The organism is Shewanella sp. 125m-7 (assembly GCF_052977045.1).
The window spans coordinates 1-57,671 of sequence record NZ_JBRILQ010000010.1 but is presented as its reverse complement, the minus strand read 5'-3'; the positions used below and the strand labels follow the sequence as shown (position 1 = coordinate 57,671).

Sequence of the window (57,671 nt, the reverse complement as noted above, 5' to 3'; positions counted from 1 at the left end):
AGATCTTGTTGCACCACGTGCATCAGATCTGGCTAAGCACTTAAGCGCTAAAATCATTAACGCTGGTGAAATGAACACTCGCCGTATGCGTAAAGTGACTTTCTGTGCTCGCAGCATCCCTAATATGGTTTCTCATATTAAAACTGATTCACTATTAGTGACTTCAGGCGACCGCAGTGACGTTATCGTATCGGCTTGTCTAGCTTCAATGAACGGCGTAAAAGTCGGTGCCTTGTTGCTAACAGGCGGTTATGAGCCTGAGCCACAGATCATGGAGCTTTGTGAACAAGCTTTCGAAACTGGCCTGCCAGTCTTCTTAATCGATACTAACACTTGGCAAACCGCGCTAAACATTCAGCGTTTTGATCATGAAGTGCCTGTTGATGACGCTGTACGTATTGAACAAGTTCAAGAGTACGTCGCAAGCCACATCGACCAAAACTGGGTTGAGAGCATCACTAAGAATTCACCACGTGAGCACCGTTTATCGCCACCTGCATTCCGTTACAAGTTAACTGAACTTGCTCGTGCTGCGCGTAAGACCGTTGTTCTGCCTGAGGGTGATGAGCCAAGAACTATCGAAGCCGCTGCAATTTGTGCTGAACGTGGTATTGCTCGCTGTGTTCTTTTAGGTAACCGCGAAGAGATTGAACGCATCGCCACTCAGCATGGCGTTGTATTAGGTGATGGCGTAGAAATCGTTGATCCTGAAACATCTCGTGACCGCTACGTTGAAGCAATGCTTGAACTACGTCGTGGTAAGGGTCTAACTGAAGTTGTTGCTAAAGAGCAACTACAAGACAACATGGTACTAGGTACTATGATGCTTGCTCAAGGCGAAGTAGACGGTATCGTATCGGGTGCGGTTAACACGACAGCTAACACGATTCGTCCACCACTACAGTTAATTAAGACTGCACCAGGTTCAAGCCTTGTATCATCTATCTTCTTTATGTTGATGCCTGATCAAGTTTACATCTACGGTGACTGCGCGATTAACCCAGATCCAACTGCTGAGCAGTTAGCTGATATCGCGATTCAATCAGCAGAATCTGCAATTGCATTTGGTATCGAGCCACGCGTTGCAATGATCAGTTACTCTACTGGTAGTTCAGGTACGGGTTCTGATGTTGATAAAGTACGTGAGGCGACTCGTATTGCTCAAGAGAAGCGTCCTGATCTAATCATTGACGGTCCACTACAGTACGACGCGGCAGTAATGCCAAACGTTGCTCGCTCTAAAGCGCCTAACAGCCCTGTTGCTGGTCAAGCGACTGTATTTGTATTCCCAGATCTAAACACGGGTAACACAACATACAAAGCGGTACAACGTAGTGCGGATTTGATCTCTATTGGCCCAATGCTGCAAGGCATGCGTAAGCCAGTAAACGATCTATCTCGTGGCGCATTAGTTGACGATATCGTTTATACGATTGCATTAACGGCAATCCAAGCGGCTCAGAACGAGCAAGCTTAATTAGCTAGTCGTCTAGCCAATACTATGAAAAAGCCTGCGTTAGCAGGCTTTTTTGTGTCTAACTAGTTAATCAATTTAAATACAATATACTTTAAAATCAACATTTAAACAGAGTCATTACTGCATGTTTCTCTGCTTCTAGTCTGTTTGTTTGAGCCTTCGCCATTAACATCTAATTGAACAGTTGTGAGAACGGCTATCACTAAGTATTTGCAGCGATATATGTCGACCGTCAGCCTTTAAGTGCACCTACAGCATATGACACCTGCCTCAGGATAAGGCACTTTAACTGCATAGCACTTAACTTTGCATCAACGCCAATTCCCAAAATGACATCGTGGCCCATTGCGAGGCCGATTAAAAGGGGATGGGTCCATTCCATTATCCATGCTTCTCGTTATTCTGATATGTACAAAAAACACTCTAGAGATCGCAAATACTGATAATGAGTTAGTTATGCTTGAAGATTATAGACAAGAAAATGGAGACACAGAGAAATGAATCAAAAAATAACCAGTGCTTTTAGCTTTTAAATATTAATGACTTAAGCTAGTTAAAAATAGTCATCAACACACTTACCCACAGATTCTGTGGATAACCTTTATAAGTGATCTATACAGATATGCCTTAGATCTTTATCTAGGTCAAGCTTTTCGGACGATCCTTTATGAATTTCTTGCGTTGATGGGTAATAATCGTAATACTGCAGTAAATCCATCGTCACTTATATCATGATTAAACCGTTACTTTTTGCAGCAATTTTAGGGCTTGTAGCATGCAGCCCCTCAGAGCAACACAGCGATGATGCTAGTGCTTCTGCCAATCAATCCCTTAGAACACCTGAATTAACCTCTCTAGGCTTCTTAAGTGCGGTTTACATCGACAGAAATGTGGATAAAGCCAAATTTTTTGTTGATGACTCACTTAAAGAGATCTTAAGCCACTACTATATTGCCGCTTCAGTACAGCGTAATATGTTGAACCTATCGATGACCGAGGTTGAGCTTGAGGTCGATGAGGTCGACATCGATTTCTTTCGTAAATTCACCGATGACGTGACTGTAATTGTCAAAATTAAAGGCCTACGTGGCGGCCAAAGTTGGATTGATGATCGCACGCTTCGGTTACACAAGCGTCAAGGAAACTGGATTATAGTAGAAATCATGCCAGAGAAACGGCAAGTGAATGGTTAATAGCAATCGGTATAACTCTTCAATGATGCTTTCAAACACACAACAAAAAATAGCAACCTAGTGGTTGCTATTTTATCTTTAAAGCTCAGCTATTCGCTGGCTTTAGGATATTATCCTTAATCTAAAAACGCTTCTTCATCCATTTCAACGGGTAGAGACTCTAACATCTCATCTTGTAGTTGATAATATGCGCCTTCGTATTCCTGAATTTCCATAACGACTCCGGATCTCTGATTAAGGTGTAGGGTACAAAGGCATGACATCAAAAATGTGTCATTTTGCCCTTTTTTAAAAACATGCCAATTATGCATTGCTTCTAATGGCGAGTATAACAGCTTCAGTCCTGCACTTACAGAAAACTTTCAGAATCAGAGCTGGTAAATAGCTAAAAACGGCGTAATCGCTTCAAAATATAGCCAAACACGTCAGTCAAGATGAAAGACTTTCAGTTTTTCATTCAAGAATCAGCTTAGCAGCGATTTTTATACGTCTAAAAAATATACCGCACAGTCTTTTCGCTTCACCTGTAAACTTCAAGCTGAAGCTTGATCTTAAACGTGAAAGCATAAAAAAGGCCAAACATAATGTTCAGCCTTTAAGCTCCAAGCCTACAAATAGTCTACAGACTAACTTTTTTGATAACGTAGCACTTTAAGCGCTTTGTTAGGGTCAATATCTTCAAATACAGTAGGGTTTTCAAGCTGCTCACAAAAAACGAGACTTGGGCTGTACTCGTTAACCTGCTCCATTAAAAACTCAATACTCAGCTCTGGTGCATTTAAACACAGTAGCATGTCACCGTCATCGGTTAACAATTCAGGTAAACGTTTTAGCAAGCGCGCATAATCTTTAGTGGCCACAAAACTGCCCTTTTGATTACTTGGCGGATCGGCAATGATCACCTCATAAGGCCCTAGTTTAGTGAGCTTACCCCATGACTTAAAAATATCATGCCCAAGAAAACGAGCTCCAGATTTAAAATCATTGAGCAGATGATTTTGCTTACCAATCGAAAGCGCACCTTTGCTCATATCGATGTTAACCACTTCGTCTGCCTTACCTTGAAGCGCTGCGACAGAAAAGCCACAGGTATAAGCAAATAGGTTTAATACCTTTTTGTGAGCACTATGTTCACGAACCCACTGGCGACCATTGGCCATATCGAGAAACAGACCGTGATTTTGGCCTCGCATTAGGTGCACTTGAAAATGAGCACCGTTTTCAGTCACTATGTGTTTTTCAGGTACTTCACCTTTAATGATTTCTGTATGAGTTTCTCCACCACGACGATACTGGAACACTAAATTTAGAGGCTCATCACCTTTAAGCTCAAACCAACGCTGCTCTATCGCTACCGTTAATCGTTCAAGCTCGTCATCTTCTAGCACTTTAAAACTGGTTAACAACAACACAGGAGAGAACCAATCTAAACAAAGGTGCTCTGCGCCTTTAAAACGCCCCCCACGACCATGAAATAGTCGACTCACGTCCTCAGACAGTTCAACTTGCTTTACTGCTTCAATAAATAACTGCATCAAACTCACTTTTCACTATTTTCTAACTGATTATTTTTTAACGGATGACTTTCTAACTGTTCACTTTTTAACGAGTGACTTCGGGATCTTTTGCCTCTTGTAGCTGTGCTTCTGAGATATCATCGCCCAGTAACACCGCTAGCCAGCGGCCGCCAGAGCTCGACTCTAAAGCAATTTTTACAATCATGGTCAGTGGCACCGACAATAACATGCCCACAGAGCCCAATAACCAGCCCCAGAAGATCAATGATAAAAATACCACTAACGTCGATAAACCTAAGCCCTTGCCCATATATCGTGGCTCAACGGCATTGCCCATAACCGTATTTGTACCCAAGTACAATAACGCCACGCCACCAGCTGCTCCTGGGCCTAATTGAATGAATGCCAATAGTACTGATGGGATTGCCGCTATGATTGATCCGATATTAGGAATGTAGTTAAACAAAAACGCTATCACCCCCCACAGCAACGCATAGTCAACGCCGATAAAGTAAAGCCCTACACCGATAATAAGGCCGGTAGCTAAACTTACTAACGTTTTAATCACCATGTATTGATTAACTGAATGTAAGAAACGGTCGACCTGCTTTAAACGCATATCAGGATCGTCCAGCGCCAAATGCATCTTGGTCGAAAACCCATTCGACTCAAACAACATGAACACGACAGTCAAAATAATGAGGAACAAGTTTGCCATCACACTGCCCACGCCTGACAACATATTAGTGGTCATAGACAGTGCCACACCCGGATCGAAATATGCCAAGATCTGCTCTTTGGAAATATGAATATTAAATGAGGCAAGCTTCTCTACGATCCAGGAGAAATGACCTATCAGCTGATCGCGATAAAACGGCAGTTGTTTAGAGAATTCATTAATCGAGGTACCTACAACTGATGCGAGCCACAGCCCCATCAATACAATAAACACCATCAGCAACAGCACAGCTAAACCACGTGGTGTACGGTGACGTGTCATCCAACTGATCATCGGATTACAGATCACAGCAATAAACACTGATAGTACAAAAGGCACTACAATCGGGCTGGCAGCTTTAATGCCTGCTAAAATAACAACGATAAACGCTGAAATAGCAAAGCCCTTAAAAGCCACGCCTTGATTCTCAAATCGGGTCATTACAATAAAATCCTTCTTGATTCACTATAATATTGATAGGGTTATATAAACTGCTTCTTACAAAAACTACAACAGGGACATCGTTATTTATGAAACCAGAAATCGCCGTGATCCGTATAAAGAACCTAAGATTACGTACCTTTATTGGTATTAAAGAAGACGAAATACAAAATAAGCAAGATATCACCATTAACGTTGTTATTCACTACTGCGCAGATAGAGCAAGAAACAGTGATAATATGGACGATGCCTTGAATTATCGCACGATTACAAAAAAGATCATCGCTTTAGTTGAAAACAACCGCTTTTCTCTACTGGAAAACCTCACTAGCCAAGTATTAGATATTGCCAGTGAGCACCCGTGGGTTGACTTTGCTAAAGTCGAGATCGACAAACCGCATGCTTTACGCTTCGCAGATTCTGTATCACTAGAGTTGTGCTATCAAAAACAATAGATCTAACGTTAACGCTCTAGCGTACTGATATCTAACAGACTAAATGTCATGTTGTTAATTAACATAAACCGTCACTAAATTGAGAATATCTATTTGAGCCTATGAATATATTAATGACTGGCGCCAGTGGATTTATCGGTACGCAACTGGTTAACGCCCTAGCCCCTCAACACCAATTAAGCCTACTTAGTCGTGATCCGCAGCGCTCAGCCATTAAGCTAGGCGCTCAACATCACTACTTATCTTCACTCAATGAACTCGACAACCTAAATCAATTCGATGCAGTGATAAATCTTGCGGGAGAGCCCATCGCTACAAAGCGCTGGAGTGGCCTACAAAAGCTGGCTATCTGTAACAGTCGGTGGACGATCACCGAACAGCTCTCCTCATTGATAGAAAAAAGTAGCACGCCTCCTCACACCTTCATAAGTGGCTCTGCAGTGGGGTATTACGGTAATCAAGATCAAAATGTAGTCGATGAAAACTATCAAGCGAGTAGCCACAACTTAGCCGAGTTTACACATCAAGTTTGTCAACGTTGGGAAGATGGCGCATTAAAGGCACAAAGCGATAAAACTCGCGTTTGTATCGTCCGTATTGGACTGGTACTCGGTAGTGCCGGCGGTGCATTAGCCAAGATGTTACCCGCATTTAAACTGGGGCTTGGCGGCCCAATTGCTGATGGGAAGCAAGGTATGAGCTGGATCCATCAGGCAGATCTTGTTCAACTTTTTGTTCACTTACTCCAAAATCCTAATTGTGAAGGTGTTTATAATGGTTGCGCGCCGACTCCCGTGAGCAACAGAGTCTTTACCAAAACACTTGCTCATGTATTAAAACGGCCCGCCTTTATTCCAGTTCCAGCCTTTGCGTTAAGAGTTGCTCTCGGTGAGATGTCCAGCCTATTAATAGAAGGCCAGTACGTCATGCCTAAGCGTACATTGGATTCGGGATTTAGTTTCCACTACCCTAAACTCGAATTTGCACTCAAACAGCTGCTTAATAAATAACCACGCCGTAAATAAAAGCTCATAACACTCATAATACAAAGAGAAAGAGATAGCCTTAGCTATCCCTTTCTATTATCCAATAGCCTTCATCTTAGTGTGCTTTAAGTAACTCACCACATGACTTGCTCAATAATTGCCTACAACGCCATATCCCCAACAGCGCAACAACTAAGCCACCACATAAAGGCGCTATTCCCCACCAAGGCCAGTGCATATACACATTAAGATCAAAGACCTGTGTTTTTAATAAATACAGAGTGAACTCGGCAACGATCACCGCCAGTACCCCCGCTATGGTGCCAAGCAGCGCAAACTCTAAGCCCGTTGCGGCGCGCAGCAACCATCCTGATGCGCCAAAGGTACGCAGTACAGCAAGCTCTCTTTGTCTGGTCGCCATCCCCGCTTCTGTTTGCGCAATCATGACCAATGCACTAGCAAGCAACACCAAAATTAATACTAATGTCAGTGATAAGGAAACTTGGTCAATGATCTGCCTCAACTGACTTACCATAGCGCCAACATCAATAATAGACACGGTCGGAAACTGCTTAATCAAATCTAGAATAAGCCCATGTTGAGCCTCATCTAAGTGAAAACTCGACATAGACGTATATGCAAATGGTGCTAACGCTTCTTTAGTAAAAATCATAAAGAAATTAGGCTGAAGCGTTTCCCAGTGCACCGCGCGAATACTCGCAATATTGACCGTAAGCAACTGGTTATCAATGGTGTAAGTTAAGCTATCACCTATCGACACCCCCAAGCGTTCGGCGACACCAGACTCTACCGATACATCGAATTTACCTTGGTTAAATGCCCCTTCTAAAATCTCATTATTCGGCGGCATGCTATCTCTATAGGTAAGATTAAGCTCACGAGAGATCCCGACTCGTCCCTCTACACCGTCTTGTTGTTGTGCATTTGAGATCAGGGTTTCACCGTTTATTTCTGTCAATCGTCCACGAACCACGGGGTAGATAATCGGTGCAGCCTTAAGATGAGGCGCTAAAAAGTCGCTAATAGTTGGTGTCTCTTCAGGCGCAATATTCACTAGAAAATAGTTTGGCGAGTTTTCTGGAAGTTGCTTTTGCCACTCTTGCAACAAGTCTTGCCTAAGCGCCAAAATAGTCAACAGCAACACCAGTGCACTACTAAATCCAACAAGCTGAACTGCATTTTGCTTGGCTCGACGTCTCAGCCCCGCCAATGCTAATTGCAGTGGATTAGTCGTTTTCATTCCAACGCTGTGACCCAAGCGGATCATGAAAAAGCCCAATATACTCAGTAAGGTACCCAGTAGTAGCACTGCCGCAACCACAGTTAAGGTTAAGACTAGACTTTGCGAATAGAGATACCCTAGTAAGGCCATAGCACTCAGACTCAACATAAGATGTAGCCACATTCCCAGCTGTAATCCTTCTAGCTGGCGTTGTAACACCCTTAAAGGTGGGATGGCCAATAAACGCATCAACGGATAGGCCGAGAACATAAAGGCGCTAATAAAGCCCGTGCCTATCCCCAACATAATTGGCCTGCCGATTGGTGGCGTATAAGCAGCAATCTCTGCCGGTAAAAATGCGGTAATGCCTCTATCTAAGATAAAACCACCGAGTAAACCAAGCAGCACACCGACGGCGGTGACTAACAACAGATGAGTACCAAAAAGAACACGAATTTGTTTTGCTGAGGCACCAAAGGTTTTTAGCATGGCCACCACATCATAATGGCGCTGACAATAACGCTGCGCTGCGATACCTATCGCGGCGCAGGCTAATGCGATACCAAGTAGGCTAGCTAATAACAAGAACCGCTCGGCACGCTTAACAGCTTCTGCAATCGGCGAGTCACCTGACTGCACATCAACCCAACGTTGGCTCGTATTTAGCAGCGGTTTTACCTGTTGTTCAAATGCCGCTAATTGCCCTGAGTCACCCGTAAATTGGTAACGATAAGTCACTCGGCTACCAGGCTGAATAACCCCAGTTTGTGCCACATCCTCAATCCGCATCAACACCACAGGAGACGATGCAAACGGATTGAACCCAGCATCAGGTAAACGAATAATTTCGTTCGATAAGGTAAAATTAGCGTTACCTAACTCTATCTCTTCTGGGTAGCCTAAAAGCCCACCTAAACGTGTTTCAAACCAAATACTATTGGCTTGTGGTAAACCTTGGGCTTTACCTGTATTTAGCTCAATATCGCCTTTGAGCGGATAACCTTGCTCGACCGCTCTGACGGTCACTAATTGAAACGCATCACCGGCATACACCATTGAATTAAACTGCATACTGCCGACTCGGGATAAGCCAATATCATCAGCAAGTTGAAGTATCTTCGGATCAATTTTGTCAGGCGAGTCAATAATACGGTCCGCGGCAATAAACTTAGACGCTTGGCCGTTAATGGCTAACTGCAAGCGCTCACTCACACTCGCAAGTCCCGTAACCGATAATACGGCTAAGGTTATCGCTAAAATAATCAGCAATAATTGCCCCTGAGACAACTCCCTCTTAAACAATCGCCAAGCTAGACTTAACTCCATGCGCTTGCCTCTTGTGCTCCATTGTTACCGCTTAGCGAATTTTCAGTGGTTTCGTTAGCCGACTCTGCAGTCAACTTTTCTGCTAAACAACCAGAATCCATAATGAATTGGCGTTGGCAGCGACTCGCAAGCTGCATATCGTGAGTCACAAGCACCAAAGTCGTGTCACTTTCGCGGTTAAGCTCAAACAGCATGTCGGCGATTTTATCGCTATTCGCCGAATCTAAATTCCCTGTGGGTTCATCAGCAAACAACACCTTAGGCTCACAAATAAAAGCTCTAGCAATGGCAACTCGTTGCTGTTCACCGCCGGAGAGTTGATTCGGAAAATGAGTCAAACGGTGGCTCAACCCGACTCGTTCTAACATGGCTTGCGCTTTCTCTTTAGCTTTACTGACTCCAGCAAGCTCAGCTGGCAACATAACGTTTTCAAGTGCATTTAGGGTGTCAACCAACATAAAAGATTGGAAAATGAAGCTGACTTTTTGCTTACGCAGTGCCGCTTTCGCTTCTTCGTTTAAGTTTTCCAATGCAACACCATCAAGCTGTATAGAACCACTACTTGGTGAGTCTAATGCGGCTAGTAATCCTAATAACGTCGATTTACCTGAACCTGATGGCCCAAGGATCGCCACACTCTCTCCTTGCTTGACATCCATATTAATGCCGTTGAGGATAGTCAGTTCTCCCTCTTGAGTATTAACAGATTTAACTAGGTGGCTTACGGTTATGGCGCTATTTTCAGACATAGGATCCTTCTTCGACGTTAAAAACCGCGTTAGCGGTTTGGTCTTATTATTGGTTTTCAGTAGTTTTCCACTGAGTGCTACCCCTATATTAATCCTAGGTGATAGCCTAAGTGCAAGTTATGGTATGCCGGAAAACGAGGGGTGGGTACAATTATTACGTGTAAAAATGCCTGAGCACACCATTATAAATGGCTCTGTTAGCGGCGAAACGTCAGCCGGTGGTTTACGTAGACTCCCCGCACTGCTTGAGTCTGCCCAACCTGAAATCTTATTAATTGAGCTGGGTGGTAACGATGGATTACGTGGTTTTCCACCTAAACAATTGAAAAATAATCTTACAAAAATTATTGAGCTCGCAAAGGCCCAAGATATCAAAATCTTACTCAGCGAAATAATGGTGCCTCCCAATTATGGCCCTAGGTACGCGTCACAAATTAGTAAGATTTATAAAGAGCTAGCCACAGAACACCAAGTTACGCTGATGCCATTTTTTATGGAGCAGATCGTTACAGATCAATCGCTGATGCAAAGAGACGGCATTCACCCAAATCAAAAAGCACAACCTAGCATCGCAGACTTTATGTTGCCATGGTTTGAACAGGCTTTATAATCCCCCTTAAATCATTGTACCAATAGTTTAATTTTTAAACCCTGATGTACAAATTTATGCCTTAATCAAGCTGACGCATACAAAATAAAGTCAGCCATAAGCAATGCTTACTCAGGGAAGCTTAATGGAATACCACATGCGCTATACACTTTTAGCAGCGAGTTGTTTCGCTGCTCTATATACGAGTTCGACCTTTGCTGCAGAGCTAATCACGGTTTCCCACGAAGTGGTCTCACAAGAGCAATCACTCAAACCTGAACAGCTTTATCCTCCCGTTGACAGCAAGTTTGATTGGCTACAACTGACCTCTCTTGAACTTTTAAAAGGTGAGATTAAAAATCTTTATGACGATAAGCTAGAGTTTGAAAGTGATGAACTCGATACTGTCTATATCGATTGGGAAGATGTCAAAGTTTTGCAAACTAGTGGCATTGTCAGCATAGGTTTTACCGATCTTAGTACTCAGACTGGACGTTTATTAGTAGAGAACGGTAAGTCTTATATCGATGGTCAAGAGTTTGATAACTCGCAGATCATGACAATTATTGCCGGTGATCAGTCTGAGGCTAACTATTGGTCGAATAAAATCAGCTTAGGTGCCAACTTTAGAAGTGGTAATACAGACCAAATCGATTACAGCGCACTCGCAAAAACTATGCGCCGTACAACCGAGTCTCGCTTTAACCTAGATTATATTGGCAACTACTCTAAAACCGATGGTGAAAATCGCATTAATAACCATCGTATCAACACCAACTTTGACTGGTTTATCTCCAAACAGTTCTACTTAAGACCTGTATTTGCTGAAATCTATAAAGATCCTTTCTCGAACATTGATTATCGAATCACTGTCGGTTCGGGTCTCGGTTACAACCTTGTTGATAACTCAAAAACACAATGGAGTATCAGTGGTGGTCCGGCATACACTTATACCCGTTTTGGCGAAGTCGCTGAAGGCGAAGAAACTGACGATGGCAGTGCAGCCATGGTGATTGAAACTGTCTATGACACCGAAATCACCAGCGATATCGACTTTAATACCTTATATCGTGTGCAATATGGTAATGAAAAGTCAGGTGGCTATACTCACCATGCTATCGCAACATTAGCCATCGAACTAACCAGCATATTCGACTTAGATCTGTCTTTCGTTTGGGACCGCATTAATAACCCGCAACCTGATTCGAATAACTTTATCCCTAAGCAAGATGACTATCAGTTCATCATCGGCTTTGGTATCGATATCTAAGCGCGTATTAATACATTAGTTTTGTACTCCTAAAAAATCCCTGTCATTAATCATGTCAGGGATTTTTTATTGATGCACTGTCCTCGCAACTCTTTTCTGTCATGCAGTTCAACATGCGCTTAGGCTTGATCAAATAAACCAGCTGTAGTTCGGTAAAATAAAACCCAATAAGCCAAATATCACTGAATCCATACACGCGTTTAAATGTGACGGGCTTCACATTATTTTTCAGTACCTAAGCTCACTCACTTTGTTTGATCGACTCTAAAACTCAATTGATAACACCTTGTTATCAAATTGTTGTCCACATTTCACATTGCTTATCTTGTACGCCAGTGCAATCTAGTAGCTGCATAATAAAAATAAATTTGGAGACGCTATGTTCAACAAGAAACCTTCTTGGCTCATGCCAACTTTGATAGCCAGCGCTGTTGCAATAAGCTTGGGGGCTTGTTCATCAGACGATGACGATAATGTGGTTGCAGACGATACGACAGAAGTTGTCACCCCTGCGCCAGATCCCGGCCCGACGTTCCCAGAAGGCGCCATCATGATTGAAGATGGCGAGAATCTCACCATCCGTATTCAAGAAGCCCTGATTAATGCACAAAGTAACGATGTCATCGTTCTGCCTAAGGGCAACTTTGAAATTGAATCGACACTGCTGTTTGACGGTGATGTGGACGGTGATGGAAGCTACGCTAAAAATGTGACCATTATGGGTTACGGCATGGAAGATACCGTTCTGGATTTTTCAAACGCTAACTCAGGTGACGGTATTTTTGTGCAAAATGCGGTCAACATTATTATTCAAGACATGTCGGTTAACGAAGCGAAGAACAATGGTATTAAGCTTAAAAATACCAATGGAATTATCCTGCGCCGCCTCGCTACCGTATGGGAGGGTGAGCTAGATGAAGATAACGGAGCCTACGGTCTTTACCCTGTAGAGTGTGAAAACATCCTTATTGAAGATACTTATGTCCGCGGTAGCGCCGATGCGGGTATTTACGTTGGCCAGTCACAATACATCGTTGTACGCCGCAATATAGCTAAAGAAAACGTCGCGGGTATTGAGATTGAAAACTCAAAATATGCCGATGTATATGACAATGAAGCCATGGGCAACACCGGTGGTATTTTGGTATTTGATTTACCTATTGGTAACCACAGGTACGGCTCAAGCGTGCGTATCTTCAATAACAAAGTCTACGATAATAATACTAAAAACTTTGCTAACGCCTCAGCTAATCCAGCTGGAGTACATATCGTTCCACCAGGAACAGGTATGATTATTCTGTCTACCGACGATGTCGAGATCTTCAACAACGAGATCACCAACCACGACACCATGGGAGTCGCGATAACCAGTTTCTTTATTGCCGAACCTGATATGGCCACATTTGTCGCTAACTATGGCCAACCCGGTCAACCTATTGAAGATGGCTGGCGAGCAACCCCGCGTAATATCTATCTGCACGATAACGTCATTGAAGGCTATGGTAAAAAGCCAAATGGCTACCTAATTGATGACATCATTAAAGGCTATCTGTTTACCCGCGGCCAGTTCCCTGCGGTACTTTACGATGGTTTAGGTGAAATGCTATCAAACAATGGTACTGCCGCTTATTTAGGCCTGCAAGAGCTGCCTTTTGCAGCGGATGGCAGTGATAATATCTGTGCCAAGAATAACGGCGATGCCTCCTTTGGCCGCCTATTCTCCAATGACAACCCCGACCCGACCAGTCCAGACTTTCTGTTTGAAAAAACGCAAGCGGACATCATGGACTGCCAGCAAGTTAGTTTACCTGTACATACGGTCACCTTTGGCGATCAGATCTTTGGTTGTGGTGTGGATGACGAAACTGAAGGTTGTGATGGCGGTAACCAAGTTGGTGGCGGTGGCAGTATCGGCGAAAATGAAGGTGGATTAGACGGCGATGGTGACTTAAGTCTATGTACAGCTGAAGGGGCTAATGCATCTTGGGATGCACTACTTAAAGCAAACTGCCCAAGTCTTTCTGACTACAACTTATTTGCCGATATGAAAGATCCTACCAATGCACCAAACTCTGGTGGTATCCCTTACGATATGAATACCCAGCTATTTACTGATTACTCAAGTAAATACCGTTATGTATTTGTGCCTGAAGGAATGAAAGCCAACTACTCGGCAACAGAGTCGATGGACTTCCCAGTGGGTACTGTCATCGTGAAATCATTCGCGCTCCCGGCAGATACCAGTAAGCGCGGAATTGCTAATGAAGATCTAGTGGAAACACGTCTGCTTATCAACCGTGAAACAGGCTGGACGGCATTGCCTTATGTATGGAACGCTGAGAAATCTGACGCAGTATTAGCGAAAGCTGGAGCTATTCAAGGTAAGAGTGTTATGCATAATGGTACTGACATGGACTTTGATTATGTCGTGCCGAGTATGAACCAGTGTAAGCAGTGTCATCAGTTTAAAGCCGATGCAGACAGCCCTGCTAAATTTGTGCCAATTGGTCCTAAAGCACGTTATCTGAATAAAGATTATGCCTATAGCGACGGCAGCATGAACCAGCTATTAAAGTGGCAAGCCGCCGGTATATTGCAAGGCGTACCAGATGTTGCAACCATTGATACAGTGCCAGCATACAATGATGGCGATGAAGCAAGTGTTACTCAGTTATCAGATTCAGAGCTGATGGATACCGCTAAAGGTTATTTAGATATTAACTGCGCTCATTGTCACCGCCCAGAGGGTAATGCTTCTAATACAGGCTTAAAGCTTGAGTACTGGAGAGCCTACGCCGAAGACGCGGGTCTATCACACGGTACCTGTAAATCCCCCGTGGCTTACGGCGGTGGTTCACTCGGTTTCGATATCGTTCCAGGTAGCCCAGAGGAGTCGATTCTTCACTTTAGAATGGAGACCAACGACCCTGGCGACAGAATGCCTGAGATTGGACGTAGCCTATCGCACGCTGAGGGCGTCGCCCTCATCAACGAGTGGATTAAGCGTCTACCACAAGCAAGCTGCTCAAACTAAACGCTTGTAACTGACCTAAGGCCGGCTAATCACCGGCCTTTTTTCTCACTAAAATTGACAGCAACAAAAATGGTGGCTGATGTATGCATAAACGTTTTTTACTTGTCCTACTGTGGCCATTATTAATCTGGCAATTGGCGGGCTGTGGTGGCTCAGATGAACAAGCCCAGCTCAATGATCCCAACCTTCCTCCAGCGGTCACTCCAGATCCAACTCCAGACCCTAGCCCTGATCCAACATCAAGCTGCGAGGCCAATACCACAGAAGTAAACTGGGAAGCTCTGATGAATGAAGAGTGTGACTCGTTGGCGCAATATGGATTATTTGTCGATCCCAGTATTCCAACAAGCTCCCCTGTAACGCCAGGAATAAGCTACCAACTATCGACCCAGCTTTTTTCCAATTATGCCAGCAAGCATCGCTTCATTTTTGTGCCAGAAGACAAAACGATCGCTTTTGCTCCCACAGCCACCTTTGATCTACCAGTTGGGACGGTACTGGTTAAGACCTTCTCATTACCCTTTGATACCCAAGTTACTGGTGCGAATAACGAAATCCTCATTGAGACCCGGCTATTGATCCACAGAGAAACCGGCTGGACCACTCTGCCCTATATTTGGCAAGACGGCGAAGCAAAACTGCAGATAGCAGGCAAAGAAGTCCCACACTCCCTGAACCATAAAGGTGAAAGCCAAAGTTTTGATTATCACGTGCCAAGCCGAGCCGAATGTAAGCTCTGCCATCAAACCAGCGCTGATAGCAGTCGTATCGAACCTATCGGCTTAAAAGCTCATCTGCTCAATCGCCCTATCGACTATCAAGGCGCTCAAATCAATCAATTGCGTCTTTGGCAGCAAACTGGCCTGCTCACAGATCTACCTGAACTCGCTGATGTGGGGAAAGCTTATGATATTTTTGATGAGTCTGCGCCATTAACAACCCGAGCAAAAGGTTATCTCGATATCAACTGTGCTCACTGTCATAACCCTCAAGGCTTTGCCAGTCTCTCAGGTTTAAGATTGGGATTTTATGTAGACCATACCCGTTTTGAATATGGGATTTGTAAACAGCCTCCAGGTTGGGATGGCGGCGCACGAGGGCTATCTTACGATATTATTCCCGGTGACGGTGACCACTCAATTTTGGTGTACAGGCAAGAGTTAAACGAGCCTAAAGACAGGATGCCGCCAATTGGTCGCAGTCTCGCCCATACTGATGCAGTGGCGTTAATCGAGCAATGGATCGATGAAATGGCACCTGAGCTTGGTAACTGTCAGCAATAGCGCTGAATATTGCCACTCGCTAACTTGCTCGACAGAGGTTATATGCTGACGATTTAATCGATGATATGGGACCGATTAAATCGCACCGGAGCTTGGTAACTGTCAGCAATAGCGCTGAAAAAGATTGGCGTTCGTATTGCCACTCACTAACTTGCTAACTCGCTGACTTGCTAGACAGAGGTTATATGCTGATGATTTAATCGGTGATATGGGACCGATTAAATGGCACCTGAGCTTGGTAACTGTCAGCAATAGCGCTGAAATAAGATTGGCGTTCGTATTGCTACTCGCAGACCTGCTAGACAGAGGTTATATGCTGACGATTTAATCGGTGATATGGGACCGATGAAATTGCACCGGAGCTTGGTAACTGTCAGCAATAGCGCTGAATATTGCCACTCGTTAACTTGCTAACTTGCTGACTTGCTCGACAGAGGTTATATGCTGACGATTTAATCGGTGATATGGGACCGATGAAATGGCACCTGAGCTTGGTAACTGTCAGCAATAGCGCTGAAAAGATTGGCGTACGTATTGCCACTCGCTAACTCGCTGACTTGCTGACTTGCTGACTCGCAGACCTGCTAGACAGAGGTTATATGCTGACGATTTAATCGATGATATGGGACCGATGAAATGGCACCGGAGCTTGGTAACTGTCAGCAATAGCGCTGAATATTGCCACTCGCTAACTTGCTAACTTGCTCGACAGAGGTTATATGCTGACGATTTAATCGATGATATGGGACCGATGACAACGCACCTGAGTTTGGTAACTGTCAGCAATAGCGCTGAAAAAAATTGGCGTTCGTATTGCCACTCACTAACTCGCTGACTTGCTGACTTGCTAGACAGAGGTTATATGCTGACGATTTAATCGGTGATATGGGACCGATGAAACGGCACCGGAGCTTGGTAACGGTCAGCAATCGCGCTGAAATAAGATTCGCGTTCGTATTGCCACTCGCTTACTTGCTCGATAATCACGATGTAAGTGGTCGATTTAATTGATGAAAGTGCCCTGGTGGATGTCCTATCCAATGTTTAAAGCTTTGACGAAAATGGCTCACGTCACTAAACCCCATTAGATCCGAGATCTCATCAATTGAATAATCACTCGTTAGAATCAAGTCTATCGCCATTTGACAGCGAACTTGATCCACTAACTTTTGATAACTGGTATTGGCATTGGCCAATTTGCGCCTAAAGGTTCTGGCGCTAATATTTTGGGTTTCAGCCATGGCCTCCATGCTGGGTAGATCAGGAGCCTGTTGGCGTAAAATAGCCAAAATATCTGAAATATAAGAAGCCGAGCTATCGATACAGACGCTATTGTCAGTCAGCTCAAACTGAAAATTTATCGGTAACTCAAGATAACGGTGCTCAATGGACCACTCAAAAAACTCACTGTTAAAATTAACTTTAGCGCCCGACTGACTAATGAGAAACTCAGCCCCACGCTCAGACTCTGCAAAGTTCACCTGACAGAGCCGGATGTTCTTATTTGTCAGCTCTTTAGCAAACGCCAATAAAGAGCAGATACTGTGTTGAAACTGACAACTATAACGCTGCGTATCGACTCTATTGGTGTTTAACCATCTCACATGAAGCTTACCATCATAATTACGTAGTAAGGTGTCTGAAAAGCTGCCCACTAGTTCAGGGTGAGAAATCGCGAACTGTAAGCATTGCCCTAACGTGTCAAATTCAGCCAAATAAGGCAGCAATACGTCAAGATCGTTAACTTGATAGGCCGTTGCGGCCTTTGCTGCAACCTCAGGGTCTTGACTCAAGCGGCGGATATAGCTCATTGCATAATCAACCTGCCACACATACACAAACTCACTCAGCATCAGTTCAGCCTCACCGATGCCAATATCTGCATATAGCTGCGCGACAGATGCTGGCGAATAATGCTGTTTAAGATAGCAAAGTAAGTTCTTTAGCTCATAGGCAGGATACGACTGATCACCTACTCTCATATGTGGTTTATAACTGCAGGCCTGTTGCATTGCACTCAAAAACTGATGAACGGTAATAATATTCTTAACGGATCTAAATAAGAATTAATAGCCTTTTATTAATTTAAGCTTAAAAAAACATGCTTACCTTCGAATGATGCTGATTGCATTTTTTATTTGGTGTTACCAGATGATGTGTTTGAACAGGTAGCTTCATCGCTATCAATCGCCTGCTGGTGCTGGTCAGGATGTCCGAATGTCGTAATCACATGGTCAATGATGCTCCCTACATCATAATGACATTGCCCATATCCAGGAGGGTCAGAGGTGAAGGAACGACGTATGTGCAGATACTGCTGAGATTCGGCCCTAGTACGTCCCTGTAGGCTCAACGAAAACATCTGATCTGAAAGGTTTTTGCATAGTCTATGAGCTATGCCTGTCTATCTTCCTCGATGGTGTTTTCGTATACTTTGCGTACACCTAAATGTTTTCAGTCTACAAGTTTTAATTTTAAATGGAGTTAATAATGCAAATTTATCCTAAGGGTCCTGAGTGGCGAAAATGGGACTGACATGTTCATACACCAGCTTCAGTGCTAAAAAATGAATTTGGTGATGACTGGGATAATTACGTTGTTACATTATTTAAGAAAGCAATAGACCATGATATTGGTGCAATAGGCATAACCGATTATGACTTGCCTGTAGGCTACAAGATTTAAAAAAAGGAATATCTTGATAACCCCTCCAAATTAAGCACGCTTTTTAATTCTGAAGGCGGAAACAAAAAGCCCCGTAAAAACGGAGCTTTCTCTTTTTGAAGATTTGAAAGGATTAGTCAGCTAAACCCAGAACTTCAAGTCTTTCTTTCGCTAGAAGATATCTTGCGCGGACATCATCAATTTGCTCTTGAGTTAGCTTCTTACCAAGGGTAAGAAGACCGCCATCAGCGTCATTATGGTGAATACCAAAAGCAAACTTAAGGTATTCCATAAGCAATGGTTGAGCATCAAGGTATGAGATAGAATTCATAGCCTGAGAAATTTTGTTTGCCTCAGCCCATTCTCCATTATTAACATATTCCTGCATAGTCACACTAGCTTTTGGAAATACACAACCTACGCCTGTAATTCCACCGCATGCGCCAGCAAGTCCTGCATGTACAGTGACAGTGTCAACACCTGCCAGAATTTTTAAATCTTTGTTTTCTAACATCAGCGTTTCAATAGTTGAAACATCTGTAGTTGATATTTTAAGAGCCGTTACTTCGGGTAGAGCAGCAAGTTTTCTAAGAATATCTGTTGAAAGCGCATGATATCCGGCTGCATCAGGGTTGTTGTAAGGCATAATTGTTATGCCTGCCTCTTTTGCAGCTATTGCAGAAAGCTCATAGTAAGCATACATGTCTTCATCAGAAGGCGCTTCCTTAGTTTTGGGTGGCATCACCATTACGGTATCCACGCCAACCGTCGCGAGTTCCGTAACGATTTTGGCAAGCTCTTCTTTAGTTTCGGCCGCAGCGCCACTGATTAATGGAACATTATATTGTTTAGCAACATCAGAAAGGGCTTTAAGTAAAGAAAGACGCTGTTCAGAGCTTAGGTAGCTATTCTCACCTAGAGTGCCAGAGCCGACAAGCCCACCCATTCTAGTTCCGCCTTTACCTTGAACTTTCAAAATATCTGCAGCGTACTTTTGGGTTGCTTCAAGGTCAATTTCAAGGGCACCGGATTCTGACTCTTTTAGCCATGTAAACACGGCCGGCATAACCGTATAGCGCCAATCTGTGTTATTTGTTTCCATCATATTACCTTTTTATTAAAAATTACATCATACAGAACTCATTGTATAAAATATACCAAACAAACCGCATAAGTTAAACCCCTTCGGCAAAGCCGGAGGCTTATTGGTAACCAACAACATTTGAAACTGGAAATGAGTGGTGCACTTCTACTTTGAACAAGGGTTAGCTTTCGAATGAAGGCTGATTACATTTATTTTTGAATCATTGTTATAGGGGAGTTAGTTCTGCACTGACGCTGAATAGTTATTAATCGCCTGCTGCGGGCATATGTGCAGTCACTGCTGAGACTCCCCTCTAGTACGTCCCTGTAGGCTCAACGAGCCAACAGGGACACCCATGATTAATCGCATTCTTCATTAATTGCAATCCATAGATGGTATTAGTGCTCTATGATTAATTAGCCATAATACCAAAGAGAAAGAGCAGCATCTAAGGTTCAAGGGGCGCGGGAGATTACATTAGACACGAGGAACTGAGTAATGACAGAAAGCAAGAAAATAGCAAACGCAAAGGGTTTGTATCTCGAAGGCATCAGAGATGGCGACATACAAGCGGCTCTCGATAAATACACAGGAGCGCGCTATATCCAGCACTCCACAGGTGTCGGTGATGGAAAGGAAGGGTTCCTCGCATTCTTCCAGTCGTTTATGGCGCGCAACCCTAAACGTGAGATTCAGGTGGTTCGCGCTATCGATGATGGCCAAAAAGTTTTCATTCATGTTTATCAGAGCTTAAATAATGGCGCGAATAAATGGGTTACTGCCGATATCTTTGACACCGATGACCAAGACCGAATGATCGAACATTGGGATGTGATTGCACCCTACGTTGAGGAGACCGTTTCAGGTCGCTCCATGATTGATGGTCCAACCGAAGTCGAAGACCTCGGTAAAACCGATGAAAACAAAGCAATTGTACAGGCCTTTTTTAATGACGTGTTGCTGGGCGGCAAGTTTGACACAGTGATGAATTACATCTCTAGCGAACAATATGACCAACATAACCCCAGAATTGGGGATGGGATGGAGGGGATAAGAAAACACTTACAGAAGGTTCGTGGTGAAGGTGCGAGATACCTTAAACTTCATCAGTTAATCGGCCAAGGTAATTTTGTGGTGACCTTGAGCCTTGCTCATTGGAATGACAAGGATTGGGCATTTTGCGATATCTTTCGGCTAAAAGACGGAAAACTCGTTGAACATTGGGATGTGCAGGAGGAAATAGGTCCAGAAGATACTTGGAATAACAGTGGCAAGTTTTAATTTGTGCAAGCTCTAAGTAAGAAGCCACAATAGAGTCAGCGAGCCCTGAATATATTAAAAAAATATGACTCTTCTCAAAGCGTTAATCTCACCACGAAGCGCTGCGCTTTCACGGAGGTTACGGAGAAGGTCCTAGAGCAAAAGATCAAAATGTTTGATGACGAGCCTTTTGCCGCTGCTTTTGTTCTAGCTATTACTTTTCTTCGGGTAGCGTAGCGCTCCGTATCCCAATAACATCCGTGTTTAACGGCCAGTTCGCTATCCCTAGCTCTCGCTTATTAGCACATGGCTTCGCCATATTCGTCGTGGTAAATGGATTTTGTCCAAAAGTGAGCTGGTAAGCTCAATCTTTGCGTCAAAAATAGAGCTAAATTGATTAGGTCGATGACTAAGTGTAGATGCCACTGCGAGCTCCGATGACAAGGCCGCATTATGACGTCCGTGTCACCACGGCATTTGTGATTCCGTTCACATCAGGTGTCATCGTAGAGCCCATAGGGCCCCTTTCTCTTATAAAGAAGTGCGGCGTCTCGAATAGGTAGCTACAGACTAGTCTAGCACCACGCTAGATGAGCTAACTCACATAAAAAAACCTGCACTAGGCAGGTTTTCTATATTGGAGTAAATCCACTCGCGCTTATTTAAGCGGTTGGTTTTTCTCTGCAAACTGATTAAAAATAGTGTTAAACGACAATGATGCACCATGGGCAATCTTATCTGATAACGTCTTCTTAAGCTGATAATGCACTTTGATCACAGTCCGCTCATTCGCAAGCTTCATAATAACGTCGTCACTGGTTGCAATCTCATCAATTAAGCCTAGTTCAATCGCTTGTTGACCATACCAATGTTCACCTGTAGCCACTTTAACAAGGTCTAAATCTGGACGGTATTTAGCAATAAACTCTTTAAAGAGCACGTGGGTCTCTTCTAGCTCTTTTTGGAATTTTTCACGACCTTCGTCAGTATTTTCACCAAAGATGGTAAGCGTGCGTTTAAAGTCACCTGCAGTGTGCTGCTCGTAATCAATATCGTGCTTTTTCAGTAGACGATTAAAGTTTGGCACCTGAGCCACTACACCGATAGAACCAACAATAGCAAACGGCGCAGAATAAATTTTATTCGCGACACAGGCCATCATGTAGCCGCCACTTGCAGCGACCTTATCAACGCAAATGCTGAGTGGGATCTCAGCCTGTCTTAAACGGTCAAGCTGGCTAGACGCTAATCCATAGCCATGGACCATACCGCCGCCACTTTCGACATTAACAATAACTTCATCGCCCTTTTCGGCAATAGCTAGAATGGCACTGATCTCTTCACGCAATGACGCCACTTCACTGGCATCGATACTGCCTTTAAAGTCAACAACGAAAACCTTAGGCTCCGCTTCTTCTACGTTATCTTTTTGCTCTTTTTCTTTTGCTTTCTCATCCGCTTTTAATTGCTTTTCATAAGCCTTAAATGCTTTCTTAGACAGCAACTCTTCTTTCAAATCATGCTTAAGTGAGTTTAAGTTATCACTCAGATTTGTCAGCTTAAGCTCACCTTTATCCGTCTTGTGTTTAATCGTTGAAGCAAGCACTACAATAACAACCGCAAGAATCGCCACGACAATCGTGACAGCCTTGGCCAAAAACAAACCGTATTCGTACAAAAATTCCAAAATACTCTCCAGCTTAACCAGTTATATCCCTTCAATTGGCAGCTATTCTACCAGCCTATTTACTAATAAAAAACGCCAATAAAAAACCCAGCTTTCGCTGGGTCTTTTTTTAAGCAAAATCGGCAATATGCGCTAGCAAATCTAGCCTAAGGGCAGCTTTGAATCACACTGCTGTCTTGCACTAATATTGTTGCTGAGCCTTTACCTGCTGTTAGCGCAAATGCTGCCACTTCTTGCTGCATTTCAACTGTTGCTTGCGCCGCCATACCGTCAGTCACTCCATCAACTTCAGTAGGACTCACAATAGAACTATGGTGACCTTTACTAAACCTTACCACACCAGAACTTGCCGTGGTTCTGTCTACACATTCTAGGCCAAGATTAGCAATTAAAGGTTCTGTACCTGATAACGGGAAACCATCAACTTGATTTGGCAACACTTGATCTGCCTTGTTAGAGCCATCACCCACAACTTCGATAAGGTGTACAGGGACTTGAGTCGCCGCTAGCGATACAGCATGGTTAATTGGATCGGCACTGTCGACTGCGGTTTGAACCGCAAATGCAAATGTGGGTATAAACTCAGCGTATACCGCTGCAACAATCGCATTATATTCATCACTGCCTTGCTCTGCATCATTAACATTAGCCTCATCAACCAGTTCTTGAAATGCTGCAGTTGCTACAATCGTTTCAAACAAAACAGGGCCGAATGTTGCCGAACCTGCAAATGTACCCGCTAAACCACCAGCTGGAGCGACTAACGATGTGGCGTTAATACCATAAGCATTTGGCAACTCTGTGCCACTTGCAGGATCTCTTAGACCAGTAGATGCATAGTTGGAAAACGTTGTACCAACGATGCCACCTAAACTTAAGCCCTGAGCACTGATTTTGCTGATATCAAAAATCTGTGGCTGCTGGGCTTGAGCAAGACCTAGATATAAACCTGTTAGTGCCGCACGCAGCGCTAAATGGTCAACCGTTGCTTGGCGGAAATTATCACGCACAGTCAAGGTGCTAGCAATGTTAACAAAAGCCAGTGGATTGCCGTTTTTAAAGGCATCGGGTGTACCGACAACAGCGCCATAGCTTGGATCCGTTGCTGATACTTCATAAATGCCATCACCATCGGCGTCAAATGAGCGCGCACCATGCAGTGGCATATCAATTGATATAGTAGCGATACCTGATGCAGCGTAAGTACCTGCATAAGCCAGAGCCATTTCTTTACCACCGCCTAAACCATGCATGCCAATGGTCGTAGGCCAGCCGTTTGTTGGCGCTGTAAACGGTAAACCTTGTTGCTGATAAAAACCGGCAAGCTTAGTCGCGTTAGGTAAGGTAATTTGTACAGCAACTTTCTCATATCCCTTAATCGCTGGGATTGGGTTGAACTTAGTAAGATGCTTAGTTGGATCTACAGGTGTACCATCATCTAACAACCAGGTTTTACCTGCAAGCAACGCAGGATTGGTCAAAGCTGCAACCGCATCAACGCCTTGAGCTTCTGCTTGGGCAAAATAATTGGCTTGGCTTAGCGTTTGTGCTTCTAACGCCAATAGCACTGAAACAGGGCTATCGCCTTGCGCTTTCCAGTGGCCGTTTATTAAAGGATTCAGATCTGCATCCAAACACGCTACCGAAGAGCAGTCGCCATAAATAGGCACTTGAATTTCAGCCTTATAAACATCTGCTAAGTCTGAAACCACATAAGCAAGGCCATCAGCTGGCGTTAAACCAGCGGCTTGGGCAACTGTAATCACATTACCGCCCATAACAACCGGAGCAGGCATTGCAGTTAATTTGGGCGCGTAAGGATTAACCGTATTACCTTCTGCTGGAGCAACCATCAATAATTTGGTGGTCTCATAAACATCAGCCACTGACTGCGTCGTAAATAGTCCCGAGTAAGTCACCTCTTCAGAATTCGGACCACCAGCTGCAGCCATACCTTTTTCGTAACTGTTAACTAGAGTTTGTAAAAACAGCTGTTCAGGGGTTTCTAATGGCTTAGTTTCAATATCAAGTTTTAATAAACCATAAGTGGCAGACGGCGCAACTGGACGCCCAGCGGAATCTTGAATAAGCGTTGTAGTTGCATAAATATATGACTGACCAGCTTTTAGTGGCTTAAGTGGGATAATCGCCACTTTATTGCCTGAGGCTTGGGAAACGTAATCAACGCCAAATTGTAATTCATCGCCCACTTTACAGGCCGAGACAGAAGGTGCGCCGCTACATTCAGGATCCGATGACAGTGCGCCGCCAACGGTTGCTTCAAATACGCGAACAGCACCCGGCTGAGCAACGGATGCGGCATCAATCGTCAACACAGCGCCATCGTTATCTGTTGCTGGCATAACATCGATAGTAATTGGTGATGTTGTCGACCAACCATCGAGTGCACCTAATGCAATTTGGGGATCAGTATAATCACCATTTTCTTCACTTGGCGCATCAGGATCATCACTTTTGGGAATATTGATAGTGCCATCCATTGTGCCATTAAACAGTAAATCGTTTGGTAGCGGGAGTTGGCCATCAGCCGGATCAAAAACCATAACAGACTGAGGGACCAAAGGCTCAGTTTTGTCCACTAATTCATCATAAGTATCTTCGCTACACGCGGTGAGCCCCAATGCAGAGGTGATTGCTACGCCCAAAAAGAGTTTTTTCATCTTTTTTCCCCAAATCTTGTTGTAATAATTTTGTTTTCACTTCGAAATTGGTCACAATAGTAAATAATGTATGACCAAGAGGACTTATTGTTAGTCCTTGACTGAATTCAAGTTAACGTAAAATTATTGACTTAGCTACATTTTTGTCACAAACGAACACCAATTAAGCGGGCAAAAATTAATCGTTTGTTTTAAACGGCTGTTTATCGTATCAGCGACTCTAGAAGTGACGGGCGTTTGCGCTCTGAGGAAGTAATAACTCATGTTGGAATATCAAGCTGCAAAAGATTTACTAAAAGACAAAACCATTTTAGTCACAGGCGCAGGAGACGGTATTGGTAAGGCCGCGGCAATCGCTTTTGCAAAACATGGCGCAACGGTAATCTTATTAGGCAAGACAGTAAAAAAACTAGAAGCGGTATATGATCAAATTGAACAAGCGGGTTACCCTACTCCTGCCATTGTTCCACTCGATCTAAAAGGTGCGACTGAACAGAACTATAAAGATATGGCTGACACCATCGAAGAGCAGTTTGGTAAGCTTGATGGTCTACTCCACAATGCTAGTGTGTTAGGTGTTTTAGGCCCGTTCGAACACATTACCATGATCACGGTAAATGAAGTGATGCAGGTAAACGTTATCGCAGAAATCATGCTCACTAAAGCCTTGTTGCCAATCATGCGCAAATCAACGAGTGCATCACTGCTGTTTACCTCTAGCAGTGTTGGCCGTCAAGGCCGTGCTTACTGGGGCGAGTATGCTATTTCTAAGTTTGCCACTGAAGGCATGATGCAATCACTTGCCCATGAGTATGAAGATACAAATGTGCGCGTGAACAGTATCAACCCTGGTGCCACTCGCACAGGTATGCGTGCAAATGCCTACCCAGCAGAGAACCCACAAACACTTAAAGCACCTGATGACATCATGGCCACTTACCTGTACTTAATGGGTGATGACTCTAAAGACATTAATGGTCAGCAGCTAAACGCTCAGTAAACCACTCTTAACATAGAGGGGTAAAGTAAAGAGTAGGAAACAAAAAGGCCGCTATTTAGCGGCCTTTTTATCGATATAGAACAAGCGCTTAATTAGCTACGCTGACGCGTAGGCTTTGGCTTACCTGTAGCAACTTTATGCTTATGTACAGCACGCTTAATCTTCGAGCTGCGAACTTTAGCACGTGCAACACTGTGCTTATCAGTGCCAAGTAATGTACGCGTTTCTTCATCCATACCCGCGGTTTTACGCAAGTAGTTCACATCTTCAATTGGTAACTCAATCCAACCACCACGTGGTAGAGATTTCGGTAGCTCAATCATACCGTAGCGAATACGGATAAGACGGCTAACTTGGACTTCTTGAGATTCCCACAGACGACGAACTTCACGGTTACGGCCTTCAGCTAAGCTGACGTGCCACCACTTGTTCATGCCTTCGCCACCAGCCGCTTTAACTTTATCAAAGTTAGCTGGACCATCTTCTAACGTTACACCCATACGTAAACGTTGGATACAACCGTCAGTCACTTCACCAAATGTACGTACAGCGTATTCACGCTCAACTTCATTTGATGGGTGCATTAAGCGGTTTGCCAATTCACCGTCAGAGGTGAACAACAATAGACCAGAGGTGTTAATATCTAATCGGCCAACAGCAACCCAGCGTGAATCGCGAGTTTTTGGTAGACGATCAAATACCGTCGGGCGACCTTCTGGGTCTTTACGACTACAGATCTCACCTTCAGGCTTGTGGTAAGCAATAACACGACAAACCACATCTTCTTCAGAACGAATTGAAACTGTACGGCCATCGATACGAATTTTAGCGTCAGTTTCAACGCGATCGCCTAGGCTTGCAATTTCACCGTCAACACTAACTCGACCTGCAGCAATCCATGCCTCCATCTCACGACGGGAGCCATGGCCTGCACGGGCCAAGACTTTCTGCAATTTTTCACTCATTAGTAGACTCTTCTGTATTTTCGGCCACCATTTTTTCTGTCGAAAAAAGTGTGCCCAATGATTCGGGATCAGACAATAGCGGAAGATCCGCAATACTGTCTAAGCCGAAATAAGCTAAAAAATCGGTCGTTGTAGCATAAAGCGCTGGTCTTCCCGGCACCTCTTTATGACCAACAACTTTAATCCAATTTCTATCGTTTAAACTTTTTATAATGTGGCTGCTAATAGCAACCCCACGTACAAACTCAATGTCACCTCGAGTGACAGGTTGGCGGTAAGCAATCACCGCCAAGGTTTCTAAGGTCGCACGCGAATATTTCGGCGCTTTTTCTTGCCATAGCGGTTGTAAAAATGGACTCAGTTCAGCCAAGGTCTGAAAACGATATCCACCCGCTACTTTGACTAATTGTACACCTCGGTTTTCATAATCGAGCTGTAACTCATCAATGCAGGCCTTAATTTTTGCCCGCGACACATTAAAGTTAGACAATACAGTCTCTTTCAATGCTTTTATTGTCATCGGCTTAGCCAACACAAAAAGACTAGCTTCAATTAACTGTTTAAGCTGATCTGGATTTATCTGCGACAATCAGTAGGCCCTAACATGTATCGTTGAAAACGGCTCAGCTTGTACTAGCTCAACCAATGACTCTTTAACCAATTCCATTAAGGCCAAAAAGCTCACCACCACCCCACTACGGCCCTCTTCAAAATCAAACAAGGCTTCAAATGGCAAGTAAGTCTCAGCATTGAGTTTAGCTAAGATCTGTGTCATACGTTCACGCGTCGATAATACTTCGCGGACAACATGATGGTTCTCAGTCGCTTCAATACGTTTCAATACCGATGAAAAAGCCCTAGCAATCTCAGTCAAAGACACCTCAGGAGGCAATAACTCAGGCTTGATATTGGCAGCGGGTATCGCCTTTGCTTGAAACACATCGCGTTCCATTCTTGGCAATTCATCCAGCTTTTCTTGTGCATCCTTGATCACTTCATAAGCTTTAAGCTGACGGATCAATTGTGCTCGAGGATCTTCTTCCTCTTCATGCTCAACTTCTGGCCTTGGTAGCAATAACCGAGACTTAATCTCAGCTAAGGTTGCCGCCATTACCAAATAATCTGCCGCGAGTTCGACTTTCGCTCCCTGCAACAAATTAACATACTCTAAGTACTGTTGAGTAATTGAAAAAATAGGTAAATCAACAACATCAAGCTTCTGTTTGCGGATTAAATAAAGCAGAAGATCTAATGGCCCCTCAAAAGACTCAAGAAAAACTTCTAACGCCTCAGGAGGAATAAAAAGGTCTTTTGGCATCACCTTAAACGGCTCACCTCGAACAACGGCTAAAGGCAATTTTTGTTGAACGCCCTCCATCCGTAACACCCTCTATTTTCGCAAACGCGCGATTATACCTGTAAAACCTATTTGATTAAAGCTGTTGCCGCTGTCATTTGATATTAACAGCGGTAGTCACGCTACAAGAACGGGGTAATATCGCCAGCGCCTTCTCGGACAATGTCGACACTATCTTCAGACAAGTCGATTACGGTTGTCGGCTTCTCACCTAAATATCCGCCATGAATAATCAAGTCAACTTGATGCTCCAAAATATCACGAATATGCTCTGGATCTGACTCGGTAAACTCTTGCCCCGGCAAAATCAAACTCGTTGACATCAGTGGCTCACCTAACGCTTCAAGCAGCGCCAGCGCAATCACATTATCAGGCACACGAATACCAATCGTTTTCTTCTTTGGATTCTGTAATCTTTTCGGCACCTCTTTTGAAGCCTTAAAGATAAATGTGTAGGCCCCAGGCGTATTTTGCTTAAGCAATCGGTACGCTTGGTTATCAACACGAGCATAAGTAGCTAACTCAGATTGATCGCGGCACATGAGTGAAAAGTTATGATCATTTTCAATCTGTCTAATGCGCGCAATCTTAGTCATGGCATCTTTATCACCAATTAGGCAGCCTAGCGCGTAACCTGAATCGGTTGGATACACAATCACACCGCCGCTTTTTATCACATTTACAGCTTGGCTAATTAAGCGCGTTTGAGGATTTTCCTCATGCATATAAAAGAACTGACTCATTGTACTACCTTCCATTTGTCTGACAGCCAAACCCACTCAACTCCCTGGGGTTGGAACATATTTTTGCCAATCTCAATCCAGCTCCCTGCAAAATGAAAATCGCTACCTAATGAGCATTTTAGTCCATTTAAGATACTGAGTGAAATGAGATTATTACGATCATCTATCGTCTGCTGACCTAGCACCACTTCCATTGCATCGCCACCAGCAACTTTAAATTCGCGCACCAAACGCTTAAGCCATTTGGCTGATAATTTATAACCACTCGGGTGAGCTAATACCGCAACGCCACCAGCTCGATGCACAATATCTATTGCGCTTGCCATATCGCCCCAATTATTGGGAACGTAACCCGTTTTTCCGCGAGCTAAATACTTTTTAAATACATTAGCTGTTGTCGTCGCGTAACCTTTTTCAGCCAACCAACGGGCGTAATGGCCACGACTAATGGCAGCGTTGCCTGCATAGGCTTTAGCCCCATCATAAGCGCCTTCTATCCCCGCTTTGACTAGACGCTCACCAATTTCTTGCGCACGCGTTGATCGTAACTCACGTTGCGTCTCTAAAAATGTGGCCAACTCAACATTATCGATATCGACATTGAGTGCCACGATATGAATATCAAAATTATTCCAATGTGTTGATATTTCAACACCATTAATTAACTCTAATGGCGTTTCATGAGCCTGATTAAAAGCGTGGGCTTCTTTTAAACCATCCGTCGTGTCGTGATCGGTGATCGCGAACATCTGCACACCTTTACTTATGGCGCGCTCAATTAATTCTGATGGAGTTAACTGACCGTCGGAAGCGGTCGTGTGGCTGTGTAAATCAACCAATTTTATATCTGTGGTATTTTCATCTTTCATCGGCATATGATACTTGAGTTTACTTACTAAAGGTGATTTTAATCTGGTTTTGAGCAATTTACTCCAACGACAACACCTGATGAAGCGATGAAGATAACACCTCATGCCGCATAGAAATCCATTACACCGCCAGCGTAAAAACCTGACTAGAGCGAGGAGCAATTAATGATGTTGCATCAAAAGTACTAAACTCTCACTGAGTGCTCACGCCTTTAAACCCATGGTATTCGCTGTAAACATGTCTTTCAAATAGCCTTTTATCAGAGCTAAGTACGCCATCAAGCGGCTTAACTCATTAAGCAATGACGTTTATTCAATTTCTTGAACAGACGCAACAAATTCTAAATAATTCAATACCTTTATCTGTCTATACCGGCAGGTTGCCCACAATAAATTCATTAATATTGCAACGCCCTATATCGGCGCATATCAAGCTCAACTGACAGCAAGTAGTTAACGTCACTAAATTGAGCTATCCCATGATTATCTTAGTTACCGAATTAATCTAAAAAAGAAGAAACGTAAGCGAATTAATGATTGGTTAGCGGAGTCATTGTAACTGTAATTCACAGCTACGCTATGACAAGTGAATTCCTCGTGTCTTCAGCACTAGTCTGTCATCTTATCGCTATTAAGATGTAAACACCTTGTTCAAATTGAAGTGCATCCACTGCCGTTTTATTAACGCAATTTACCGCGCTAATAACGCTAGATTAAAACCAAGCGGCTGCTATCGGCTTTCACTTTTTCCCCGCAAGCTTGCATGCTACACTCGGCCTCACTTTTATTGATTTGAAACTGACGCTCCCCTATGAAACAGTTGCTCGATTTTTTGCCTCTTGTTATCTTTTTTGCCGTTTATAAGTTTTTCGATATCTATGTTGCCAGTGGCGCGTTGATCGCTGCTACCGCTTTACAGCTTATCATTAGCTACATGCTGTACAAGAAGTTAGAAAAGATGCACCTGATCACTTTTGTGATGGTGACAGTGTTTGGCTCGCTAACGCTTATTTTACACGATGACTCATTTATCAAATGGAAAGTCACTATTGTTTATGCGCTTTTTGCCATCGCACTTGGTGTTAGCCAATTGATGAATAAACCTATTTTAAAAAGCATGTTAGGTAAAGACTTGGTTGTTGCTGATAAAATATGGGCGCACGTTACTTGGTACTGGGTTAGCTTTTTTGTTGTTTGTGGTGTGGTCAACATTTACGTTGCTTTTAGCCTTTCTCAAGAAACCTGGGTTAACTTTAAAGTTTTTGGTTTGACCGCGCTGACGCTTGCCAATACAGTGTTAACGGTTCTCTATCTGTTTAAAAACATGTCTGAAGAAGATCGTAAGGAATTCAAATAATGTGGTACATGATTTCATCGCAAGATATTGAAAATAGTCTAGAAAAACGTTTATCGGTTCGAGCTGACCATTTAGCTCGTCTTCAACAACTCGCTGATGAAGGCCGTTTATTAATCGCAGGTCCACACCCAGCCATTGATAGCGAAAATCCAGGTGAAGCAGGCTTTACCGGATCGCTGGTTGTCGCAGATTTCAGCTCATTTGAAGATGCACAAAAATGGGCTGACGCCGATCCATATATCGCAGCAGGCGTATATGAAAGCGTTATCGTTAAGCCGTATAAACTCGTATTACCGTAGACCTAAAGGACCCAACAAGTGAAAATTGTTTCATTTAATATCAATGGATTGAGAGCTAGGCTGCACCAGCTTCAAGCACTCATCGACACTCATCAGCCGGACATTATCGGCCTGCAAGAGACCAAAGTTCACGATGAAGCATTTCCTTTAGCCGACGTAGAGGCTATGGGTTATCACGTGCATTTCCATGGTGGCAAAGCTCACTATGGTGTGGCAATGCTGTCTAAAGCGGAGCCTATTAACATACAGAAAGGTTTCCCGACCGATGAAGACGATGCTCAGCGCCGTATGATCATGGGGACCTTTACTCAAGAGAACGGTCGCCCACTGACCGTACTTAATGGTTACTTTCCTCAAGGCGAAAACATCAGCCATGAAACAAAGTATCCCGCTAAGCGTAAGTTCTACAAAGACTTAATGATGTATCTAAATGAGCATCACAATGCCGAAGAAGACATCGCCATTATTGGGGATATCAACATTTCTCCTGTCGATCTCGATATTGGTATTGGTGAGCCCAATGCTAAGCGCTGGTTAAAGACAGGTAAGTGTAGCTTCCAAGCAGAAGAGCGTGAGTGGTTAAAAACATTAATGGATTGGGGTTTAGTCGACACCTTCCGTGAACTTCATCCTGCTCGCACTGAACGTTACTCCTGGTTTGATTACCGCAGTAAAGGATTTGTCGATAACCGCGGACTGCGCATCGACGTGGTGCTAGCAACCCAATCCTTGGCGGCACGCCTAACTGAATCTGATGTGGATTATGATTTACGCGGCATTGAAAAACCGTCAGATCATGCACCAATTTGGAGCACGTTTAGCGAATAAAAGGTGACGTTTCACACCGTTAAACACTCGCTAATCAAAAAAATGCCAGCAATTAATTGCTGGCATTTTTTATACTTTCGCATTTAAACTTGATAATACTGACTATGCCTTATCGACGTGGTACTGAGATAAGATTTGCTCTAATCCTTTAGAGGACTGAGTCAGATTCATCGCGAGCCCAACTGACGTTTGTGCCGTTTCTTTAATGGTTTCGGCTTGGGTGCGAATATCATTAAGCTGGGTGGTTATTTCACGTGATGCCGCGCTTTGCTCCTCTGATGAAGCCGCAATTTGCGAACTCATATCAAACACAATGCTGATTGAACTTGCCATGCTATCAACGTCATGACCAACTGACTCAATGGCGACTCTCCCTTTATCTGCTTGAGAGACGATCTCATTGGTAATATTAGAAAGCTGGCCAGTTCCAGTTTGCAGCCCCTCAATCATTGCTTGGATCTCAACGGTTGCCTGCTGCGTGCGGCTCGCTAGCGTGCGCACTTCATCAGCAACAACAGCAAAACCTCGCCCTTGCTCACCGGCACGAGCCGCCTCAATGGCTGCATTTAACGCCAGTAAATTGGTTTGTTCCGAAATACCATTAATTGTCGTCACCATGGCGCCAATACCTGTGGCTGCGTGACTTAAATCCGCTACAGAAGCTGATGCTTCTGAAATTTTGCTCGTCAATAGTGCAATATGTGTAACAGCCTCTGCGATCTGAGTCTGGCTGTTGGCCGCTTGCGTGGCATTTTGCTGCGTTTGATCTGACGTATTCGATGCGCTATGAGACACTTCTTCCACAGCCGCGGTCATCTGCGACATTGCAACAGCGACAGTATCTAGGAATTGATGCTGGAAATGGGTTAGCTCTTCGCTACGACTAGCTTGCTGAGAAAACTCATCGGCCGCATCATTCAAAGTATGTACATTAGTTGAAATCGCCTGCACCATCTCGCTCATGTTATCGGCGCTGCGATCAATCTCACGAGCAATTAGGCTGAAATCATCTTTCCCAAAAAAGTTAAGTCTATGAGTCAAGTCGCCATCAGCAAGTTGCTTAATCGCTATATACATATCCCATAGGCCGCCACCTAAGGATGTAGAGACCCAATAACTTAAAAGGTAGAGCGGTAATAAACTAGCAAAGGCCCAAAGTAACATCATAGTCGCTTGAGAAAGCGCCGGCTGCTCCCAGCTCATGACATTCACTTGCTTACTCAACGAATTGGCACCCACTTTTGCACTAACAGAAATCATGTCACCACGGCGTGAATTTGACAGTCCGCTCGTGACTTCAACGCCCGCTTGTTGAGCAAACTCTCTCAGTTCAGTGTCTTTGAGCTTTTTAGAATTAGCGATAGCGGCATAAGCATCGATACTTGATTGGGCACGCTGCAATGAACTGGACTCAATAAACTGCTTGCTGTGGTGATAGTTTGTCAGTGCAACGGCTGCTGTGAGCAGTGTCACCAAAGTACATAGCACCCAGAACTTGCCATTTAAACTTAACTTGATCAACAGCGCGTCAATCTTACGGAAATTAATCTGTTTCATTTTACATTCCCTTAGCCAATGCCCTCTAGTTCAGTCCGGCTCTCAGCCGAACCTTTGAGGGCACTATTATTATAATTATTGATGTATCCAAAGCGGCGTATTTGTTAAGACTCTTTGACCTCAGCGGTGACAGTACCCTGCATTTTCTTGGTTAAATAGATTAATTGGCCAGTAAGTAGACTCATACTGTAACCGAGCACAGCCCCCAATAATAATGGCGGAATGATGGCGGCAATATCAGCGCCCATGGCAAATGTGATACAACAACCAATAAATGCACCAGGGATAAAGGCCAGCTTTTGATGGCTAGCCTGTAAGCACATTGCTGCCGTTGCAATCCCGGTGAAGGTATAACCCATTAATGGCGAGACAAAGAAGCTGCTTCCAGAAATAATTAACCAGCCCCAGAAAACCCCTGAAAGGTTAGTCGTCATCGCCATCAACATGCCTTTTATGCCCGAATGGGTTTGAGCAAAGAAGGTGCTACAGCTTAAAAAACCGATCCAAGTAACCAGATGCAGTGCATCTGCCACACCAGCCCAAACAGCCGCGAGTAGTCCTGCTGAAATAGCAATCTGCCAACGATTTTCCATAGCTTACCTCTTTACCATTAACTCACTTACAGCAAGTGAGTTAGTATCAGGTGAGCTAAATTACCTTTTTTATATGTAAAAAAACACGATCTATGGCTAATTATCTGGCTTAAATGCCGGCAAAGTGCACAAAAAGACCCATTTTGTAGTAAAAAAACTAATTTATCGCTAATGACAAGTAAACAAACAGACTAATATAAAATATTCCAAGTTGAATATCATGTCGCTAGAAACATCCAATAAGTTTACTTGCGCACAAAAAAAGCGCCTAAAGGCGCTTTCTAATTTGCACTTAATCATCCCCGTCTGTACAACAAAGCCTGCAGAGAAGATAAGGCTGAATTAGCCAAACAATTGGTCGGCGACAAATGGATTTTGTACTCGCTCATCGCCGAAGGTCGACAGGGGGCCATGACCCGGAATAAATTGTACATCTTTACCCAAAGGCCACAGCTTTTGGGTAATTGATTCAATTAAATCTTGATGATTTGACAATGGGAAGTCAGTTCTGCCAATGGAGCCTCTAAATAGAACATCCCCCACCCAAGCTATTTTACTGTCTGCAGCAAAAAAAACCACGTGTCCTGGCGTATGTCCTGGGCAATGTATCACCTTTAGCACTTGTTCACCGACGGTGACTTCATCACCCTCTTCCAGATATTGGCTCGACGCAAAAGCATCGCAATGCACAAATCCAAAGTGCTGGCTTTGCTTAGGCAGACTCTCTAGCCAGTATTCATCAGCTTTATGTGGACCAATAATTGGCACATTAAGTTGCTCAGCTAGCGCTTTTGCAGCGCCAACGTGATCGATATGACCATGAGTCAGCAATACTTTTTCAACCACTACGCCATTTTTGGCAGCTTCTTCAAGAATACGTTCAATATTTCCACCCGGATCGACAACCGCGGCTTTCATGGTTTTATCGCACCAAATTAAACTACAATTTTGCTGGAATGGGGTGACGGGTATTAACTGATACTTCATCGATAATCACCTAATGCTCTATGTTACGCTGTGAATAGATAAAGGTTACGCCATGTTGGGCGATTCGACTATCTATTATTAGGAGAATTTGATCTAGCACGCACAAAATTTGCATTCATTTTTAGCCTTAATCTAAGCAGGCGTAATGGGATTTAGTTTCCTCAACATAAACCCTGCATGAGAGCGAGACTTTGGTATATACCCAAGCCACCTGAAGATGCAGGGTTCAGTGGGAATTTAATGCGCTTTAAGCAAGGCGTTGATTGCAGTTAATGGTTGTTCCCTTAGCAAGATCAATAACGCAGCAGAAAGTGCATTAAAACCCATCGAAGAAGGCTTTGCGCAAGCCCACTTCGTTGTTGCACTAGCTTAAAAGGGAGTTACCATTCCTACGCTAATACGCCTAGAATTGAACTCGCGCAAGGCCTCTGAAATTAGCATGTTCAAGTCGTTTGGGTATACAATCGTTTTATAAATTATCAGTCAGCTTGTTCTATTCCTATATAGCGTTAACGATATAAATTCACTGCCGTATAAAACTACTTATAAAAAGGCCAACTCAATGACATCTGAATCTACTGCCCAGCTTTCTTTTTCTGGCATGCTTGCCCGTAAACATCACTTTAGTTTACCACTTGATTATACAAAGCCTGACGGCGAACAAATCTCTGTTTTTGCTCGCGAGATCTCAAGTCCTGAGAATCAACATAACGACTTACCTTTTATTGTATTCTTTCAAGGTGGCCCAGGGTTTGGAGCTGTCCGTCCTGCGGCAAATGGTGGCTGGATAAAACGCGCACTCAAAGAGTATCGGGTGCTATTACTCGACCAACGTGGAACAGGCCTTTCAACCCCAGTTAACTTTATCAGTTTGGCGCACCTTACGGCCCATGAACAAGTCGAGTACCTAAGTCACTTTAGAGCCGACAATATCATTCGTGATGCTGAGTCTATCCGTAAACAGCTCACAAATAATGAAAAGTGGACTATTCTGGGACAAAGCTTTGGTGGTTTTTGTGTACTTAAGTACTTAAATGATGCGCCTGAGGGATTAACTGAGGCCTATATTACCGGCGGCATTCCCTCACTCACTCGTAGTGTTGATGACGTTTATCAGGCGACTTACAAACGCGTACTCGCAAAAAACCACGATTTTTTTAACCGTTTTAGCGACGCTCAAGACTTGATTAAAGCCCTCGTGAGCCATATCCAAGAGCATGAGGTTACTCTTGCTACTGGCGAGCGATTAACTGTCGAGATGTTACAGTTACTTGGGATCAATATCGGCATGGAGCAAGGCCCAGAAAGCGTTTATTACCTGCTAGAGCAGGCATTAATCGAAACAGCATCTGGCACACAGGTTAACCCACTGTTCTTGGCTCACTTTTGCCAGCTTCTTGATTTCAATACCAACCCCATATTTGCCTTGTTACATGAGTCTATTTATTGCCAGCAATCAGCTTCCAATTGGGCGGCGCATCGAGTGAGAGAGCAATATCCAGAGTTTAATTACACTGACAATAAGCCTTTCTTGTTTACCGGCGAGATGATCTATCCATGGATGTTCAAACAGTTCAATAACCTTAAACCGCTAGCACATGCCGCAGAGTCCCTAGCACAAAAGCAAGACTGGCCAGTGCTATATAACCTTGAAAGCTTAGCAAATAACCAAGTACCCGTTACCGCCGCAATTTATAGCGAAGACATGTTTGTTGAGATGCAATATAGCCTAGAAACAACCGCCAAAGTCGGTAACCTTAAGTATTGGTTAACTTCGGAATATGAACACAATGGTATTCGTATGGATGGCGAGCATATCCTCGATAGATTAATAACAATTAATCGTGGGGAAAAGCTGCGTTAATTAATAAACACTTAAGCTTAATAGGACATTATGTAATCTGTTCCTCACCTGTATCACTTTCGCAAGCCTTATCAAGGCTTGCTTTTTTTTGTCTTAAAAACGCCCTTCAAATGCCGATAGCCAACAACCTTTGCTGTACGACTGGAAAACATCCAATTACCAGCGCATACTTTTCCAAGAGACGTGTGCTAACACCCGCTCAATCACCAAGCCGCGATAAGTATTGATATGCAAACGAGTAGGTATTGATATGCAAGCGAGTATATAAGAGGCATTTTATGATTAATGAAAAGCTAGATACGTTATCAGCCGAGATATTGGTCGGCATAGCAAACGAACATTTACGCTTGTACTGTAAAGATCAACAAGCGCTATTTTATGATCTGGATATCGAAAGTGAACGACTAGAACAAAAATTGGCAGCGAGCGGCTTCGCATATGACGCTCGCTGCAACCAATATAAACCGCGCTCGTGAACAGCCGTAATCAGTAGACAGATATCATCTATCGACCTTTCGTTCGACCCCATTTTGATAGTGCTGTTGAAACCTCTGCCGCATAATGAGCTCATCCATTAGTTTTGCTTCATTGTATAATGGCTGCCTCTCGCATCTCGCAGCCTCTTAGCCGCTTGCTCAGGTGTAATATCACGCTGAGTCTCCGCTAATAACTCATAACCAACCATAAACTTTTTAACACTGGCACTTCGTAGCAATGGCGGATAGAAGTGAGCATGTAAGCGCCATTCAGTATGAAGCGATGAATCAAACGGCGCGCCTTGCCAGCCCATAGAATAAGGGAATGAGCACTGAAATAAATTGTCATAACAGGTCGTTAGCTGCTTTAAAATGTCTGCTAACGACGCTTGAGTCACTTGAGTTAACTCCGTCATTCTCTGGATATCAAAACGCGGTAATAGCAAGGTCTCAAACGGCCAAGCAGCCCAATAAGGCACCACCACCAACCAGTCGTCATTACACACAACGACTCGCTCCTGGCGTTCAAACTCTTTCACTGCGTAATCTGCTAATAAGCTACTGCCGTGTTGTTGGGAATATGCCAATAAATTATCTTGTTTACGTGCCACCAGACTCGGCAGCTGTTGCTGCGCCCATACCTGCCCATGAGGGTGAGGGTTAGAGCACCCCATCGCCGCGCCTTTATTTTCAAAAATCTGTACCCAAGAATACCGCAGTCCAAGCTCGGCACTTTGCGCGCGCCATGTTTCAATGACTTGCTCTATTTCAGCCGTTGATAGTAACGGTAAGGTTTTAGAGTGATCGGGTGAAAAACAGATCACTCGGCTTTCACCTTGCTCGGTGCTAAATCGAAATAGTGGATCATCATCACTGGCTTCGGGGGTATCAGGGACTAAAGCTGAGAAATCATTTTTAAACACGAAAGTAGCGTGGTAGTCAGGGTTAGTTTCGCCATTCACCCTAGTGTTACCCGCACATAGAAAGCAGCGACTGTCATAGACTGGTGACTCAGACGACTCGGGCGCTTCTACCTGCCCCTGCCAGGGCCGCTTTGCCCGATGAGGAGCCAGTAATACCCACTCTGACGTGAGTGGATTATATCGGCGATGAGAGTGTTCAGCGGGCTCAAAATGTACATCAGTTATTGGTGTCATGACCGGATTAATTCGTTGAGTTTTAATATGTGTATGCTCAGCTAGTTGGGCTTGGCAGTCATTCCTAAAAAGGCGCTTTCAGCTCCCGTAAAACAACTTTGGTAACGACTTTGATTATTATCGTCATAATGGTATTACCGTAAAAGAAGGCGGCAATAACCCCTTCTATTTATCGCCGCCAGCTTGCAAGCTGCATCGATATCCTTCGTATGCTCCACTCACGTTCATAAAATGTTAAAATTATCATCTTCCATTACCTTAATAACATTAAGTTATCATTATAGTTGTCAGAGTAAGATATTCACTGATACCGTTAAAAATCCTAGGTCGTTAATTAAGGGATAAGCAATGCTCAATCCAATATGGTTACATACTTACAAAACCCTCATTGATGTCGGTCATTTCACCCAAACAGCCGAAAAGCTTTATATGACGCAACCGGGGGTAAGTCAGCAGATTAAAAAGCTTGAACAAGCCTGCGGTCACCCACTTATCAAACGCTTTAATAAACAGTTTGAAATAACCGAACAAGGCAGACTGGTGTACCAATATGCGGTAGACGCCGCGCAGCATGAAACCAAATTAATTGAGAGTTTAAGTTTTGATGATCCCTATTGTGGTCAGTGCAGCCTGTCTTGCTCAGGCTCTTTAGCACTTTTGTATTATCCTGCGCTACTACAACTGCAGCAGCAATATCCAGATCTGTCGTTCCATTTAGAAGCTGCGCCAAACTATAAGATCCTCAAAGATATTGTCGAGTCTACTATTGATATAGGTGTCGTGACCCATAAGCCAAGTGCCAGTGAGTTTTATATTGAGCCATTAGGGGGCGAGCCACTTTGCCTTATCATGCCTAAACGCTATCAAGGGCAAAAAATCAACGCACAAACACTCATCGAATGCGGTGTTGTTAACCATCCAGACTCTGGCCACTACTTAGCACTTTATTTTGATCAATGCGCAGAACCTGAATTTGCAGAACTCATTATCGATAAACTTCCTTGCGTTAGTTACGTCAACCAACTCAGTCAAATCTTACTTCCTGTTTCTCAAGGGATTGGCTTTACCGTACTACCAAAAAGCGCCCTTGAAAGCTTTGCACATAAACAGCAACTTTCTATCCATAATCCGATAAATGAAGTGACCGAACAGATGTACCTTATCTATAAACGCAATCGTCAATTACCAGCAAGATACCAAGTGTTGCAACAAATTCTAAAACAATGTCTTTCAAGCTGATGCAAACCAAAACGGTGTAAAAAACCGAACATAATTTGCACTCAACTCTTTATCAGTGATTGCAACTCGCTATAAAATGATTAAAAAATGCCAACTCGCGCTCAAATAATGTAATTAAATTACGTTCCACTCTGGGAACACTTTGTTAAACCTAGAGCTTATGTAAAAATGTCGACCAAATATTTGGCTAAGTTTCAATTAGCCCTTTATCAAGCTAGCTCTTAAACGCCTACAAGCCTGAAATTCACTTAACTTGTTAAAATAGACTCTACATGAACTCATATTCGCTCAAGAAAAAGATCCTTATATCTGTTGTGCTAGCCTTTTCCATCGTGATTGGATTGCTATCATGGCAAAGTTATTCCAGCCAAAAACAATTACTACTACAAAGCAGCGCCGATCAAGTTCGTCAACTCGGTGAGCAGCAAGCCGGCCGAATTGAAGAGTGGATAGCCGATCGCCAGAGAATGATTGCCGCGATGGCAACAAAAATTGACGGTGATAGCGTAAACGTGCTGCAACAAACCAAGCTTTCGGGCCCGTTTGAGCTGGCCTATTTCGGCTCTCACTCAGGTCAAATGCTAGATTCTGATCCGAGTATCGACCGCACAGGATACGACCCTCGTAGCCGCAGCTGGTATCAACAAGCAACAAGCAAACAAGGTCCCATTTTAACTAAGCCTTATATTGATGTAGCCTACAATATTCTTGTCGTTACCATGGCGCAGCCTGCTAAAGGTGGAGTTGTCGGCGGCGACTTATCGATTGCCAGCCTAGTTGATAGCGTTAACAACATGGCGTTGCCTGCGAAAGGCTACGCTATCATGATGCATAAAGATGGCACCGTTATCGCCTATAAAGATCATTCAAAATCGATGCAGCCGATACAAAACATCGATCGTCAGCTTAACGCTCAAATTGCGTCTAAAAGCCGTCAAGCGGGTAACTTATTACCGCTTTATTTTGAAAGTGAAGGCCTTGACAAGTTAGTTTGGGGCTCTGAAGTCCCTAATACCGACTGGGAACTTATTTTTGTTCTCGATAAAGAAACCTTGGAAGCACCGTTAAGTAAATTACTAATGACCCAACTTGGCTTATCAGCACTCGCTTTGTTATTTAGTGTACTGGCTATCTCTTGGTTCTTAAGCTTATTACTGGCGCCGTTAAGCCGCGTGTCCCAAGCCTTAGCCCACATTGCTGACGGTAATGGCGACTTAACTCAACGTATTGAAATAGATACCCAAGATGAAGTCGGTGTATTGGCGACAAGCTTCAACCGTTTTGTTGGTAGCCAACATCAACTCATCAGCCATATTCGTCAACTCGCCAATGAGCTAGATAGTGATGCTCAGCATAGCTTAGTGACCAATCAAACCACGGTAGATGAGTTACAACGCCAGCAACAAGAAGTTGCCATGGTTGCAACGGCTGTGACAGAAATGGCCAGTGCCACTCACGAGATCGCAGCCAACGCCGAAAACACAGCGACTGCGGCGCAGCAATCTGCCACCAGCAGTGAAGAAGGCAAAGACTTAGTCGACAAAACTCGCGGCACGATTAATTCGTTAGCAAACGAAGTCGGTGAAGCGACCAATGTGATTGGCGAATTAAATCTTCATGCACAAGCTATCTCAGGCATCTTAACAACCATTCAAGGCATTGCTGAGCAAACTAACTTACTGGCCTTAAACGCAGCTATCGAAGCGGCTCGCGCGGGTGAGCAAGGCCGAGGCTTTGCCGTGGTTGCTGATGAAGTGAGAGTCTTGTCACGTCGAACTCAAGACTCGACACAAGAGATCTACACCACTATCGAAACCTTGCAAAACACCACCAAAAAAGCGGTGTTATTAATGGAAAGTAGCCAAGGGCTTGCCAGTGACAGTGTTACTGATGTTAATGCCGCGGCCCATGCACTAGAGGAGATCACTCAAGCGGTTAATGTGATTTCAGATATGGCAGGCCAAATCGCAACTGCGGCCGAGGAGCAAACTCAGGTGACTAATGAAATCACCCAAAACACGGTAGCGATTAAAGATGTGACAGATGACATTACTGAGTCAGCATTAGCACATCTGGATCAAGCGCAAGCACTAAAAGATAGAGCAGACAACCTCAACTCAAAGGTCGCAACCTTTATCTTGTAAACGCTCAACTGCAATAAATAGAGCGATAAAAGGGAAGCCTAATCTGTGAATGACACAGCTAGCGCTTCCCTTTTTGTTTCTAATACATAAACTGATTAGCGCGGCGTTAAGTTCGCCACCCATCCACCACTGGGTGCAAGGGTAATATTTATTGTACTCTTTGCTGTCACCGTTTCAGTCTTAGTTTGATAATCACTGGCATATTTATCGGCGTTATTGCCATCGGCGAAACTGCTCATCTGATATTGCTGTGACTCGCTCAATCCGAGCAAACTCAAGTCCAAGGTAAATTCGCGTGGCCTTGAGTTACCCATTACACCGATAAACCACTGTTTACCTGAACGCCTTGCGATAATAATGTGATCACTTATTTTGGCAGACAATACCTTAGTTTCATCCCATACCGTTGGCACACGGGTGATAAACTCAGTGCTTTCGTGTTCACGCAAATAATGAGACGGTGTATCTGCGAGCATCTGCAATGGGCTTTCAAACACCACATACATCGCCATCTGGTGCACTCTTGTGGTTTTACTCATTGGACGATTAAAATTAATCCTGAAATTATCGGGTTGAGCATTCACCATCGCACCAGGAGTGTAATCCATTGGGCCCGCAAGCTGGCGGATAAACGGCAGAGTTAAGTTATGCTCGGCGGTGATGTAATCGGCCCATTTATTATGCTCAAGACCACGCACGCCTTCTCGAGTGATCACATTTGGGTAAGCACGGCGTAGACCCGCTGGCTTATACGAGCCATGAAAATCGACCAAGAGTTTATGCTTAGCGGCCTGCTCAGCAATCTTCCAGTAATAGTTGACCATGGCTTGATCGTCTCGCTGCATAAAGTCGACTTTTATGCCCGCAGCGCCCCACCGCTCGAATAGTGCTAATGCCTGCTCAAGTTCATTGTCTAACGTCTTCCAGATCACCCAGAGGATCACATCGACGTTTTTACTCTTACCGTAGGCAATAATCTCTTTAACATCGATATCATCGACAACATTTAACACGCTGTCTAAATGATGCCATCCCTCATCCAGTACTATGTACTCGATGCCATATTTGGCTGCAAAATCGATATAGTACTTATAGGTCTGAGTGTTAATCCCGGCTTTAAAATCGACGCCAAACACATTATTAGCGTTCCACCAATCCCACGCCACTTGCCCAGGTTTCACCCATGTAGGGTCAATCGCTAACTCATCTGCTAATAAGTACGACAACTCGTTAGTGAGCAAGTCAGCATCAGCTTGGCTAATGGCAAAAATTCGCCAAGGAAATACGCCCGCTTTAGGTGCAAGCTCTATCGACTTTCTCTTAGCAAGATGGTCTGCGCGCTTGAGGATATTCTCATTTCTATCAGAGTCTTGTTTAAGTTCACTATCAAGCACGACATTGGCAAAGCGAGCGTTAAAGCCTAATGCGTTGCTGCCTTCAAGCCATAGCCCCGGGTAATCCCTCAAGCCCGTTTCGGTAATAACGAGTTTAATACCTTTGACATTGATACCGGCATCAGCGTCAACATCAACAAGCAGCGGCAAGCTAGCAAACTGCTCAGGCGTAATTTCAGATAACTTTTTAGGTAAGTACAAACGTTCATTATGGCTAATAAAGCTGGACTCTTCGGGAAACAGTACCGAATGATCAGCAGCAAAATTAATCCCTACCGTTTCAGCCATCACCACTAGCTCTCCCCGCTGCTCAGTGCTAAAGCGGTAGGCTAAACCTTGATCAAAGAGCCTAAAAGTGAGTGTAAGCTGGTTATCAAAAGTGAATGCCAATTGATTGTATTGCTCATGTACCCATTTAGACTTTTGCTGTACATGGGGCTGTAATTGACGATCGACACTCGTTCGCGCCATATCAACAAGTTTTGCCTTAGATAAATTAGCCTGCATGCCTTGAATCACTATGTCGGCGACGGCATCTTGCAAAACGGGCTTACCGGATACGGTTAATGAGTAATTAACTCCTGATTCAGCGTCTTGAGAAACACGTAATTGCAGTTGCCCATTGGGTGAGGCTAAGGTGTATGCCACCGTGTTTTCAGCGGAATTAGCTAGATTAGTGGCATTAACCGGAATCGATAGCACAAGGGGCAAACTGGCAATAAACAAAAAAAATGCTGCAAATTTATAGGGATGGATAATCATAGCGGTCTCGTAGGCAAGCTTGAGTCAATAGAGTCGAAGGGGAGTGTCAAAGCCTTATGGTGATTAGGTTAAGTCATTACGACTTAACCTAACCTGTTTACCGTCTTTATAGGCTAACGCTGATAGGTGATTGTCCGTCCCAGTTAATCTGCTGCAACTCACCTTGCTGCTCAATGGTGATGCTAAAGCCTTTATCTGCGTCTTGAACACGACTCACACAGACATCGAAATTACTCTCAAACGCGCGAATATGCTTCAAGCACATATTATTCCAGCCTGAAGGTAAATAAGGCGCGACGTCAAAACGTTTAAAGCCTGTTGGCTCAATACCAAAAATCCCCTCCGTGACGACTCGAGCATAGAGCGCACTCTCAGCAGATAGATGGCGCTGATCACCTTCAGGCCAAGCTTCTACGGCGTAAGGTACATGCTCGCCGAGCAAACGCTTACGTGAATAATACTTAAAGTAGCGCATTGCCGTATCGGTCTCTTGAGCCGCAAAAATGCCTCTAAACGCATAGAGTGTTGCTCTATCCCAGAAAGTCTTATTGCCCGCCTCACTGTAGATCCCATCTTCACTCCACAGCTGCTCCGATAATACCGCCGCTAAGGTTTGATCTTTGCGGTCAAAAATTCCAAATGAAAATGGCAGTGCAATCCAAGCTCTTAACTTGTCGTTACCTTGATAGTATTGGTAAGTATCGAAGCCTTGAACATTTGCACCGAAGTAAGTTTCGATATCTTGTGCCAGCTTCTTGGCTCGTAACTGGTAGTCTGTAGCAATCGCTGTACGCCCAAGTTCCTCATTTAAATAACTCGATGAGATCAGCGCGCCGTAAGTCAGCATATTGGTACTTAGGTTAACATCACCTGCTGGGAATCGCCCTTCTAGCTCGTCGCTATCCGATGCAATCACCCCCTCGCTGGTTTGCTTGCCGTAACTAAAGTCGATACACCAATCGATTAAAGGCAGTAGCGCCCTAGCTTGCTCTTCATCGCCATAAGCCAGTGCAAATCGGCTTGCACCATAAGCGATCATCGCACAGTCTCCTCTATCGCCAGCGCCGTTCCAGATATCATCCCCCTCGGCAATAATAGAAGATGGAATGGCTTTGCCGTCATCATTCATAAAGCGAGCAAAATGCTCGAAACTATTAATTGCCGATTCATTACCGACAGCATTGCCTAAAAATGGAAAGAACGGGTTGATATATTCAGCCTGATCGTTAGCCCAGATAGCGGCGTAATAGCGACCGCCTCCTGGCGCATGCATCAAACCACCCTTAGTTCTAAAAATGGATTCTGCGCTACGAATTTTGGCGAACTCAAACATCTTGTTGATGTTTTCATCGGGGGTGACTAATTGAAGGTTGTTATTCAAGCTCGTCACATAGTCTTGACGCAGTTCAAGTTCTCTTGCGGCATCAAACTCGCGATTTTGCCCAGCTTTAGTGGCTTTGAATTCTAGGTAAACCGTTAATGTCTCACCCGCTGCTAATTCAAATACTCCGGATTTGTCACTCGCCGCCTCTATACGATAACGACCATATACCCCATTTTCAGCTGGAGTCTCAACGCGATAATCGAGCTCGCCAATGCTCAGTTTTACGCTTTCATTGCTAGTATTACCAAAGGTCAAGGCTTCAACCATTACTGGCTGAGTCGTACTTGGTGACAAGATACGAGTCAACTCAACACCTTCAGCAATAAGGCTTGTCAGCGACAGGCGCCCATCGATACGAGCCTGTTTTAGCTTCTCTTGCGTAATACTCTGCTCATTAACGGTAATAGACGGCGAAACAGATAACGGAAAATCATGAATAAGACTCGCATGAGTATCATTTGGAATGGTGCGCAGCATAGGCCACACCAGCTTTCGCGTTAAGCTCAAGTTCCCGTTAACATCGCTGCCATAATAGATAATGGCAGATGTTTGTTCGCCACTCATCTCGATATGATCTTCATGGCTATCTTGTACATCCCAAACCAAACCATTGTCAGTTAACTGCCAGCGGTCCGTTAGGGTCGCGGCTAAGCCATTTAACACTTTGTTGTCTTGTACTTGCGCAGCTGCGGGCAATACGTCAGGTTGTCGTTCAACATTCGCATTACTTGCAGTTTGAGAGTCATTGGAACAGGCAGATAATATGGCAATAGCACAGGCTGAGGTGATAAATAGCTTTTTCATAAAACTCTCGTATGTTTTGCGTTATTCAAGTCAGTTTATTATTCGTTACGGCCGTCAAAATTTTGAGTCAAAATCTGTAGACCATTAAAAATAATAAAGAAGTTATTGAAACTGATTGAAACACGAACACTCTCAAGTTCGCTTACGAGAAAGTCGTAAAGCCTTCCTAAAAAATCACCTCAGCCACTCACCTTACGACGGAACTCTAACGGTGACATGGCAAATTCGCGCTGAAAAATATCGTAAAAACGGCTAACAGAGCCAAAACCTGCCTCCAGTGCAATATTAAGCACCGGGCTTTGAGTATCAATAAGTAGTGCTTGAGCGTGCTGTAGCCTAAGCTGATTAATGTATTGCTTAATCGACACTTTCATCACCCGATTAAATAACTTCATCGCATAGTTTTTATGCAAACCCGTTGAGCTTGAAACATTTTCAATTGTAATTTTTTGATCGTAGTTATCGGCAATATAACGCAACATGGTTTGAATATGGTTTAGGCCACCAAATACAGGTCTATCCTCACGTTTACTCACTTTATTGGCTAAATCAAAGGTGCTGTACTGCTCGATTGACATGCGACGAATGCGGCCGCGGATCTCATTAATCACTTGGCTAGTCAACAGCGGCTCATTTCGCTTAATGTCGGTTTCCCAGATCTGTGTTAACTGCTTGTCACAAGCATATAAACTGTCAGACACAATGACCTCGCCATGCAGCAGCTGGCTAACAAAGGTGCTAGGCAGCATCCAAGTGAGAAAAGATTGCAAAGGGATATAGATGTTAACCAACTCGCCTTCTCCGCGAGAAGCGGTCATTTGGTGGGGAAATGACGCCCAAAAGATAATCATACGTCCCTCTGGGACAGTGATTTCTTGGCCGTTAATTAAATAGTCAGCAGAACAATCAAACAGGTAATTAATTTCGATGTGGCCATGCCAATGGCTGTGCTCCATCACAGCAGGCTGCTTACGGTGAAAGCCAAACTGCGTATCTTGCGCCTGCACCGTTAAGGGGCTCGCCTCATTAAAAGCAATTTTTTCAACCCAATCAAACATCTGCCTAACCTCATGACCACTGTTAAAAGCCAAGCTAACCCATAGGTCTTAGTTACACAATTGAAAGTTACTAAACAAGATATCAAGCTGATGATTTAGGAATACAGTTTAAACAAATAGTTTAGGAATATGGTTTGGGAATAAGTAAGTTATAACTGGCTTTAACCTTATTCCAATCTGCTTAGCTTTGCGCCACTCCATACTTAAGTACAATGGTTCAACAAGTCGACGCCCTCAATAAAGCCTCTATCACTTACTAGCAGAGACTCTCTTACTCGTACTTGTTTTTTTAGTCGGCGTTTTTCTAACGGCAGATGATTTAGATGTAGCAGGCTTTTTTGCGCTATAACGACGTTTTTTAAAGCCGCTATCCGGCGACTTAACCCCTTGTAAAGAAGTCGGTAACTGTGAACCAGCTTGCTCAATGAGCCCTTGTAAGGAGCTCACTAAGGGATCCATAAAATTCTGATACTTGGCTTCTTTACGGCTAATGGCATCGAGGTTATTTTCCCACAGCGCGGTCATATCAGGCGTTGTCGCGCTTTGCGGTAAGCTGTTAATTAAGCCTTTGCCCACCTCGGTAGCCAAAATGGATTTACCTTGGCGGGTTAGATAATTGCGCTTAAAAAGTAGCTCTATTATGCCAGCACGCGTCGCTTCAGTGCCTAAGCCGTCGGTGTCTTTTAAGATTTTCCGGATTTCACTATCGGTGACATAGCGGCTGATCCCCGTCATTGCCCCTAGTAAAGTCGCATCGGTAAAATGCTTTGGGGCTTGGGTGTTTTTTTCTAATAACTCGCCACGCTCGCACAGCAGAACTTGGCCCTTTTTAAGCGCTGGGATATTGGCAAGATGTTCGCCATCTTCGGTCTGCGATTTGTCACTCGAGCTTCCGCTATCTTGTTTCTGATTGGCAGATTGCTTAAGTAACTGCTTCCAGCCTAGCGCTGCTTCCTGTTTGGCCTTGGTTTTAAATAAGCCACCGGCAATGATGATCTCAACTTGAGTCTCTTTATACAAATAAGCAGGGTAAAACTGCATTAAGTACTGACGGGCGATCTGTAAATACACTTGCTTCTCGCCCTGACTCAGAATTGATAAATTCGCGGTTTTCTCGGTCGGGACTATCGCATGGTGAGCGTCGACCTTCTTGTCATTCCATGCTTTAGATTTTAGCTTGGCATTTGGCTCATCACAGCCAGACAATAGCTCACTCGCACCACTTAATACTGCGCGAATAACACTCGGCGCTAACCCATGTTGCTCAACAGGCAGATAGCGGCTGTCAGAGCGAGGATAGGTGATCAATTTGTGCTTTTCATAGAGCGACTGGCAGATATCGAGCACAGACTTTGCGCTCATTCCAAAGCGCTTAGCCGCATCAATCTGTAGCGCCGATAAGCTATAAGGCAAGGGAGCATTTTGCTTCTTGTCTTGAGCCGTTACCTTTTCTACGGTGGCACTTTGCCCGTTGATGCGCCCAACGACATTTTGCGCCAAACCTTTAGCCAGTACCCGCCCCTCTTCATCCATGTAGGGTTGACACGCTTCACTCGGTTGCCATTTAGCACTAAAACGCTCTTGGTTATCGGTAGCCAGATGCGCTAAAACTTCATAAAAAGGTTTAGAAATAAATTCAGCAATTTCACCATCTCGTCGCACCACGAGCCCAAGCACAGGGGTTTGTACACGGCCAACAGATAACACCCCTTGATAACCCACTTTCCGGCCTTGGATTGTATAGGCTCGGGTCATATTCATGCCATAGAGCCAATCGGCGCGAGAACGTGCTAAGGCCGAAGTCGACAATGGAATAAACTCACGGTTTGAACGCAGCTGCCCCAGCGCTCTTGTTACCGCTTGTGGATTTAAGTCGCTGATCAATAAACGCTGTGCCTGCTGTAACTTAGCGCCTTTAACACCTAAGTGCGCGATAATTTCATCAACCAGCAACTGCCCTTCTCTATCAGGATCGCCCGCGTTAACTAACTGAGTCGCCTCTTTAACAAGCCCACGTAGCACAGCTATTTGGCCGCGCATCTTAGCTTTAGGTTTCATCTTCCAGTTATCAGGCACGATAGGCAGATGCTCAAACTTCCATGACTTGTATTCAGGTGAATATGCGTCTGGCTCAGCTTGCTCTAACAAGTGGCCGACGCACCAAGAGACACAATCACCATTGGCTGCGCGAATAAATCCGTCACCTTTCTTTAAAGGCTTAGGCAACACATCGGCAATGGCTCTTCCAAGACTGGGTTTTTCGGCAATATATAAGATCATCTGCGAGACTAACATTACTGTATAAATTAACAGTACTGTACCTTGAAGTGTTAAAGGGTGCAAACAAAACCCTAATAGACAACTGTATTTTAAATGCCTTGTTCAAAGAATGTGAACTTTGTTGAGAATAGTTCTCATTGAATGATTTAATTCAACTATTTACTCGCTGGATGATTGTTTGGGCAATGCATCTACTTTAACCAAACCCGCATCGACCTATAGCAGACACAAAAACGCCGAGCATTTGCTCGGCGTTTGTATTTGTTGCGTCTAGCTTAAGGATGGCAAACGTTATGCATCTCTAAGTTAGTCCCAATATCTTTGCTACGATTCGCCTTAGCATCATCGTTACGCAACTGCGTAATATAATCTAGGTACTCTTGGTCCACGTCATTGGTGACATATTTACCGTCAAATACAGAGGTTTCAAAACGCTTAATGCTAGGGTTTTCTTGACGTACCGCTTCAATTAGATCGGGGAGCGATTGGAAAATCATCCCGTCAGCACCAATCAGCGCATTGATCTCTTCTACATCTCGACCGTGAGCAATCAGCTCGTTAGTGGTCGGCATATCGATACCGTACACGTTAGGAAAACGAATTTCTGGTGCTGCTGACGCGAAATACACTTTATTAGCACCAGCATCACGCGCCATCTGAATGATCTGCTCCGAAGTGGTACCACGAACAATAGAGTCATCAACTAGCAATACGTTCTTGCCCTTAAACTCGGCACCAATCGCATTTAGTTTGCGGCGCACAGACTTCTTACGTTCTTGTTGACCGGGCATGATAAAGGTACGGCCGATATAGCGGTTTTTAACAAAGCCTTGGCGATAAGGTAGGTCCATATGACGTGCGATTTCAAGTGCGATATCACATGAGGTTTCAGGAATAGGGATGACGACATCAATATCATGTTCTTCCCACTCTTTGTTGATCTTCTCACCCAGCATGGTACCCATATTGACACGGCTGCTATAAACAGAAATGTTATCAATAGTTGAGTCTGGTCGAGCAAAATAAACAAATTCGAAAATACATGGCGCGTAGCTTGGTGAGTGAGCACATTGGCGTGTATAAAGCTCACCATCAAGAGTGATGTATACCGCTTCACCCGGCGCAACATCACGCATAACTTCAAAGCCTACTGCGTCTAATGCCACGCTTTCAGAGGCAACCATATATTCAGTACCCGACGCCGTTTCATGCTTACCTAGCACTAACGGACGAATACCAAATGGATCTCTAAACGCAACTAAGCCTTGGCCAATAATCATGGCAACAACCGCATAAGCCCCACGAGTCAGCTCATGCACCTTAGCAACGGCATTAAACACATTGTCAGCGCTTAAGTCATCAGTGGTGGTGTTTTGCAGTTCATCCGCGAGTAAGTTAAGTAACACCTCTGAATCTGAAGTGGTATTAACATGACGGCGCTGTTTCAATAAACGCTCATGCAACTCAACTGTATTGGTCAAGTTACCATTGTGCGCTAATGAAATACCAAAAGGTGAGTTAACATAAAACGGCTGCGCTTCAGAAGCACTTGAGCTTCCTGCCGTTGGGTAACGTATGTGACCTATGCCTGCATTACCTTGTAGGCGCTGCATATGCTTTGGCTCAAAAACGTCTTTCACCAAACCATTGGCTTTACGTAATCTAAACGCATTACCATCGACGGTCACAATGCCAGCAGCATCCTGTCCACGATGCTGGAGCACAGTCAGTGCATCATAAATGGTTTGATTAACCGATGACTGGCCAACTATTCCGACAATACCACACATGGGTAAGCTTCCTCATTGTAAGATGTTCTATTATTTAATATTTTTGCCTTAGGTGAGACTAATGCCCCTCCCTAAAACCAAGTAATGCTTTAGTGCATTTTATATTTTGGGTACAAAGCTTGAGGTGTTTTCCACGTAGTCAAAGAACCACTGGATCACAACTCCAAATTCGGGCACGAGTGTAGAATCCTGCCACCAATCTGTGTTGGGTGCTCCGGTAAAAGCATCCATAAAAAACAGTAACGCGCTCACAATTAATGCGCCTCTTAGCGCACCAAAACACAAGCCTAGCACTCTATCAGTGCCTGACAATCCGGTTTTAGAAACCAATTGGCCAATTAAGTAGTTAACGAGTGCGCCAAGAATAAGCGTTGATACGAATAAAATGGCGATAGCCACTCCATTTCGAACCATTTCATCTTGCATCTGAGTAAGATGCGTAGCGAGTTTGAGGTAAAACTGGCTGGCAATAAAAAAAGCAGCAAACCAAACGACAAGAGACATGGCCTCTTTTACAAAACCACGGACCAAACTAATCAGAGTTGATAGTCCGATAACAATAATGATGGCGTAATCAATCCAAACCATTTAAGAGGTTATCCAGCATAGGGTTTAAGACGGCGCGATTCTATCAGAGACAGAGTTATTTCTCACGCTTTCGCGGCGAAATAACTTTTTCTCAAACAAAGACAATCACAATTTATTATTTTTCGACTGGGTTATAAGCAACCACCCGGCCTTTTAACTTGGTCAATTTTTCGATATCACGTTGCATACCAAGAAGTTTGTCTTGAGACACATTAGGCCCAACAAACACTTTTGTTAATTGTCCATCAACAGGTTTTGTCGGCAAGGTATAGGCGGTAAAACCTTTAGTGCGAAGACGTTTAACTAGACCGTCAACATTGGCCGCATTGTTAAAGCTCCCTAGCTGAATCGTCCATGCAGCCTTAGGCTTTGCAGCACTCTTAGGCTCAGGCTTAGGTGTTGTTTTAACCTCTGCTTTTGCCTTAGCGACAACCGGTTCGTCCTCCTCAGCAATGTGCCAAGAAGCGTCTCCGGATGATTGCGTATCTTGCGCTGCTTGCTGAGTGTTCTGACCCAGATCGACCGTTTCGATATTCTGCTCCGGCAAGCGACTGTCTTGGATCTCGGGTCTAAGGGGAATTTCAGCAAACTGCTCTTCTTCGCGCTGTTTTTTACCGTCCAAAATATCGGGTAAAAATATTACCCCCAATGCCACTATAACGATGACACCCACCAGACGATTTTGAAATTGACTAGACAAGATTCTCTCCCTTAAACAAATCTTTAAAACCGGCAACAGTGTAAAATGAGCCAAATACAATTACCACATCTTCTGATCGCAACTGCGCTTTAATCGCGCTCCAAGCTTCACTCATATTGGTATACGTGGACGCCTCTGCAGTGTGTGGCATAAACGCGTTTAACTCTTCGGCCGTTGCGCCGCGCGCGACAGGTAAGTCGCACAGGAACCACAAATCAACATCGGTTGATAGTTCCTCTAGTACCGAACGGGCATCTTTATCTTTTAACATGCCACAAAGCGCAATCAAACGCCCCTTAGGCATGGCTGCTAAACGTGACTTTAAATAACGTGCCGCATGGGGGTTATGTGCAACATCAACAATCACTGTCGGTGATTCATTAAGCTGCTCTAATCGTCCTGCAAGTTGGGTCTCTGCCACTGCTTTAGCAATCGTATCAGCTGCCATAGTTGGGCAAAGATGCTCAAGTACCGCAATAACCGTGGCCGCATTAGGCTGAGGTAAAAATGGCAATGGCAACTTAGCGAAATCAAAATGCTGACCTTGATAATGCCAATCTTTATCACTGCACTGGTAGCTAAAATCGTCATTGACCTTATACAGTAACGCCCCAACTTGACTTGCGACCTCAATCAATGAGTCTGGGCAATCGGGCTCCCCCACGATAGCTGGGCGATTAGCTCTGAAAATACCCGCTTTCTCTGCGCCAACTAGCTCTCTGGTATCACCCAAATACTCTTGATGATCTAAATCGATAGAGGTCACAACAGCAATGTCGGCATCGATGATATTGGTGGCATCTAGTCGCCCGCCTAGGCCAACTTCTAGCAATACCACATCAAGCTTGGCAGCTTTAAACAGGTATAAACCGGCTAGAGTTGCGTACTCAAAGAAGGTTAATGAGATCTCAGCGCGGGCGATTTCAATCGCTTCAAACGCGTTAACTAATGCTGTGTCTGTGGCATCGATACCATTTATACGCACGCGTTCATTGTATTTAAGTAGATGAGGAGAACTATATACACCGACGGTTTGGCCTGACAACTGCAATGCAGCTTCAATCATAGCGCAGGTGGTTCCTTTACCATTTGTGCCCGCGACAGTGACGATCTTGGTTTCACCTAAGTCGATAAGCCCCATACGCTCGGCAACCTGTGACACACGAGCGAGGCCCATATCAATTTCAGTTGGATGAATCGCTAATAAAAAGTCTAACCAGTTACTCAACGCAGCACCTGACTTGGGTGCCACCGGCTTTAATGTGTCTTGTTCAATCACAAACTTTTATCCATTTAAAACGTATAAGGCCCAGACCTTCACCGTTAAGATTGTCCTTAACCCCATAAATAATGCTTAGTCCAACATAAATAATGGGCCAAGTGCCAACTTAGGTAATTGATAGCTTTCAGGGTATGTCACGTCGACTAAATACAGACCATTAGGTTTAGCTGTTGCCGCCGCTTTATTTCTGTCTTTAAGTGCTAACAGTTGCTCAATCCACTCCATGGGTTGATTACCTAAACCCACCTCTAATAGCGAGCCGACAATGTTACGCACCATGTGATGCAGGAATGCATTCGCCTTGATATCAACGCAGATATACATGCCTTGACGGCTAACGTTGACCTCATGCACACAGCGAAACGGCGTATTAGACTGGCATTGAACGGCCCTAAAACTGGTAAAATCTTGTTCGCCAAGTAGATACTGCGCCGCTTGATGCATTTTTGCTTCGTCGATATCACCAGGGTAATGACTCACACCGCTGCGTAAAATACCAGGGCGAAGTTGGTGATTATAAATCATGTAACGGTAGCGTCTTGCCGTTGCGGTAAAACGCGCATGAAATTCATCATCAACCACTTTAACCCAACGCACTGCGATATTATCTGGCAGGTTGACATTCACGCCAAGAGTCCAAGCAGTATCTTTACGCACTGCATTGGTTTTAAAGTGCACGACTTGCCCCGTCGCGTGAACCCCCGCGTCGGTACGACCCGCACATTGCACCGCAATAGGCTCATTAGCAACGATCGAAAGCGCTTTTTCTAGCCGCTCTTGCACAGTGTCTACTTCAGCCTGACGTTGCCATCCGAAATATTGACTCCCATCGTACTCTATACCTAGCGCAACCCGCATCTCACACCTCTATAACTCGGTTAAACTGTTATTCGACTGTCTGCGCGATCGCATCTTACAGGTCGGATAAACGAAATCTTTTAATAGGCGGCGATTCTAGCATACTCACGCCAAACGATAAGTATAAAAAAGGCGCCAAAGGCGCCGTTTTTTATTCGTATGAATTACACTAAATCTTTCAGTAATCCAAGTGCTTCAGTCTGCTGCCGGTCGTTACCATCTAGCTCAACCTCTTTAAGCAAAGCTCTTGCGCTGTCATTGTCATCGATTTCAATGTAAGCACGGGCAAGATCTAACTTGGCATTAACCGAGTTTTCTTCATCATCGACATCGACCATAGGTGAGTGACCCATTAGTGAGTCTAGCTCGCCCATATCAACATCCAACTCTTTATAAAGATCGGTATCACCATTATCTTCATCGGCCTCACTTAAGAGCATATCGATATCAATAAAACCGTTATCCTTTTGGAAAGTCGTTAGGTCATGCATGGCAACAGCGCTCTTACCTGGCACTTTCCCTGCTAACTCTTTAGCATCCAGTTCTTCGGCATCGAGTGCCGCTAAGGCTTCATCGACAGTCATCTTAGAATCATCAGAGAGAGAGAACGCCTCATCACCTTCGATTTCAAATGGCAATATTTGTGAGTCACCTTCAGTGGTTAAACCTGTTAATAACTCATCATCTGACCGTTCATTTGACGCAGAAAACGCTAATTCTTCATCAGCAGCAATATCACTTTGACTGGCAATACTTTCCCAATCTAACGAGTTTCCCTCTGGCTTTTTATTACCTTTAAGATCATCGAAGAAACCACTTTCTCTATCACTAGTTACCGTTTCGCTTACTTGCTCTAAAGTAAGTTCGGCATCAATAGCGGGCTCGACATCCACCTCAGGCAGGGTGAACTCAAGCATATCTTCGACTTTGGTGCCAGCAACTTCAGTCTCTGCGCTATCGGCGCCGGATTTAAGTACCTCGGGTTCAAAATCACTGAGTTCGAAATCGAGGCTATTTGAATCCTGAATGCTTGCAGCGGTAGCCTCTTGCGCCGTTTCAGGCGTAGGCTCAACCTTTAACTCTTGCTCTGCTTGCTGTTCTAATATCGGCGCTCTTTCTGATTGAACCTCTGATTGTTCTTCAGTTTTAAGCTCAGCGACTGGCGCCTCAAGGTCAGCAAGCAATGCGTCAAGCTCGCGGTCTAGATCACTTTCAAGTTGTTGCTCTGTATCTTCTGTGGTTGATAACTCTAATTCAGCGGCGATTTCAAACCCAAGTTCAAGCTCTGCTGCCATCTCATCAGAGAGTGCATCGATATCTTTTAGCTCATTATCATCATCTTGAGACTTATCTTCCGCTTCAAGCTGCGCCAGCAATGTATCTAAGTCATCATCAGCGCTCGCTTCAGTATCATTAACCGATTGAGCATCATTAGTATTAGAAGTATCAAAGTCTGCAAGTAACGCATCGATGTCATCGATATCATCTTCTGTAGCAACACCCGTTTCATTGCTTTGTTCTAATTGAACAACTTGATCATCGTTATGTTCAAATCCAGCAAGCAAGGCATCTAAATCATCTTCTGCGCTCGCTTCAGGATTTGAAGTATCAAAGTCTGCAAGTAACGCATCTATGTCATCGATATCATCTTCTGTAGCAACACCCGTTTCATTGCTTTG

44 protein-coding genes (1 of these 44 running past the window's edge) are annotated in these 57,671 nt (G+C 44.1%); 17 read left to right on the top strand and 27 right to left on the bottom strand.

Annotation, left to right across the window (positions count from 1 at the left end; genetic code table 11):
- Both pta and ACVBIL_RS06900 read left to right on the top strand, forming a co-directional pair.
- Window positions 1-1,477, top strand: the 3' portion of a protein-coding gene (pta, locus tag ACVBIL_RS06905) for a phosphate acetyltransferase (protein WP_447166242.1). It extends 671 nt beyond the left edge of the window; only the last 1,477 of its 2,148 coding nucleotides appear in the window; the start codon falls outside the window, past its left edge; it ends in the stop codon at window positions 1,475-1,477.
- A 734-nt stretch (window positions 1,478-2,211) separates the two neighbouring features.
- Window positions 2,212-2,670 carry a hypothetical protein gene (locus tag ACVBIL_RS06900; protein ID WP_447166289.1) on the top strand — a complete coding sequence of 153 codons (459 nt, stop codon included), beginning with the start codon at window positions 2,212-2,214 and terminating at the stop codon, window positions 2,668-2,670.
- A gap of 626 nt (window positions 2,671-3,296) precedes the next feature.
- On the opposite strand, the gene ACVBIL_RS06895 is transcribed toward ACVBIL_RS06900, so the two are convergent.
- A complete protein-coding gene (locus tag ACVBIL_RS06895) occupies window positions 3,297-4,205 on the bottom strand; it encodes a class I SAM-dependent methyltransferase (RefSeq protein WP_447166241.1) in 909 nt (302 codons plus the stop codon).
- 67 nt (window positions 4,206-4,272) lie between these two features.
- Window positions 4,273-5,346 (bottom strand): AI-2E family transporter, encoded by a 1,074-nt coding sequence (locus tag ACVBIL_RS06890; RefSeq protein WP_447166240.1) that lies wholly within the window; start codon window positions 5,344-5,346, stop codon window positions 4,273-4,275.
- 89 nt (window positions 5,347-5,435) lie between these two features.
- Between ACVBIL_RS06890 and folX the strand changes: the two genes are divergently transcribed.
- Together folX and ACVBIL_RS06880 are read left to right on the top strand one after the other, a co-directional pair.
- A complete protein-coding gene (gene folX / locus ACVBIL_RS06885) occupies window positions 5,436-5,801 on the top strand; it encodes a dihydroneopterin triphosphate 2'-epimerase (protein WP_447166239.1) in 366 nt (121 codons plus the stop codon).
- Window positions 5,802-5,902: 101 nt separating this feature from the next.
- Window positions 5,903-6,811, top strand: coding sequence for a TIGR01777 family oxidoreductase (locus tag ACVBIL_RS06880; RefSeq protein ID WP_447166238.1), 909 nt, complete (start codon window positions 5,903-5,905; stop codon window positions 6,809-6,811).
- A 91-nt stretch (window positions 6,812-6,902) separates the two neighbouring features.
- Here the strand turns inward: ACVBIL_RS06880 and ACVBIL_RS06875 are convergent, their stop codons facing one another.
- Together ACVBIL_RS06875 and ACVBIL_RS06870 are read right to left on the bottom strand one after the other, a co-directional pair.
- Window positions 6,903-9,356: an ABC transporter permease gene (locus tag ACVBIL_RS06875; RefSeq protein WP_447166237.1), complete on the bottom strand. Its 2,454-nt coding sequence runs from the start codon at window positions 9,354-9,356 to the stop codon at window positions 6,903-6,905.
- Window positions 9,347-10,105 carry an ABC transporter ATP-binding protein gene (locus ACVBIL_RS06870; protein WP_447166236.1) on the bottom strand — a complete coding sequence of 253 codons (759 nt, stop codon included), beginning with the start codon at window positions 10,103-10,105 and terminating at the stop codon, window positions 9,347-9,349. Before ACVBIL_RS06870 ends, ACVBIL_RS06875 begins: the two co-directional genes overlap by 10 nt.
- Between ACVBIL_RS06870 and ACVBIL_RS06865 the strand changes: the two genes are divergently transcribed.
- From ACVBIL_RS06865 to ACVBIL_RS06850, 4 genes are all read left to right on the top strand, one after another.
- On the top strand, window positions 10,086-10,715 hold the full coding sequence (locus ACVBIL_RS06865) for an arylesterase (protein WP_447166235.1): 630 nt from the start codon (window positions 10,086-10,088) through the stop codon (window positions 10,713-10,715). The genes ACVBIL_RS06870 and ACVBIL_RS06865 overlap by 20 nt on opposite strands.
- Window positions 10,716-10,851: 136 nt before the next feature.
- Entirely contained in the window at window positions 10,852-11,964 is a 1,113-nt protein-coding gene (locus tag ACVBIL_RS06860; protein WP_447166234.1) for a DUF481 domain-containing protein, read from the top strand.
- A gap of 379 nt (window positions 11,965-12,343) precedes the next feature.
- On the top strand, window positions 12,344-14,998 hold the full coding sequence (locus tag ACVBIL_RS06855) for a parallel beta-helix domain-containing protein (RefSeq protein WP_447166233.1): 2,655 nt from the start codon (window positions 12,344-12,346) through the stop codon (window positions 14,996-14,998).
- Window positions 14,999-15,081: 83 nt separating this feature from the next.
- Window positions 15,082-16,281, top strand: coding sequence for an SO2930 family diheme c-type cytochrome (locus ACVBIL_RS06850; RefSeq protein ID WP_447166232.1), 1,200 nt, complete (start codon window positions 15,082-15,084; stop codon window positions 16,279-16,281).
- Between the two features lie 983 nt (window positions 16,282-17,264).
- Here ACVBIL_RS06850 and ACVBIL_RS06845 read toward each other — a convergent pair.
- Together ACVBIL_RS06845 and ACVBIL_RS06840 are read right to left on the bottom strand one after the other, a co-directional pair.
- The gene (locus ACVBIL_RS06845; protein WP_447166231.1) at window positions 17,265-18,263 is read right to left on the bottom strand and encodes a helix-turn-helix domain-containing protein; all 999 of its coding nucleotides are present in this window, start codon (window positions 18,261-18,263) and stop codon (window positions 17,265-17,267) included.
- 815 nt (window positions 18,264-19,078) lie between these two features.
- Complete coding sequence (locus tag ACVBIL_RS06840; protein WP_447166230.1) at window positions 19,079-20,047, bottom strand: dihydrodipicolinate synthase family protein; 969 nt, start codon at window positions 20,045-20,047, stop codon at window positions 19,079-19,081.
- A gap of 480 nt (window positions 20,048-20,527) precedes the next feature.
- Here ACVBIL_RS06840 and ACVBIL_RS06835 point away from each other — a divergent pair, with 480 nt between their 5' ends.
- A complete protein-coding gene (locus ACVBIL_RS06835) occupies window positions 20,528-21,310 on the top strand; it encodes a nuclear transport factor 2 family protein (protein ID WP_447166229.1) in 783 nt (260 codons plus the stop codon).
- A gap of 637 nt (window positions 21,311-21,947) precedes the next feature.
- On the opposite strand, the gene sohB is transcribed toward ACVBIL_RS06835, so the two are convergent.
- Together sohB and ACVBIL_RS06825 are read right to left on the bottom strand one after the other, a co-directional pair.
- Window positions 21,948-22,976: a protease SohB gene (gene sohB / locus ACVBIL_RS06830; protein WP_447166228.1), complete on the bottom strand. Its 1,029-nt coding sequence runs from the start codon at window positions 22,974-22,976 to the stop codon at window positions 21,948-21,950.
- Window positions 22,977-23,122: 146 nt separating this feature from the next.
- Complete coding sequence (locus ACVBIL_RS06825; protein WP_447166227.1) at window positions 23,123-25,657, bottom strand: VolA/Pla-1 family phospholipase; 2,535 nt, start codon at window positions 25,655-25,657, stop codon at window positions 23,123-23,125.
- A gap of 262 nt (window positions 25,658-25,919) precedes the next feature.
- On the opposite strand from ACVBIL_RS06825, the gene ACVBIL_RS06820 reads away from it, so the two are divergent.
- Window positions 25,920-26,657 (top strand): YciK family oxidoreductase, encoded by a 738-nt coding sequence (locus ACVBIL_RS06820; protein WP_447166226.1) that lies wholly within the window; start codon window positions 25,920-25,922, stop codon window positions 26,655-26,657.
- A 92-nt stretch (window positions 26,658-26,749) separates the two neighbouring features.
- Here ACVBIL_RS06820 and rluB read toward each other — a convergent pair whose 3' ends face one another.
- From rluB to rnm, 5 genes are all read right to left on the bottom strand, one after another.
- Window positions 26,750-27,622, bottom strand: coding sequence for a 23S rRNA pseudouridine(2605) synthase RluB (rluB, locus tag ACVBIL_RS06815; RefSeq protein ID WP_447166225.1), 873 nt, complete (start codon window positions 27,620-27,622; stop codon window positions 26,750-26,752).
- Window positions 27,615-28,211 carry an SMC-Scp complex subunit ScpB gene (scpB, locus tag ACVBIL_RS06810; RefSeq protein ID WP_447166224.1) on the bottom strand — a complete coding sequence of 199 codons (597 nt, stop codon included), beginning with the start codon at window positions 28,209-28,211 and terminating at the stop codon, window positions 27,615-27,617. The genes rluB and scpB overlap by 8 nt, the downstream gene beginning before the upstream one ends.
- Window positions 28,212-29,000, bottom strand: a complete 789-nt coding sequence (locus ACVBIL_RS06805; protein WP_447166223.1) for a segregation and condensation protein A — start codon at window positions 28,998-29,000, stop codon at window positions 28,212-28,214.
- 101 nt (window positions 29,001-29,101) lie between these two features.
- Window positions 29,102-29,722: an L-threonylcarbamoyladenylate synthase gene (locus ACVBIL_RS06800; protein ID WP_447166222.1), complete on the bottom strand. Its 621-nt coding sequence runs from the start codon at window positions 29,720-29,722 to the stop codon at window positions 29,102-29,104.
- Window positions 29,719-30,597, bottom strand: a complete 879-nt coding sequence (rnm, locus tag ACVBIL_RS06795) for an RNase RNM (protein ID WP_447166288.1) — start codon at window positions 30,595-30,597, stop codon at window positions 29,719-29,721. The genes ACVBIL_RS06800 and rnm overlap by 4 nt, the downstream gene beginning before the upstream one ends.
- A gap of 805 nt (window positions 30,598-31,402) precedes the next feature.
- Between rnm and ACVBIL_RS06790 the strand changes: the two genes are divergently transcribed.
- The 3 genes from ACVBIL_RS06790 to xthA are packed head-to-tail and all read left to right on the top strand — an operon-like array spanning window position 31,403 to window position 33,075.
- A complete protein-coding gene (locus ACVBIL_RS06790) occupies window positions 31,403-31,948 on the top strand; it encodes a septation protein A (RefSeq protein ID WP_447166221.1) in 546 nt (181 codons plus the stop codon).
- The gene (locus ACVBIL_RS06785; RefSeq protein ID WP_447166220.1) at window positions 31,948-32,247 is read left to right on the top strand and encodes a YciI family protein; all 300 of its coding nucleotides are present in this window, start codon (window positions 31,948-31,950) and stop codon (window positions 32,245-32,247) included. The genes ACVBIL_RS06790 and ACVBIL_RS06785 overlap by 1 nt, the downstream gene beginning before the upstream one ends.
- A gap of 18 nt (window positions 32,248-32,265) precedes the next feature.
- The gene (gene xthA / locus ACVBIL_RS06780; RefSeq protein ID WP_447166219.1) at window positions 32,266-33,075 is read left to right on the top strand and encodes an exodeoxyribonuclease III; all 810 of its coding nucleotides are present in this window, start codon (window positions 32,266-32,268) and stop codon (window positions 33,073-33,075) included.
- A 102-nt stretch (window positions 33,076-33,177) separates the two neighbouring features.
- On the opposite strand, the gene ACVBIL_RS06775 is transcribed toward xthA, so the two are convergent.
- The 3 genes from ACVBIL_RS06775 to ACVBIL_RS06765 all read right to left on the bottom strand — a co-directional run bounded on the left by ACVBIL_RS06775 (window position 33,178) and on the right by ACVBIL_RS06765 (window position 36,212).
- A complete protein-coding gene (locus tag ACVBIL_RS06775) occupies window positions 33,178-34,632 on the bottom strand; it encodes a methyl-accepting chemotaxis protein (RefSeq protein ID WP_447166218.1) in 1,455 nt (484 codons plus the stop codon).
- A 104-nt stretch (window positions 34,633-34,736) separates the two neighbouring features.
- Window positions 34,737-35,225: a DUF1097 domain-containing protein gene (locus ACVBIL_RS06770; protein WP_447166217.1), complete on the bottom strand. Its 489-nt coding sequence runs from the start codon at window positions 35,223-35,225 to the stop codon at window positions 34,737-34,739.
- 342 nt (window positions 35,226-35,567) lie between these two features.
- On the bottom strand, window positions 35,568-36,212 hold the full coding sequence (locus ACVBIL_RS06765) for an MBL fold metallo-hydrolase (protein ID WP_447166216.1): 645 nt from the start codon (window positions 36,210-36,212) through the stop codon (window positions 35,568-35,570).
- A gap of 562 nt (window positions 36,213-36,774) precedes the next feature.
- Between ACVBIL_RS06765 and ACVBIL_RS06760 the strand changes: the two genes are divergently transcribed.
- Both ACVBIL_RS06760 and ACVBIL_RS06755 read left to right on the top strand, forming a co-directional pair.
- A complete protein-coding gene (locus ACVBIL_RS06760; protein WP_447166215.1) occupies window positions 36,775-38,076 on the top strand; it encodes an alpha/beta fold hydrolase in 1,302 nt (433 codons plus the stop codon).
- Window positions 38,077-38,354: 278 nt separating this feature from the next.
- On the top strand, window positions 38,355-38,552 hold the full coding sequence (locus ACVBIL_RS06755; protein ID WP_447166214.1) for a DUF4250 domain-containing protein: 198 nt from the start codon (window positions 38,355-38,357) through the stop codon (window positions 38,550-38,552).
- Between the two features lie 98 nt (window positions 38,553-38,650).
- Here ACVBIL_RS06755 and ACVBIL_RS06750 read toward each other — a convergent pair whose 3' ends face one another.
- The gene (locus ACVBIL_RS06750; protein ID WP_447166213.1) at window positions 38,651-39,709 is read right to left on the bottom strand and encodes a UDP-glucose--hexose-1-phosphate uridylyltransferase; all 1,059 of its coding nucleotides are present in this window, start codon (window positions 39,707-39,709) and stop codon (window positions 38,651-38,653) included.
- 348 nt (window positions 39,710-40,057) lie between these two features.
- Between ACVBIL_RS06750 and ACVBIL_RS06745 the strand changes: the two genes are divergently transcribed.
- Window positions 40,058-40,948 (top strand): LysR family transcriptional regulator, encoded by an 891-nt coding sequence (locus tag ACVBIL_RS06745; RefSeq protein ID WP_447166212.1) that lies wholly within the window; start codon window positions 40,058-40,060, stop codon window positions 40,946-40,948.
- Between the two features lie 272 nt (window positions 40,949-41,220).
- Window positions 41,221-43,092 carry a methyl-accepting chemotaxis protein gene (locus ACVBIL_RS06740; RefSeq protein ID WP_447166211.1) on the top strand — a complete coding sequence of 624 codons (1,872 nt, stop codon included), beginning with the start codon at window positions 41,221-41,223 and terminating at the stop codon, window positions 43,090-43,092.
- Window positions 43,093-43,187: 95 nt separating this feature from the next.
- On the opposite strand, the gene ACVBIL_RS06735 is transcribed toward ACVBIL_RS06740, so the two are convergent.
- The 10 genes from ACVBIL_RS06735 to ACVBIL_RS06690 all read right to left on the bottom strand — a co-directional run.
- Complete coding sequence (locus ACVBIL_RS06735; RefSeq protein WP_447166210.1) at window positions 43,188-45,248, bottom strand: glycoside hydrolase family 97 protein; 2,061 nt, start codon at window positions 45,246-45,248, stop codon at window positions 43,188-43,190.
- 106 nt (window positions 45,249-45,354) lie between these two features.
- Entirely contained in the window at window positions 45,355-47,436 is a 2,082-nt protein-coding gene (locus tag ACVBIL_RS06730; RefSeq protein WP_447166209.1) for a hypothetical protein, read from the bottom strand.
- 179 nt (window positions 47,437-47,615) lie between these two features.
- Window positions 47,616-48,494 carry a helix-turn-helix domain-containing protein gene (locus ACVBIL_RS06725; protein WP_447162047.1) on the bottom strand — a complete coding sequence of 293 codons (879 nt, stop codon included), beginning with the start codon at window positions 48,492-48,494 and terminating at the stop codon, window positions 47,616-47,618.
- 249 nt (window positions 48,495-48,743) lie between these two features.
- Window positions 48,744-50,774 carry a DNA topoisomerase III gene (locus ACVBIL_RS06720; RefSeq protein ID WP_447166287.1) on the bottom strand — a complete coding sequence of 677 codons (2,031 nt, stop codon included), beginning with the start codon at window positions 50,772-50,774 and terminating at the stop codon, window positions 48,744-48,746.
- 275 nt (window positions 50,775-51,049) lie between these two features.
- A complete protein-coding gene (gene purF / locus ACVBIL_RS06715) occupies window positions 51,050-52,564 on the bottom strand; it encodes an amidophosphoribosyltransferase (RefSeq protein ID WP_447166208.1) in 1,515 nt (504 codons plus the stop codon).
- A gap of 99 nt (window positions 52,565-52,663) precedes the next feature.
- On the bottom strand, window positions 52,664-53,152 hold the full coding sequence (locus tag ACVBIL_RS06710; RefSeq protein WP_447162044.1) for a CvpA family protein: 489 nt from the start codon (window positions 53,150-53,152) through the stop codon (window positions 52,664-52,666).
- A 115-nt stretch (window positions 53,153-53,267) separates the two neighbouring features.
- The gene (locus tag ACVBIL_RS06705) at window positions 53,268-53,852 is read right to left on the bottom strand and encodes an SPOR domain-containing protein (protein WP_447166207.1); all 585 of its coding nucleotides are present in this window, start codon (window positions 53,850-53,852) and stop codon (window positions 53,268-53,270) included.
- The gene (folC, locus tag ACVBIL_RS06700; RefSeq protein WP_447166206.1) at window positions 53,845-55,131 is read right to left on the bottom strand and encodes a bifunctional tetrahydrofolate synthase/dihydrofolate synthase; all 1,287 of its coding nucleotides are present in this window, start codon (window positions 55,129-55,131) and stop codon (window positions 53,845-53,847) included. Before folC ends, ACVBIL_RS06705 begins: the two co-directional genes overlap by 8 nt.
- A 75-nt stretch (window positions 55,132-55,206) precedes the next feature.
- The gene (truA, locus tag ACVBIL_RS06695; protein ID WP_447166205.1) at window positions 55,207-55,992 is read right to left on the bottom strand and encodes a tRNA pseudouridine(38-40) synthase TruA; all 786 of its coding nucleotides are present in this window, start codon (window positions 55,990-55,992) and stop codon (window positions 55,207-55,209) included.
- Window positions 55,993-56,156: 164 nt separating this feature from the next.
- The coding region (locus ACVBIL_RS06690; RefSeq protein WP_447166204.1) for a FimV/HubP family polar landmark protein at window positions 56,157-57,671 on the bottom strand (1,515 nt) is incomplete at its 5' end.

Excerpts from the sequence above, each read along its gene's own strand:
- ACVBIL_RS06895 (WP_447166241.1), bottom strand. The coding sequence starts at position 4,205 with ATGCAGTTATTTATTGAAGCAGTAAAGCAAGTTGAACTGTCTGAGGAC.
- ACVBIL_RS06890 (WP_447166240.1), bottom strand. The coding sequence starts at position 5,346 with ATGACCCGATTTGAGAATCAAGGCGTGGCTTTTAAGGGCTTTGCTATT.
- folX (WP_447166239.1), top strand. The coding sequence starts at position 5,436 with ATGAAACCAGAAATCGCCGTGATCCGTATAAAGAACCTAAGATTACGT.
- ACVBIL_RS06880 (WP_447166238.1), top strand. The coding sequence starts at position 5,903 with ATGAATATATTAATGACTGGCGCCAGTGGATTTATCGGTACGCAACTG.
- ACVBIL_RS06875 (WP_447166237.1), bottom strand. The coding sequence starts at position 9,356 with ATGGAGTTAAGTCTAGCTTGGCGATTGTTTAAGAGGGAGTTGTCTCAG.
- ACVBIL_RS06865 (WP_447166235.1), top strand. The coding sequence starts at position 10,086 with ATGGCGCTATTTTCAGACATAGGATCCTTCTTCGACGTTAAAAACCGC.
- ACVBIL_RS06870 (WP_447166236.1), bottom strand. The coding sequence starts at position 10,105 with ATGTCTGAAAATAGCGCCATAACCGTAAGCCACCTAGTTAAATCTGTT.
- ACVBIL_RS06860 (WP_447166234.1), top strand. The coding sequence starts at position 10,852 with ATGCGCTATACACTTTTAGCAGCGAGTTGTTTCGCTGCTCTATATACG.
- ACVBIL_RS06855 (WP_447166233.1), top strand. The coding sequence starts at position 12,344 with ATGTTCAACAAGAAACCTTCTTGGCTCATGCCAACTTTGATAGCCAGC.
- ACVBIL_RS06850 (WP_447166232.1), top strand. The coding sequence starts at position 15,082 with ATGCATAAACGTTTTTTACTTGTCCTACTGTGGCCATTATTAATCTGG.
- ACVBIL_RS06845 (WP_447166231.1), bottom strand. The coding sequence starts at position 18,263 with ATGAGAGTAGGTGATCAGTCGTATCCTGCCTATGAGCTAAAGAACTTA.
- ACVBIL_RS06840 (WP_447166230.1), bottom strand. The coding sequence starts at position 20,047 with ATGGAAACAAATAACACAGATTGGCGCTATACGGTTATGCCGGCCGTG.
- ACVBIL_RS06835 (WP_447166229.1), top strand. The coding sequence starts at position 20,528 with ATGACAGAAAGCAAGAAAATAGCAAACGCAAAGGGTTTGTATCTCGAA.
- ACVBIL_RS06825 (WP_447166227.1), bottom strand. The coding sequence starts at position 25,657 with ATGAAAAAACTCTTTTTGGGCGTAGCAATCACCTCTGCATTGGGGCTC.
- ACVBIL_RS06820 (WP_447166226.1), top strand. The coding sequence starts at position 25,920 with ATGTTGGAATATCAAGCTGCAAAAGATTTACTAAAAGACAAAACCATT.
- rluB (WP_447166225.1), bottom strand. The coding sequence starts at position 27,622 with ATGAGTGAAAAATTGCAGAAAGTCTTGGCCCGTGCAGGCCATGGCTCC.
- ACVBIL_RS06805 (WP_447166223.1), bottom strand. The coding sequence starts at position 29,000 with ATGGAGGGCGTTCAACAAAAATTGCCTTTAGCCGTTGTTCGAGGTGAG.
- ACVBIL_RS06800 (WP_447166222.1), bottom strand. The coding sequence starts at position 29,722 with ATGAGTCAGTTCTTTTATATGCATGAGGAAAATCCTCAAACGCGCTTA.
- rnm (WP_447166288.1), bottom strand. The coding sequence starts at position 30,597 with ATGCCGATGAAAGATGAAAATACCACAGATATAAAATTGGTTGATTTA.
- ACVBIL_RS06790 (WP_447166221.1), top strand. The coding sequence starts at position 31,403 with ATGAAACAGTTGCTCGATTTTTTGCCTCTTGTTATCTTTTTTGCCGTT.
- ACVBIL_RS06785 (WP_447166220.1), top strand. The coding sequence starts at position 31,948 with ATGTGGTACATGATTTCATCGCAAGATATTGAAAATAGTCTAGAAAAA.
- ACVBIL_RS06775 (WP_447166218.1), bottom strand. The coding sequence starts at position 34,632 with ATGAAACAGATTAATTTCCGTAAGATTGACGCGCTGTTGATCAAGTTA.
- ACVBIL_RS06770 (WP_447166217.1), bottom strand. The coding sequence starts at position 35,225 with ATGGAAAATCGTTGGCAGATTGCTATTTCAGCAGGACTACTCGCGGCT.
- ACVBIL_RS06765 (WP_447166216.1), bottom strand. The coding sequence starts at position 36,212 with ATGAAGTATCAGTTAATACCCGTCACCCCATTCCAGCAAAATTGTAGT.
- ACVBIL_RS06760 (WP_447166215.1), top strand. The coding sequence starts at position 36,775 with ATGACATCTGAATCTACTGCCCAGCTTTCTTTTTCTGGCATGCTTGCC.
- ACVBIL_RS06755 (WP_447166214.1), top strand. The coding sequence starts at position 38,355 with ATGATTAATGAAAAGCTAGATACGTTATCAGCCGAGATATTGGTCGGC.
- ACVBIL_RS06750 (WP_447166213.1), bottom strand. The coding sequence starts at position 39,709 with ATGACACCAATAACTGATGTACATTTTGAGCCCGCTGAACACTCTCAT.
- ACVBIL_RS06745 (WP_447166212.1), top strand. The coding sequence starts at position 40,058 with ATGCTCAATCCAATATGGTTACATACTTACAAAACCCTCATTGATGTC.
- ACVBIL_RS06740 (WP_447166211.1), top strand. The coding sequence starts at position 41,221 with ATGAACTCATATTCGCTCAAGAAAAAGATCCTTATATCTGTTGTGCTA.
- ACVBIL_RS06735 (WP_447166210.1), bottom strand. The coding sequence starts at position 45,248 with ATGATTATCCATCCCTATAAATTTGCAGCATTTTTTTTGTTTATTGCC.
- ACVBIL_RS06730 (WP_447166209.1), bottom strand. The coding sequence starts at position 47,436 with ATGAAAAAGCTATTTATCACCTCAGCCTGTGCTATTGCCATATTATCT.
- ACVBIL_RS06725 (WP_447162047.1), bottom strand. The coding sequence starts at position 48,494 with ATGTTTGATTGGGTTGAAAAAATTGCTTTTAATGAGGCGAGCCCCTTA.
- ACVBIL_RS06720 (WP_447166287.1), bottom strand. The coding sequence starts at position 50,774 with ATGATCTTATATATTGCCGAAAAACCCAGTCTTGGAAGAGCCATTGCC.
- purF (WP_447166208.1), bottom strand. The coding sequence starts at position 52,564 with ATGTGTGGTATTGTCGGAATAGTTGGCCAGTCATCGGTTAATCAAACC.
- ACVBIL_RS06710 (WP_447162044.1), bottom strand. The coding sequence starts at position 53,152 with ATGGTTTGGATTGATTACGCCATCATTATTGTTATCGGACTATCAACT.
- truA (WP_447166205.1), bottom strand. The coding sequence starts at position 55,992 with ATGCGGGTTGCGCTAGGTATAGAGTACGATGGGAGTCAATATTTCGGA.